Below are 57,671 nucleotides of genomic sequence, written 5' to 3' on the forward strand. Positions count from 1 at the left end.
TGTGACCCAAGGCAAACCGAAACTGGCATCTGCAGAGCATCCATTGCGTATTGCCGTGATCGGCAGTGGGCAAAGTGGCGCTGAGATTTTCTGGGACTTGGTCAACGATCCAGCGCAACCCAATGTGGACCTGATTTTCCGCGGTCAGGCGCTGAAGCCCTCGGATGACAGCCCCTTTGTAAACGAGATTTTTGATTCTGCGTTTACCAGCGACATGTACAACCGCCCCAAGGCGGTGCGCGAGGCCTTTCTGACGGAATACGCCCACACCAATTATGCTGTGGTCGATGGTGATCTGATCGACCAGATCTATGGCGTGTTTTATGAACAGGAGGTCATCGGCACCGAGGCGCATAGACTATTGCGCAATACGCAGGTTCATTCCGCACTGGCGGTGGACGATGGAGTCGAACTCACGCTGAGCCAGCGCGGTGACGTGTCCCGGCAGCGATACGATCTTGTCATTCTGGCCACCGGATATACGCGGCGCCTTGGCGATACGATCTTGTCGGACTTAGCGCCGTGGTTGACCGCAGAGGAGGCCGAGCGCAGCTATCAGGTGCCGACGCGTGATGGCTTCCAACCGCGCATTTTCCTGCAGGGATATTGCGAGGCAACCCATGGGCTGAGCGATACGTTGCTGTCCATTTTGCCCCGACGCGCCGAAGAAATTACGCATCGCCTGATATCTGGCAACGCGCCGATGCAGAAGGCTCTGACAGCGGCGGAGTGATGACAAGACATGGCGATATTTGGCTGACTTCTGTTGATCGCAACAGGAACCATTTGACCGGGAAACCGCGAGCGAGTATCGAACGATACACAACCTAGGGATGATTTCACCTCAGGCAGTTTTCGCCCGTTCTGAAAGCCGGCCGCGTTCTGTTTCGGCCATTTGACCCTAGGATTCGCCATGTCTCTCCCGCACCAAGACCCGGTGTGCGAACTGCTCATTCGTGAGCTGGTTGCGCGTCGAAAACTGCACCTTTGCGAAGCATTGAAGGTCGTCAAACAGAGGGAGGCGGCCGAAGACGTGCTTCAAAATACCGCCCTCAAATGCATGATAAAACCGCCGAGCCAAGCTCCGAGCAATCTGAAATGTTACATCGCAAAAATGGTTCGCAACGCCTCTATCGACTACCTGCGCAAACACAAACGAGAGTTGCCAACGGATTTTGATGATGAGGCAGTGACGGGCTGGGCAGAGATAACGTCAATTTGCGGGCGCGTGCATCTGGAGGATAAGCAAACGCTCTGCGAGGTGATAAAGGCGCTCTGCGCTCAATCAGAGCGAAAGCAGGACATATTCCTGCGTTGTCGTCTAAAGGACGAGCGGCAGAAGGATATTGCCGCCGAGCTGGGTTTATCTCCGGCCAGGATCAACGGTGTGGTGAAGCAGGTTGAGGGGGCTTGTAACGAAGCCATTGCGCGTACCGAGATGTAGGGGAAACAGGTTTCCGATATGCGGCGTGATGATTTGGCGGTGTTGCACAGATTGGCGTCTGTTCAAAATCAATGCTTCCGATGTGATCTGACATCTGGGCGTTTGGCAGGTCACGTTTAGTTCGGGAACTTTCCCCAGATTTCACCTCGATCATGGTCTGGACTGGCGTCTTGCCACAACACATCTTGCCCTGATGATCGGGCATGTGGTGGGGTTGCTACAGCCATTCCTCTAGATCGGCCTGCAGCGTGTTGATGCTGTCATAGAGTTTCTTGCGGAACGCCACCTCATCTCACTCCTGCAGGACGGTTTTGTGGAGGGGGCATTTTCGCTAGTACCTCCTTTGGGCTTGCGGCCGAGGAGCCCGAGGTGAAGACGGGGACAGTCGGCGCGACCTACCGCAGACCCATATCACGGAGATCAGCCTGAGATTGAAGTAAGAAGAGGATGGCGGGCTGGTCGGGCGGAGTTTGAAGGACCAGAATTGGATCCAGTGGGTGCTGTTTCAGAACTTTGACGTCTGAGACTTAACGTCGCGAATTCACGTGGCTACATGGGCCGCACACGCAAACTTTTTCGCACCGGCTATCGCACGACGAACAGGTCCAGCTGCAACGTGTCGGTGCGTAAGCGGGGGGCTTTGCTGAACTGGGTCGACGAGGGCATGATCTGGCGCACGTCGCGTTACGGCTCGGGGCACCCGCCGTTGTTTTCGGCGCTGCTATCCAGTTTTGCTTGTCCATAAATCTGCTGAAAGGGATTCGAAGCGCTTTTGCCGGAAAGGAGATCGACCGAATGGTTTGCAAAGCCGAAGCAGTTGAGTGCCGTTTTCTCGGTGGGGCGCCCATGCAAAAAAATTAGAAGCTGAGGATTTTCGCCTTGTAGTACCTACGTTTTCTTGGCTATACGCGTCAGCGGAGATGTGGCCGAGTGGTCGAAGGCGCTCCCCTGCTAAGGGAGTAGGCCCGGAAGGGTCTCGTGGGTTCGAATCCCATCGTCTCCGCCATAACCCCTTGAAAATGAGTTGCTTTATGGATTTCCGCGAGTTGGCAGGTGCCCATCAGCGGAGTGACAAAGTTGCCGGGCCGTAATTTTGAGTAACGAGACGTCTTTTGGCTATATGCCCGGAAGGTCTCGAGATCGAACCGGATCCGTTTCTTGTGCATGAAAATAGCTGAGGGGCAGGATTAATGGCTGAGCGATTTCACATAGCGGAGTGGTACGGGCACCCATACGTGGACATTGCCCCGGTTGAGCGGGTCCGGCTTACGCAAAACCGCATCGGGGCTCACACCATGAATAAGGCCGACATTAAAAGACTGGAGGCGCTGCAAGAGAAGGTGATCGGGAAGGAGTCGAGGCCTCGCGAACAGGATCGATTGGATGTCCTGACCGCCCGCTTTGACCAGCAGGAGCAGGGCGAGCAGCCGTGCCCGTTCCGGACAGATATACAGCACGCAACTTGAACGAAGCCTGGCGGGGTCTGCTCGCTGCGTCTTTACACTGACGATGGCGGCCCGTTCCGACCCGTGGAAGGCATCCGCGGGATGATCCCGACGCTTTGCCCGTACAGATTTCACCAAGACAACGCCGCATTCCGACATATCGGAAATCGGCTTCTTGATGATCCCACCCCGATGCAGCCCGGAAAGGAGCCTTGTTGCGCAACTCGCGAGAGGGATTCATAGCGCTGTAGCTGGGTGGTATGAGCAGTTGGTCCCCTACGAAGTACAAGACCACGAACTGGTCGTCGTACAATAACAGCCTGAAACAGCGCGGATCGTTGTCGATCAGAGTTGATCCCGACATGGAGTGGATATGCTCCTCCGTGCGGGACGCGCGGTGGCGAACGGAGCTTCAGCGATGCCGCGATCCAAACCTGTCTGACCCTGAAAGTGTTGTTCGGCATGCCGCTGAGGTAGAGTGAGCCGGTGAATGCGCCCCGGGTTCGAGCCCACTGGCGAACGGGGTTCGTGCAGAGCCTCTTGGACCGATTGGACCGATTGGACCGTGCCAGACTTCAGCATTCTGTGTCGCCGCCAAAAGACGCTGAACGTGAGCAGCCCCTATCGCGGCGGCGCGGGGCCGCTGAACCTGTAGATCCCCTCTCATGGCTTGCAAGCAAACCACTGCCGGGCAGCGGATAGCACCGGCATCAAGGCCGAGGGCGAAGGTGAGGGGAACGCTTGTAAGCACGGTGGCCCCAAACGGCGCATTTGGCGCAAGATACACATCGGGATTGACGAGAAGACGCTGGGAGTTCGGGCGGTGGAGGTCGCCGGTAGCAACATCGGAGATGCACCTGTTCTACCGGAGTTGCTCAACCAGATCCCGACAGGCGAAGAGATTGGCTCCGTGACGGCTGGCGACGCCTACGACAGTCGGAAGTGTCACGAAGCAATCGCCGCCCGTGGTGCCGCCGCGCTCATCCCACCACGCAAGAACGCCAAACCCTGGAGCCGACGAGCCCGGGCGCGGTTGCACGAAACGAAGCCCTGCGCGCATCAAAGAATCTGGGCCGAGCAATCTGGAGACGGTGGAGCGGGTATCACCGCCGGAGCCGTGTCGAGGCAAAGATGAACTGCATCAAGTTGCTCGGCCAATCACTCATGGCCTGTGACTTCGACCGCCAGGTCGCGGAGTTGCAGGTTCGTATCGCCGTGCTCAACGGGTACACCGCGCTCGGCATTCCTGCCAAAGTGGCTGTAGGGTAGATCCGTCCGGGGAAAGGGGAACTGTGGTCAGGCCTCGATTTGTGCAACAACGCCACGCGTCGGTCATCGACGTGAGGTTTGCCGTGAGCCTTTGGAGAGAGAGGTTTCAGCCCTGCCATCTGCGCGTCGGTTAGCCAGAAAAGGTTGCTCATGTCGCCGCTCCATTCTTGAAATCGTGACGCACGTTCTGGCGGGAATTAATGCATCCTGAACCTAGGGGACGGAGCGAAGGTGGGAGCAATCAGATGTTTCAAATCTCGCCGCCTTAGGTCAGTGCGGGCGAGGTCTCCGTAACCGCTTCGCACGATATCACGGCCGTGCGCGCCCCGCAGGGTCAGCGCCGCGTGCAGATCCGGAAACAGGTCGAAGACTTCTCGACGATCAGCGCTGCTCAGGCTGCGGAGTGCTTCCGGGCCTGGCCAGAAGGTTTCGGTGGCACAGCCGTCGGCAAAGATCACTTGATGGGCTTCCGTCATCAGGTGAATGTAGCAGGTTGGTGCGTCGTTTTGGTCGGTTATGACGTGTTCTGGATCCAACTCCTGCAGCAGACGTGCGCGCACGAAGGGCATGGGGTCGGGCAGGCTGCCCTCGCGGATGACAAAACGATGCTGTGGTGACACGCGCATCAGACGTTCATTGCCAGCCCGCCCACCAGGACGCAACAGGATGGGTCGCAGGTGAGGATTGCGACGCAGTTCCGCTCGGGTCAATCGGCGCCTGCCGGCCCAGATGACTGGCACCAACCCATTGTCGGCGGTCTGGAGCATATCTCCGGTGCGGATGTGCTCGACTGGAATCTCGCCGTTTGCAGTCAGGATCCGTGCGCCGGGGGTGAAGCAGGGAATCCCAGCGGCAAAAAGCTGATCGTGGGTGGTCATCTGGTTCGGGGCGACGCCCTGCAGCACTAGTTGTTCGCCGTCCGGAAACGTGAGCAGTGCATTGCCGAAGCCGTCGTCGGACGTGCTGACGTCGGACGTCCGGACCATGCCGCCTTGCCCGGAGCCACCGCTTAGCTCGGAGACGTCGAGCTGATCGTTGTAGAACCCATTCGCGTCATCATCGCTGAGATCGAAATCAGTGATGGCGTCGGTGCCGCCCGAAGCGGAGAGAGTGATTTGATCGTCGCCCAGTCCACCAGTAAAGCTGTCATCGCCGCTGCCCCCCTGCAGCGTATCATTTCCGTCACCCGCGTCGATATTGACGCCTACGCTGTCGTTGCGCGCATCCACAACATCGTCTTGATCGGTGAGAACGAGCTCTTCGATCTCGGAAAACTGGATGGTGTCAGTGCCGTCGGTAATGAAGCCTGTCTCGTTGCCCGTATAGGTCACCGTCACAGGGCCAGTCATATAGGATAGGTCGACGATATCCTGATCGTTGCCAGCCTCGCCCCCGACGATCGTGTCGTTGCCGAAGTTGTCCTCGATGCGGAAGGTGTCCGCATCCGCCTCGCCGTACATCTCGTCATCACCGGTGCCGCCGACCAGGAGATCCGCGTCATTGCCACCGTACATGGTGTCATTTCCGCTGCCGCCTTCGAGAGTATCATCACCGTCGGTGGCGATGATACTGTCATGTCCGCTTCCGCCCACAAGGCTGTCGTTGCCGGCGGAGTTGCGCAGCGTATCGTCGCCTTCGCCGCCATAGAGGGTGTCGTTGCCGAGGCCGGTGGTCAGGCTGTCGTTGCCGGCACCGCCATAGATCAGGTCATCGCCGTCACCGCCCGAGATGGTGTCGTCGTTGTCGCCACCATCAATGGTGTCATTGCCGGCGCCGCCTTCCATGTAGTCAAATCCCGCGCCGCCGGACATCGTGTCATGCCCTTCCTCGCCGAACATGCTGTCATCGCCGGTGCCGCCAACCATGCTGTCGTCATCGACGCCAGCATACATTGTGTCATTGCCGTCGTCGCCTTCAAGCGTGTCGTTGCCTTCGGTGGCCACGATGCTGTCATCGCCGACGCCCCCCACGAGACTATCGTCCCCGGCAGAGTTGTGCAGAGTATCGTTGCCCTCGCCGCCCAGAAGCGTGTCGTTGCCGATGCCGGTGGAGAGGCTGTCGTCCCCCTCGCCGCCGTCGATCAAATCGTCACCGTCGCCACCGGACATGGTATCGCCACCGCGTCCCCCGATCAGGGTGTCCGCGCCGATGCCACCGGTGAGAACATCGTCTCCGTCGCCACCGTCGATACTGTCGTCGCCTTCGCCGCCATCCAGCAGGTCATTGCCGCCCTGACCAAAGATCACGTCCGAACCCTGTCCGCCCATCAGCGTGTCGTTGCCCCCATCAACGGGGGTGTAGACGGCGTCTTCGATCAGATCGCCAGAGAGAGTGAAACCCGAAGGCGTGTTGCGCGCTTCAAGGGTGAAGTTGATCGAGGAACGTCCCTCGAACTCGGCTGAGAACCAGGCGTCCTGATCGTCGGGGCTGTTCTGTTCTGTGCCTGCCGCCCGAATTGTGGTGCCGTCGTTGCTGACGTTGAGGCTGCTGTCATCGGAGGTCCCAAAAGCACTGTATTGGTCTGTGTCTAGCGAGACCGCCTCGACGTCGTAGTTGTAATAGTTCTGGTCCAGGTCATTGAAGGTGGCGGTAGAGTTCAGCGCGACCGCCTCACCTGTGGTCGGATCAAAAAACTCCAGCCGGAATTCGGCGGTGTCGCCATATCCGTAGCCGTCAATGAGGATTTCTGCGCCGCGTTCTCCGGAGAGATGAATTTGCATGTTCGGGTCAGACGCGCCGACCAGTACGACACGCCCCCAGACGGATGTTCCATCGTCGAGAAATGCGACATCGCGGTAAACGGCGGAATCGCCGACCCCGGCGCTGTTTGTGGTGTAGGTCTGGCTCACCAGGTTGTTGATGTCGAGGACCAGTGGCGTGGCATCTGCCCCTTCGGAGCCGCTCTCATCGCCCATCAGCGTATCATTGCCGTCGCCACCGGTGACATGGTCGTGGCCGCGCCCCGCAAGGACCGCATCGTCGTCGTTTGTGCCGCTCAGCGTGTCGTCCGAGTCGCCGCCAAAAAGCAGTTTATAGAGACCGTTGCCGTTGCCGTTCCCATTGCCGTTGCCAAGGCCATAGGCGTTACCGTTGCCGTTCCCATTGCCGAGGCCAAGGTTCACAAGGACGTTTTCGATAAGCCCGTTGTCCTCGTCTTCTTCCTCTTCTTCCTCTTCTTCCGGTTCGACCAACTCGTCCCATGGGGCAAACGCATCCACCTCGAAGGTTTCAAGCTCCGTCAGCCAAGCCGGGTCTGCATCCTGCAGGGCGTCGCAGTCTGCTGCCAGGGGCTGAATGGGGTCTTCGGAGGCGGGCTTGGTCATCGGGCGTCTCTTGTATGGCAGAGACCACAGCACCAGGGTGGCGCTCCGGTCAGATTGCGGGCAGCTAGATAGGGAACATATTCAGCTTGCAGAAATTTTCGGTTAATTCCGCTGCTCTGGTGTCAGCCCATAAAAAAAGGCCCCGGAAACCGTCCGGGGCCTTTGTGGTTTAAGTGATGCGGCGCAGTTGTGGCGCGGATCAGGTCTCTTCCAGAAGGCAGGCCACCTTTGCGTTTTCCGGGCCTTTCAGCTCTGGGCGGGTAGTGCGGCAAGCGTCGATTCGCTTCGGGCAGCGGGACTGGAACAGGCAGCCCCGCGGCAGGTTCAGCGGGCTGGGCAGGTCGCCGTTCAGCACCTGTGGCGTGGTTTTTACCCGCGGATCCGGCACCGGCACCGCCGACAACAGCGCCTGGCTGTAGGGGTGGCGGGGGGTGTCCACCACCGCGCCTGCCGGGGCTCTTTCCATCACACCGCCCATATACATCACCAGCACGTCGTCCGAGATATGGCGCACCACGCCAAGGTCATGCGCCACAAACACCAGCGTCAGCCCCATCTCATCCTGCAGCTCTTTCAACAGGTTGATGACCTGCGCCTGGATCGACACATCCAGCGCCGAGACCGGTTCGTCACACAGCAACACCTGCGGCGTCGAGACCAGCGCCCGGGCGATGCCGATACGCTGACACTGGCCGCCGGAAAACTCATGCGGGAACCGGTTGAAGTTGCGCTCCGGGATGCCGACACGATCCAGCATCTCGCGGGTGGCGCGCTTGCGCTCCGCGCCGGACATGTCGGGGCGGAAATAGGTCAGCGGTTCGGCCACGATATCGCGGATGGTCATGCGCGGGTTGAGCGAGGCAATGGGATCCTGAAAGATCATCTGCATCCGGCGACGCAATTCCTGCATGTCGGCGCGGCGGCTGTAGTCCATGGTGCGCCCGTCCAGTTGCACGGTGCCGCCGGAAGGTGTCACCAGCCCGGCGATGGCGCGGATCAGGGTGGATTTGCCGCAGCCGGACTCGCCCACGATGCCCAGCGTCTTGCCCCGGTGCAGGTCAAAGCCGACGCCATTGACGGCATGCAGCGCATTGGCCGGGGACCAGGGCCATTTCTTACCCTGATTGATGGCAAAGGTGACCCTGAGGTCAGAGACGGAAAGGATCGGATCGGTCATGTCAGCTCCTCCACGGGGCGGATGCAGGCGCGTTGTTGGCGGTCTCCGGTCAGCTCCGGCAGGGTCTGGTGGCAGCCGGGGATGGCGTCGACGCAGCGCGGTGCAAAGGGGCAGGCGACAGGGGCGCGGGTCTGGTTCGGCGGGCTGCCGGGGATCGCCGCAAGGCGGGCGCTGGCATCGCTGATATTGGGCACCGCGCGCAGCAGGCCCCGGGTATAGGGATGGCCAGGTGCGTCGAACAGGTCGAGCGTCGGCGCCGCCTCCATCACCCGGCCACCATAGAGCACCAGCGTGTCCTCGCAGAACCCCGCCACCACGCCGAGGTCATGGGTGATCAGCATCACGGCGGTGCCAAGCTCGCGCTGGATCTCATCCAGTAGCGACATGATCTGCGCCTGCACGGTGACGTCGAGCGCGGTTGTCGGCTCATCCGCGAGGATCAGTTTCGGCTTGCAGATCAGTGCCATGGCAATGACGATCCGCTGCCGCATGCCGCCCGAGAACTCGTGCGGATAGGCGGTCAGGCGGTTTCGGGCATCCGGGATCTGCACTGCCTCCATCACCTCCAGCACGCGCTTGCGGGCATCGCTGCGCGACAGCCCCTCGTGCTGTTCCACCACTTCGCCCAGCTGGCGCTCGATCCGCATGTAGGGATTGAGCGAGCTCATCGGGTCCTGGAAGATGATGCCGATATCCTTGGCCCGGATGCGGTTCAGTTTGGCGGAGGGCAGGGTCAGCAGGTTTTGCCCCTCGTAGAGCACTTCGCCCTCGGCCTCGGCGTTGTTGGCCAGAAGCCCCATGATCGACATGGCGATTTGGGACTTGCCGGAGCCGCTCTCACCCACCACGGCCAGTTTCTGGCCCTTGGCGATGTCGAAGCTGACGTCATTGACCGCATGCACGTAGCCATCGCCGGTGCGGAAGCGGATGTTCAGGTTGTTGACGGAAAGAAGGCTCATGTCTCAGCGGTCCTTCGGGTCGAGGGCGTCACGGAGACCGTCGCCGATGTAGTAGAGGGAGACCTGTGCGATCACGAAGAAGGCGGCCGGGAAGGCCAGTTGCCACAGGGTGCCAAAGGTCATGGTGCGGGCCCCTTCGGAGATCAGCGCCCCCCAGGAGGTATTGGGCTCCTGAATGCCGACGCCGAGGAAGGAGACGAGGCTTTCCATCATGATGACCTCGGGAATGACGATCGAGGTGTAGATCACGATCACCCAGAGGATATTGGGCATCAGGTGTTTGAAGATGATGGCAAAATCGCTCATTCCCAGCATCCGGGCGGCATCCACGAATTCGCGGTTCTTCAACATCATCACCTGACCGCGCACGATCAATAGGCCAGCGGTCCAGTTCACCAGGATGATCACCAGGATCATCTGCGTCAGCGAGCGGCCAAAGAAGGCCTGCCAGACCACGAAGAAGATGATGTAGGGGATTGAGAGCCAGATGGTATAGGCGCCCATGATGATCTGATCGGTGCGACCGCCGAAATAGCCCGCCGTGGCACCTAGGACAGAACCGAGGATCACCGAGGCGGTACCGGCGAGGAAGCCCACCAGCAGCGAGGTCTGGCTGCCCTGCACGACGCGGGCATAAAGGTCACGGCCCAGCTCATCGACGCCGAAGTAATGGCCATTGGCCAGCGTAGGGCCGCCCTCGGTCTTGACCTTGCCGAGCACGTTCCAGTCGATTTCCTCGTAGCTCCACTGCGCAAGGCTGTGGCCGAAGATGGCGAACAGCACCAGCAGCACCAGCATCAGCACCGAGACCACGGCCATGCGGTTCTTCAGAAAGCGCTGCCGGGCATCGGCCCAGAACGAGCGGGAGGTGATCATTTCCTCCGCGGCGGCCTCGGCATAGGCGGGGGCGTTCATCTGTTTCTTGGCAGTGGTCACAGCTTGCTCCGCACTTTGGGGTCGATCCAGGCGTAGGCAAGGTCGAGCAACAGGTTCAGGGTGAAGGTCAGCACCGAATAGAGGATCGCAAGCCCCAGCAGCATGGAGTAGTCGCGGCTATAGGCGCCGTCGATGAAGTCCTGCCCGATGCCGCCGGTGGAAAAGAACACGTCGATGAAGACGGAGCCGGTGATCATGTAGACAAAGACCGGTCCCATGTAGGTCAGCGTCGGCAGCAGCGCCGGTTTAAGTGCGTGGCGGATGATGATGGTGCGTTCCGGCAGGCCCTTGGCGCGTGCGGTGCGGATGAAGGGTGAATTCATCACCTCAAGGAAGGAGCCCCGCGTCAGGCGGGCCACCCCCGCCATGTAGGAGGTGCCGAGCGCCACCGCCGGCATGATGATGTATTCCCATTGGCCGCCATTCCAGCCGCCGCCGGGCAGCAGCCCCCAGGACAGGGTGAACAGCAGCACCATGATCGGCGCCAGCACGAAATTCGGGAAGATCTGGCTGAAGATCGCCAGTCCCGTCATCGAGTAGTCCCAGAACGAATTGTGCCGAAGTGCTGCGATGATGCCGAGCGGGATGCCGCAGGCCAGCACGAAGACCGCCGACCAGAACCCGTAGGTGAGCGTCACCGGGAACCCCTGCGCGATCACGTCGTTCACGGTGCGATCCTTTTGGCTGAAGGAGGGGCCGAAATCGAAATGGAAGACGATGTTCTTGATATAGGTCCAGAGCTGCACATGGAGCGGCTCGTCCATGCCGTAGCGTTCCAGCACATTGGCCATGACCGAGGGCGGCAGGGGTTTTTCGGAGGTGAAGGGCCCGCCGGGGGCGAGACGCATCAGGTAGAACGAGAAGACGATCAGAACCAATAGCGTCGGCACCACCGTGAACAGGCGGCGCAGGGTATAGTTCAACATGTAACTGCCTCATGACGCCCCGGTTGCGCGATGGCGACCGGGGCGATGGGTTGTTGATGTTTCAGAAGGGGTTACTCGGCGACCTTGTAGAGGTCCTTGGAGTACCAGTTCTGCTCGACGTTGTGGATCGGCCAGCCTTGGACAGAGCTGTCGAGCATGATGTTGGTCGAGTAGTGATAGACCGGCACAACAGGCATCTCGTCCGCCAGGATCTTCTCGACCTCGGCATAGAGCGGCGTGGTGTCCTGGGAGGATTTCGCCTCGGTCATCAGGGCGTCGACTTTCTCGTTGGAGTATTTGCCGTCATTGTAGCCGGAGGGCGAAGTTAGCAGATCGAGGAAGGTCGAGGCCTCATTGTAGTCACCACACCAGGCGCCGCGTGCCATGTCGAAGTTCTGGTTGCCGCGGGTTTCCAGAAACACCTTCCATTCCTGGTTTTCCAGCGTCACGTCGACGCCGAGCTTCTGCTTCCACATCTGCGAGGCAACGATGGCCACCTGCTGGTGCGATTCAGAGGTGTTGTAGAGGTAGTTGAAGGCAAGCTTCTCTCCATCGGGACCATAGCCCGCCTCGGCCAGCAGTTCCTTGGCCTTCGCGTCGCGCTCGGCTTGGGTCATAGTGGAATACTCGACCTCGGGCACCTCGAAATCGGCGGTGGCGCCGGGGGTGAAGGTGAAGGCCGGGAACTGGCCGCCCTGCAGCACCGCGTCGGTGATCACGCTGCGGTCAACGGCGTAGGAGAGCGCCTGACGCACGCGGGCATCCTTGAACGCCTCGGGGCCGTTCTTGACGTTGAAGGTGAAGTAATAGTTGCACAGGCGGGGCAGGGCATAGGCCTCGTCGGGGAACTCTTCCTTCAGGGTCGGATACTGGCCTGCGGGGATCTCTGTCTTGTCGACCTCACCGGCGCGGTAGCGGGTCAGGCCCTGCGCCTCGTCGCCGATGTTGAGGGTCACGACCTTGTCGATCACGGTCTTGTCGTTGTCCCAGTACATCGGATTGCGCTTGCGCACGGAGCGTTCTTTCAGCACGTGTTCCGTCAGCATATAGGCGCCGTTGGAGACCATGTTTTCCGGCCGGGTCCATTCGGAGCCATGTTCCTCGATCGCCCATTTCGGCGCCGGGAAGGTGGTGGCGTGGCTGACCATCTTGTCGAAATAGGGCAATGGCTGGCTCAGTTGCACCACCAACGTGTGATCGTCAGGGGCGGAGACGCCCAGATCGGTGATCGGCTTCTCGCCCGCAATGATGGCGGAGGCGTTCTCGATCGACATCAGCTCCATGTACCACGCATAGGGGGAGGCCAGCTCGGGCTCTACCGCGCGCTGCCAGGCGTAGACAAAATCCCCCGCAGTCACGGGCTTGCCGTCGGACCATTTGGCGTCGTCGCGCAGCGTGAACGTGTAGGTCATGTTGTCTTCGCTGACCTCATGGCTGAGCGCAACGCCGGGGACGTTGTTGCCGTCCGCATCTTGGTTGTAGAGCCCTTCAAAGAGGTCACGCACCACTTCAGCGCCGACGACACCCTCGACGACCTGCGGGTCGAAGGAGGAGAATTCATCCATGACACGGTAGGTGAAGGTCTGGTCGGCGGCGAGGTTGGCATCTGCAGGCACGTCAGCGGCAAAGGCCGGGCTGAGCATGGTGCCGGACAGCAGGGCGGGTATGAGAAGCGATTTGTAGGACATGGGTCTCCCTCTTTATTGATTGGTTATTGTATCCAATACCCTGCCTGAGGAGCTAGAAACTGAGAAGCGTTAAATTACCGCAATTCTTCGAATGAGGCCGGTAGTGTGCAAGTTATTGCCGAAAAATGCGGTACTTGGGCGCGGAAACGGTTCCGCTACGTCAATTCTACGCACGGCCTTTCCTGTTCCGACAGCGTATTGAACAAGCGCCAGCGGGCCAGATTCCCAGAGGGAATGCAAGCTGACGCGCATATGCGGCAGCGCAAATTACGATAGATTTATGGAGGCGCGCGACGTCGCGCCTCTCACGGCATGATTGCCCAGCGGATCGCCAGGGCCACGACACCAAGCATCGCGACGCTGAGGCACCATAGGCCAAAGAACCAGAGCCAGCGGCGCATCAGTGATATCCTTCGCTTGGGTCCATTTTGCCGCGAAACACCCAATAGGCATAGGCGGTATAGGCGAGGATCACCGGGAGCAGGATTGCGGCGCCAACCAAGGTGAAGGACAGGCTTTTGTCTGGCGCTGCGGCGTCCCAGATGCTCAGCGATGGGGGGACCATCATCGGGTAGAAGCTGACGCCGAGGCCAATAAAACAGGTGGTGAAAATTCCCAGTGCCGCAAAAAAGGGCTGTTGGTCTCTCCCGCTTTTCAGGCCAGAAAACAACAACCAGATCAGAACTGCCATCAGAGCCGGGACGCAGAAGCTCCAAAGACTGCCGGGCAGGTTGAACCAGCGCGCAAAATAAACCGGGTCCAGAAACGGTGTCCACAGACTCACGACGCCGATCAGAGCCAGCGTGCTGATCGCCAAGGGCATCGCCACACGCCGCATGTGGTGATGGATGTTCCCTTCGGTCTTCATGATCAGCCAGCAGGCGCCGAGCAGGGCGTAGCCGACGGCCACGGCCAGACCGGTCGTCAACGAGAAGGGGCTGAGCCAGTCGAACCAACCACCGGCATAGGCGCGGCCTTCAACCTCGATCCCCTGCACCAGTGCCCCGAGGGCGATGCCCTGACAGACAGCCGCCAGAAGCGACCCGCCGGCGAAGGCTGCGTCCCACACCCATTTGTATCTCTGAGCGCGCCAGCGATATTCAAAGGATACGCCGCGAAACACCAGCGCCAGCAGCATCAACATGATCGGCATGTAGAGCGCCGGCATGATAACGGCATAGGCCAATGGGAACATGGCAAACAGTCCACCGCCTCCCATCACCAGCCAGGTTTCGTTGCCGTCCCAGACCGGGGCGACGGAATTCATCATCAGGTCACGTTCCTCGTTCGATTTGGCAAAGGGGAACAGAATTCCAAGGCCAAGGTCGAAGCCATCGAGGATGACGTAGGTCAGAACTGCAAGGGCGATCAGGCCCGCCCAGATGAATGCAAGGTCGAATTCCATGGTGCGGCTCCTCAGTTTTGAGTCTTCGGGGTGAGCGGTTCGATCTCGCGCGGCGCAAGCATACCTGCAGCGCGCACCGGCGCATTGCGCAGGCCGAGGCGCAATGTTGCAGGTCGTTTGTTCATCATGGCGAGGATATATGCAGTGCCCGCGCCAAAGACGAAGAAGTAGACCACGACGAAGGCGATCAACGAGGTGGCAACCGCTGGTGCCTCGACGGGTGCTAGACTGTCCGAGGTGCGCAGCAGCCCATAGACCGTGAAGGGTTGACGTCCAACTTCTGTAGTGATCCAGCCTGCAAGCACCGCCACAAACCCCGACGGCCCCATCACAAGGCAGGCGCGATGCAACCAAGGGCTCTCGTAGAGGCGCCCGCGCAGCCTGGCGGCACCGCTCCAGAGCCCAACGGCCAGCATGGCAAAGCCAAGCCCCACCATCACACGGAAGCTGAAGAATACGATGGTGAGCGGCGGTTCGTCCGCGTCCGGCACGGTATCAAGGCCCTCCATCGGCGCGTTCAGATCATGTTTGAGGATCAGGGAGGACAGCTTTGGCACCTCAAGGGCATAATCAATGCGCTTCTCTTCCGGGTTCGGGATGCCAAAGAGGATCAGAGGTGCGCCGTCGGGGTGGCTGTCATAATGGCCTTCCATCGCCATGACTTTGACCGGCTGATGCTCCAGTGTGTTGAGGCCGTGGGCGTCCCCCATGAAAATCTGGAGCGGTGTCACGATCAGCGCCATCCACATCGCCATTGAGAACATTCGTCTGGCTTCCTTGTCGGCACGATCTCGCAGCAGATGCAGGGCACCCACCGCACCGACAACAAAGGCGGTGGTGAGGAAGGCCGCCAACACCATGTGCACGAGCCGGTAGGGGAAGGAGGGGTTGAACACGATCTGCCACCAGTCTTCGGGCATGAACTGGCCATTCGCGGCGATGGAATAGCCCGCGGGCGTCTGCATCCAACTGTTCGCCGAAAGGATCCAGGTCGCGGATACCAATGTCCCGAAGGCAACCATGGCGGTGGCGAACATGTGCAGCCTGTCGCCGACCCGCTTGCGTCCAAACAGCATGATGCCGAGGAAACCCGCTTCAAGGAAGAAGGCCGAGAGCACTTCATACGCCATCAGAGGTCCAATGATCGGCCCGGCCTTGTCGGAGAACACCGACCAGTTGGTGCCGAACTGATAAGCCATCACGATGCCAGAGACGACGCCCATGCCAAACGCGACGGCGAAGATCTTTTTCCAGTAGTCGAAGAGAGTAAGATAGGTGTCGTTCCGCGTGCGCAGCCATAGCGCATTCAGTACAGCAAGAAAACTTGCCAGCCCGATCGAGAATGCCGGAAAGATGATGTGAAAGGATACGGTGAAAGCGAATTGTATACGCGCCAAAGTTTCGGCTGTGGTGCCGTCCAGCATAGGAATCTCCTGCCGTAGATCTTTGGGCAACTTCTACCCACCCGCCGTTAAAAACAATCTGTCACATGTGCCTTTGCGCGCCCATGTCGCGCGTCAAGCTGTCACTTGCGGCCGAGCGTCACTCGATCAAGATGCGCCTAATGTACGGATTTAAATGAAAAAAACCGCAATTTCAGCCGTGCAATCTGCCGGCGAGCCATGCCCTGAAGAACGCGCCATGTGGTGGCCTCGCGCCGCTAGGGGCGTTTTGGAGCGAAGATGCGGAAAAGTTTGTCAGGAAAGTTGAAAAATGTTAGCGCCCACATCTGCGGGCGGCTAAACTGTGCTTGCAAGTTGGCTCTGCGCGGGCCGGTTTCATCGAAAAGAGGGCAGGACCGAAATAATGATCTTATGTTGTGGCGAAGCGCTGATCGACATGATCCCGACGGGGACGGCATCCGGGCAGGACGCCTTTGTGGCCCATTCCGGTGGCGCAGTTTTCAACACGGCGATTGCGCTGGGTCGTCTGCGGCGCAAGGTTGGGCTGTTGAGCGGCGTGTCGAACGACCTGTTTGGAACGCAGTTGGCGACGGCGCTGGGCGACAGTAATGTTGCGGTGGACTACCTCGTCAGATCTGATAGGCCGACAACGCTGGCTTTTGTCAAACTCGAGAATGGCCACGCAAGCTACGCATTCTACGACGAGAACACGGCTGGCCGGATGATCACGACAGATGTGTTGCCAAAGGTCGCGCCGGACGTGGGCGCGTTGTTCTTTGGCGGTATCAGCCTTGCCTGCGAACCCTGCGCCGATACCTATGCCGCGTTCCTCGACCGAGAAGGGGCGGAGCGCGCGGTTGTGCTGGACCCCAACATTCGACCCGGGTTCGCGCCGGACGAGGGTCGGTATCGGGCGCGGCTGATGGCCATGCTGGCACGGGCGGATATGGTGAAGGTCTCAGATGAGGATCTGGCCTGGATCATGCCGGATCATGCGGGCCTGCAGGCACAGGCCGCGGCGCTGCAGGCCTGCGGTCCGGCGGTGGTTTTGGTCACGCGTGGCGCTGACGGAGCAATCGGCCTGTTGCCAGACGGCGATATGGTTGAGGTCGCGGCCGAGCGTGCGGACGTGATTGATACCGTCGGCGCAGGCGATACCTTCAATGCTGGCGTGATGGCGCGGCTTGATGAGATGGGGCTTATGACAAAGGCAGCCCTGCGCAGGCTGGGGCCAGAGGATCTGAAGCAGGCCTTGTCCTTCGGGGCCAAGGTTGCTGCGATCACGGTGTCGCGGGCGGGGGCAAACCCGCCTTGGCTCGACGAACTCTGACGCAAGCCGTGGACTGGACCCGAGGCGGTGAGATCAGCGTCGGGTCTGCATGTTCTGAACCAGCCCGGCACAGGACTGGGTGATGTGATCTCGGGTCAGCTCCGCTGCGCGGTCCGCGTCACCGTCGGCACAAGCCTGCCAGATCGCCAGATGCTCCGCATTGGATTTTGCCACATTCCCAGACCGGATCAATGCAGCGCGCAAGTAGCGGTCCACACGATCCATCGCTTTGTCGATGGCGTCCTCGTGATAGGGCAGGCGTGCCGCACGGTAGAGGCGTTCATGGAAGCCGCGATTAAGATCCCCCCAGGCGATGGGGTCGCAGGTGGAGCTCAAACCGTGGAAGAAAGACTTGGCCTCTTCTAGCGCCTCACCATCCATGCGGGGAACGGCGCGGCATATGACCTCCGGTTCGATCAGGGCGCGGTACTCAAAGATTTCTCGCAGCTCATCGAGGTCAAGTCCGGCGACGACGGCGCCTTTGAACCGCTGTGAGGCGACCAGTCCCTTTTCTTCCAGTCGAGAGATTGCCTCGCGCACTGGAATGCGGCTGGTATTGAACAATCGGGCGATCTCGTCCTGGCGCAGCGGCGTGCCTTCTTCCAGCTCACCCTCGATAATGGCCTTGCGCAGCGCATCGAACACGATCGACGCGGCAGAGGCTGTTTTCGAAATATCGATGGGCTGCAGTTTCATGACATGTCTCTCCTCGAGCGGTTCATAGCGAGGAAGGCAGGGCAGGGCAAAGCGTTTGGGTCTTGAGCAGGGCGATTTGCCGAGGGCTGTTGCTGTCGACCCGGACTTAATTGGCGGAGGTCGCAAAACCCGCGTTCAGTGCCGTCACCGTGGCCTGCGCGCTGCTGCGGTTGGCCATACGCTCAAGGTTTACGATGGTCGAGAGCATGATGCGATCATGGCTCCAGTCGCCGGGGCGCTGGATCAGGAAAGCCGTGGCCAGAACCGCTCCGGCAATGACAGCGGCGACCGCGCCCCAGACCATCCCCTGGCGTCCTTCGGGACGACGTTCCGTGATCGCGATGATGCGGCGGGCAAGGATCGGTGCCCGAAGGATCTCGCGCCGGTCCAGAAGCGCGACAGAGGGGCTACGGGAGCTGAGGAAGATCGGCGTCCGGCGGGCCCGTTCAGAGGCGCGGATCAGGCATTCGCAATAGCTGCGCAGGTCAAAGTGCGCGCGGGCGCCCAGGGCCTGATCGCAAGCAAACTCCCGCACCGACCGCATGTCCCGGCGCCACAGGTAATAGGCCGGGTTCCAGAATAGCAGCGGACGCAGACATTCCATCAGGAAGGCGGTTTCAACGTCCTTCTGGCGGAAATGCTGCAACTCATGCGCCAGCGTCAGGCGCAGATCCCGCGGATCGTTCAGCAGTGAGGTCGGCAGCACCACGTAAAGACGACGCAGACCCCGGGTGGAATAGGCCACGGCGGTGTGATCGCTGAGCAGCAAATCGATGCGACCAATCCGTTTCCACAGGTAGGCTGAGGCAAGGGCACTCCGCAGCCGCAGGATGGCATGTCCCAGCAGCACGGCAGAAATGGCGGCTCCGCTGATGAGCAGCACAGCAACGCTACGGCTCCAGATCGCCTGGCTGGCGGTGAGATCCCGCACCAGATCCTCGCGCATGCCGATCATCGCTTCGAACTGCGTGGCGGACATGTTCACATTGCCCTGCAGGTATTGCGAGACCAGCATGTCCGACAGCGTCGGCGGATGCCCCAGACCGCTGGCGTTCATGATCAACACCAGCACGGGTGTCAGCGCCAGCAGCACCGTCATGCTGTTCAACAGTCGCAGTTGCGGGCCGTAGACGGTGGCAAGGGAGGTCCGTCGCAACCCTGCGCGGGCGGCGAGCCACAGCAGCGCACCGGCACACACCAGAAGGTTCAGATCTATGTAGGCGTTCAGAAGCGCATCAGATTTCATTGTCCCCCAGCCTTTCATTGAGAAGGGCACGCATTTCTTCGAGCATGGCATCGGTGATGTCCTCATCATCGACCAGCCGGGCCACGAGGGCCGCCGGCGTGCCGTTGAAAAGCTTGCTCGACAGGTTTTTGAGCGACGTCTTTTGATAGTCTGCCTTTGGAATGGCCGGGCGGTAGACGAGGGAACGGTCGACCCGCTCGCTGGTCAGAAACCCTTTCTGTTCCATGATCTTGAGAACAGTGGCCACGGATGTGTAGGCGCGCTCTTGCAGTTTATTCAGCTCGGCAAGGATATCACGCACGGATCCCTGACCCAGATCCCAGACCACGGTCATGAATTCGAGTTCGACCTCGGTCAGAAGGGAATGGTCCTGTTTCTTGCGCATATGTCCAAGCTTTGCTGTTCGGGCCGTGACCGGGGGAGAAGTCACGGTGATCTTCAAGGGATCAGGTGTGATGCTAGGGGAATTTGGCTTCGACGAAAACTATTTTTTTAGAAGATGCGTGGGGGACCTGCGCCGGGTTGTAAAATTGTGCGCTTCCGCGCGCCGATTCTACGTCTCAGGAGAGGCGATGGCCCGACAGCCGGCGGCGCGTGTGAGGCGGCGCGGTGACGGTTTGCCGAGATGGTCCTGAGGTGCAGATGAGCCCTCAGGACCGTTCTTGAGTGTGTCTGGAATGGCGCGTTACACCTTCCAGAAGCTGAAGATCCCCCAGGCGATTGCCAGCCCCAATGGGATCCAGAGCGGCATTCCCACCAGCCCCAGCCAGGCCAGGAAGATGTAGGAAGTGCCCAGAAGCGTGATGAACAACCGGTCCCCTCGGGTGGTGGTCAGGCCGAGGATACCTTTGCGGGCATCGCCGCCGGGGCTGCGGATTTCCAACAGGATCAGCACGCCGATGGCAGAGAAGATCCCGATGAACACAAGGGCGGTGGGCCAGGTCCAGGCCATCCAGCTCAGCATATCAAACTCTCCCCATCGCGAAGCCCTTCGCGATGTAGTTGCGGACGAAATAGATCACGATGGCGCCCGGAATGATGGTCAGTGTACCCGCCGCCGCAAGCAGGCCCAACTCGTAGCCAGCGGAGGATGCGGTCTTGGTCATGGTGGCGGCGATGGGTTTTGCCGCAACTGCCGTCAGGGTCTTGGCCAGCAGTAGCTCGACCCATGAGAACATGAAGCAGAAGAAGGCCGCCACGCCGACGCCGGCCTTGATGGCAGGCAGAAAGATCGACACGAAGAAGCGCGGGAAGGAATAGCCGTCCACATAGGCCGTCTCATCCAACTCTTTTGGCACACCGCCCATGAAGCCTTCGAGGATCCAGACCGCCAGCGGAATGTTGAACAAGCAATGCGCCAGCGCCACCGCGAGATGGGTGTCAAAGAGACCGACAGCGGAATAGAGTTGGAAGAAGGGCAGGGCAAAGACCGCCGCCGGGGCCATCCGGTTGGTGAGCAGCCAGAAGAACAGCTGCTTGTCGCCCAGAAAGCGGTAGCGCGAGAAGGCATAGGCCGCAGGCAGCGCCACGCAAACCGAGATCACCGTGTTGATCGACACGTAGAGGATCGAGTTGATGTACCCCCAGTACCAGGTCGGATCGGTGAAGATCACCTTGTAGTTTTCCAGCGTGAAGGTCTGCGGAAACAGCGAAAAGCCGGAGAGGATTTCATTGGTCGTCTTGAAGCTCATCGCCACCAGCCAGTAGATCGGCAGCATGAGGAATAGGATATAGACGATGGGGACGATGGAACGTTTCTGCATAACTGGTCCCTCCCTTAGTTCTGATCGTCTTTGGTCATCAGCGTGTAGAACAGCCAGCTGACCAGAAGCGTGATTGCAAAGTAGATGAGCGACATTGCCGCGGCGGGACCGAGGTCGAACTGACCAAGGGCGATTTTCACCAGGTCGATCGACAGGAGCGTGGTGGAGTTGCCGGGGCCACCGCCGGTGAGCACAAACGGCTCGGTGTAGATGTTGAAACTGTCCATGAACCGCAACAGGATCGCGATGGTCAGGACGGTCTTCATCTTCGGCAGCTGGATGTAGCGGAACACAGACCAGTTGGACGCGCCGTCGATCTTGGCCGCCTGGTAATAGGCGTCGGGGATCGAGACGAGACCAGCATAGGACAGCAGCACCACGAGTGAGGTCCAGTGCCAGACGTCCATGGTGACGATGGTCACCCAGGCGGCGATCGGGTCTTGGGTCATGTCGTAGTTGATGCCCAAGGTATGGTTCAGGAAGTACCCCAGAAGGCCGATGTCGGGCAGGGTGAAGATGTTCCACATCGCGCCAACCACGTTCCACGGGATCAGCATCGGCAGCGCCATCAGGACGAGGCAAACCGGCACCCAGAAGCCCTGGCGCGGCATCGACAGCGCGATGGCGATGCCCAGCGGCACCTCGATGATCAGGATCAGGAAGGTGAACAGGAACTGCCGACCGAGGGCGGCGTGGAACCGGTCCGAGCGCAGGATCTGTTCGAACCAGTCCAGGCCCTGCCAGAAAAAGACGTTGTCGCCAAAGGTCTCCTGCACGGAGTAGTTGACGACGGTCATCATCGGGATCAGGGCGTTGAAGGCTACCAGCAGCAGGACCGGCAGCACAAAGAACCATGCTTTTTGGTTTTCGGTTTTCATTTGCTGTTACTCCGGGTCAGTGGCGAGCCAGCCGTCGACATAAAGCCGGGTCTGGTCTTGGCGGAAGGCGAGGTGGGTGCTGTCGCCCTTTTGCGGCGCGGCGCCTTCCTCGATCACGGCGTTCACCTTGTGGCCGAGGCAGTCGCATTCGACGACCGTGTGGCGGCCCACATCGGAAACCTTGGTGACCGTGGCGGGCAAGCCGGTATCGGACAGCGAGACAAACTCCGGGCGGATGCCGATTTCGGTCTGGCCGGTGGGGGTGCCGCGCACGGGACCTTCCAAGGTGACGGGCTGGCCCTCGATCTTGGCGCTGCCATCGTAAGAGCAGGGGATGATGTTCATGCCCGGCGAGCCGATGAAGTGGCCGACGAAAGTATGCGCCGGGCGTTCGAACAGCTCCACCGGGGTGCCGATTTGAACCACTTCGCCCAGCTGCATCACCACCACCTGATCAGCAAAGGTCAGCGCCTCGGTCTGGTCGTGGGTGACGTAGATCATCGTCGCCTTGACGCGCTGGTGCAGCTCCTTGAGCTTGGAGCGCAGTTTCCATTTCAGATGCGGGTCGATCACGGTGAGCGGTTCGTCGAACATCACCACGTTGACGTCCTCGCGCACCAGACCACGCCCCATGGAGATCTTCTGCTTGTTGTCTGGCGACAGGCCGGCGGCTTTCTGTTCGAGCATCTCAGTGACCTCCAGCATCTCGGCGATCGCCATGACGCGGGTCTTGACCATGGCCTCGTCGCGGCCGCGATTGCGCAGCGGGAAGGCGAGGTTGTCGTAGACGGTCATGGTGTCGTAGATCACCGGGAACTGGAACACCTGCGCGATGTTGCGCTGGTCGGGGGGCAGTTTGGTGACGTCCTTGCCGTCAAACAGGATTTGCCCCTCGGAGGGCACCAGCAGCCCGGAGATGATGTTCAGCAGGGTGGATTTGCCGCAACCGGAGGGGCCGAGCAGGGCATAGGCGCCGCCGTCGTTCCAGTCGAGGTCGATCTCCTTCAGCGCGTAGTCGCTGTCGGATTTCGGGGTGGACATGTAGCTGTGCCGCAGTTTGGACAGGGTAATCTTGGCCATTTTATCGCCTCATGCCACGCGGGAGCCGTCGGGGGCAAAGACATAGGCCGCCCGGGGATCCATATAGAAATCATGCAGTTCGCCCACCTCGTAAGGGTGCACGCCATGGCTGAGCGAGACCCAGTAGGTCTCCTGGCCGGAGGCGGCGAGGTCGAAATGCGCGGAGCTTTCGGAGCCGGAGAGCTCCGTCACTTGCACCCGGCCGTTGAGCTTGACCAGACCGGCCGCCTCGGCCACCGGCACCACGTGATGCGGGCGGATGGCGATGGTATAGGTGCCGTCCTGCAGGCCAGCCGCTGCACCTTCGAGCGTCCAGCGGACATCCGCGCCCAGACGGGCCTCAGATCCCTGCTTGGTGATGGTGGCGGTGTTGATCGGCGGATCGGAGAACACCCGCGCCGCCTCGACGTTTTCCGGGTTGCGGTAGATATCGGCGGTGGGGCCGAACTGGGTGACGCGACCATCACGCATCAACGCGGTCTTGCCGCCCAGCAGCAAGGCCTCTTCGGGTTCCGAGGTCGCGTAGACCACCACGGCGCCACGACCGGCAAAGAGCTCGGGCAGCTGGTCGCGCAGCTCCTCGCGCAGTTTGTAGTCGAGGTTGGCCAGTGGTTCATCGAGGAACACGGCCCGGCTTTCCTTGGCGATGGCGCGCGCCAGCGCGGTGCGCTGCTGCTGACCACCAGACAGTTCATGCGGGCGACGATGCAGCATTGGGGTCAGCTGCAGGATCTGTGCCGCTTCCTGCACCCGGTCGTCCAGTTCCGACTTGGCCATGCCCGCGACCTTCAGCGGCGAGGCGATGTTGTCGTAGACTGTCATATGCGGGTAGTTGATGAAGAATTGATGCACGAGGCTGATGTTGCGCTTCTGCGTGCTGAGGCGGGTGACATCCTCGCCGTCCATCAGGACCGCGCCGGAGGCCATCGGGTCAAGCCCGGCCATCATCTTGATAAGAGAGGTCTTTCCCGAGCCGGTTGCGCCCAGCAGGACGTTGAATTGACCGGGTTCGAGCGTCAGGGAGGTCTCCTTGATGTGGAGAACGCCACCCACGCGTTTTGTCACGGATCTGAGTTCGAGTGCCATGGTGGTTGGAACTTTCCGGCCCTGCGTTCACAGGGTTTCCCCCATGCGCGTCGGGCTATCGTGGTGTCGAAGGAAAAGCCCCGGCCGGCGGGCCCGCAATCGCAGGGCACATCAGCCGGGGCAGGTGGAGCCGGGCCCGTTGGTCAGGCCCGGCACGAACGGGGGGTAGACCCCAGGGAGATCAGTTCTCGGCCCAGCGGGCGACCAGCTCGTCGTAGTTCACGGTCTGGCCTTGGGGCTTTTCGTTCTCCAGTTTCGGCTTGGCGCCGCCATTGGCGTACCACCACTCCGCGTCTTTCTCTTCGTTCAGACGCGGGCCGCAGCCACCGTAGATTTCGGCCTGTTCGTCTGCACGCTGCATCCGACCCATGGTGATGTCCATCTCTTCGGCGAGACGGTCCATGGCTTCTTGCGGAGTGAAGGCGCCAGAGTTGACGTCGCCGATTTGCTGCCACCAGATCTGGGCCAGCTTCGGATAGTCAGGCACGTTCACGCCGGTCGGGGACCATGCGGTGCGGTCAGGCGAACGGTAGAATTCCACCAGGCCACCCAGTTTCGGCGCGCGCTCGGTGAAGCTTTCGTGCCGGACAGAGCTGTCGCGGATGAAGGTCAGCCCAACGTGGGATTTCTTTACGTCCACGGTCTTGGAGACGACAAACTGTGCATAGAGCCATGCGGCCTGTGCGCGGTCGATCGGGGTGGAGTTGAGGAAGGTCCAGGAACCCACGTCCTGATAACCGACCTTCTGGCCTTCTTCCCAGTAGGGGCCGTGCGGCGACGGCGCCATGCGCCAGAGCGGCGTGCCGTTGTCGTCGACGGTGTTGTTGCCTTCGGACTTCGGCTTCACCATGTCGGCGGTAAAGGCGCTGTACCAGAAGATCTGCTGGGCAACATTGCCTTGCGCCAATGCGGGCAGAGACTGGTAGAAGTCATATGACGCCGCACCTGGAGGGGCGTATTTACGCAGCCATTCGTCCCATTTGCGGATCGCGTAGACCGCAGCCGGACCGTTTGCGGCACCACCGCGGGTGACGCTTGCGCCCACCGGGTTACAGGTGCCTTCTTCCATCCGGATGCCCCATTCGTCGATCGGAACGCCGTTTGGTTTGCCCTTGGAGCCCGCGCCGGCCATCGAGAGCCACGCATCGGTCATCCGCCAGCCCAGATCCGGCGCACGTTTGCCGTAATCCATGTGGCCGTAGATGGCTGTCCCGTCGATTTCCTTCACGTCTTTGGAAAAGAACTCGGCGATGTCTTCATAGGCGGACCAGTTGACTGGAACACCCAGCTCGTAGCCGTATTTTTCCTTGAAGGCGGCCTGAAGGTCTTCGCGGTCAAACCAGTCCTTGCGGAACCAGTAGAGGTTCACAAACTGCTGGCTCGGCAACTGATAGAGATCGCCATCCGGGCCAGTGGTGAACTGGGTGCCCATGAAGTCGTCAAGGTCGAGATCGGGATTGGTGATATCCTTGAACTCGCCTTCCATCATGTCGCTGAGGTTGTAGGCGAGCTGCAGGCGCGAGTGCGTGCCGATCAGGTCGGAATCGTTGACGTAGGCGTCATAGAGATTCCGCTTGGTCTGCATCTGGGTTTGCACGGCCTGTACGACCTCGCCTTCGCCCAGAATCTGGTGGTTCACCTTGATGCCCGTGATTTCCTCAAATGCCTTGGTCAGCACTTCGGATTCATACGCATGGGTCGGAATGCCTTCGGAGAGCACATTGATCTCCATGCCCGAATAGGGCTCGGCTGCCTTGATGAACCATTGCATCTCGGCCAGCTGTTCGTCCTTGTTCAGAACCGAGGGCTGGAACTCCTCGTCAATCCATTTCTGGGCCGCTGCCTCGTCGGCATACGAACCCGTTGCCGCAATAACAGCCCCGGCTGCAACTGCGGACAAAAGATACTTGCGCATCTTTCTCCTCCCTAAAGTCTGTAAGGTCGGATGATTATCGCTCATCCGACTGGTCCTGAGACTTCACTGCGGTCGGAGTTTTGTCAAACTAATTTTTTAGTAATGATGTAATTTGTTGATAAGGAAAGATTTTAATTCACGTGCCTGGCGCTGCATGTGACGCAAGGTGAGGCGTGTTTCGTGCTGCAGCGCGTCAAATATGTCTGCTATTCTGACCTTTGTTCTGGAACGTTTTGGGATATCGGCAGCGGATGATTCCGGATATGAGAGCGCTCATGAACGCAGATCACACCTTTGAAATTTTTCTCATCGCCCCACCGGGTTTGGAACACATCCTTCGTAAAGAGGCCCAGGATTTGGGGTTTGCCGCCGCGCGGCAAGTTCCGGGCGGGGTCAGCTTTGAGGGCAACTGGGGGGATGTCCGGCGCGCGAACCTCTATCTGCGCGGTGCCACGCGCGTGCTGGCCAGGATCGGGTCGTTCCGTGCCTTCCACCTTGCGCAGTTGGACAAGCGGGCACGCAAATTCCCATGGGGGGATGTGTTGCGTCCAGATGTGCCGGTGAAGGTTGAGGTGGTCACCAACAAGAAGTCCAAGATTTACCACGCCGGTGCGGCGACACAGCGTATCGAAACAGCGATCAGCGAGGAACTTGGGGCGCCGATCTCAAAATCCGACGACGAGGCGGACCCGGTGACCGTCAAGGTGCGCATTGACGACAATACCTGCATTTTCAGCGTCGATACCTCTGGCGAGGGACTGCACAAACGGGGGCACAAAGTCGCGGTCGGCAAAGCTCCGATGCGCGAAACGCTTGCGTCGCTGTTTCTACAGGCCTGTGAGTTTGATGGGCAGGAGCCTGTCGTGGATCCCATGTGTGGCTCTGGTACCTTCGTGATCGAGGCTGCAGAAATCGCGCGGGGGCTGGCCGCAGGGCGCAGCCGGAGTTTTGCGTTCGAGCGACTGTCCAATTTCGACGAGGCGGGCTGGCGCAAACTCCGCTCGGAGATAGCCGAACCGCGTGACGTTGACCTGACGTTTCATGGGTCTGACCGAAACGCCGGTGCGGTGGAGATGGGGACGCAGAACGCTGAGCGCGCTGGTGTTGCAGATCTCTGCCGGTTCAGCCATGCGGCGGTGAGTGATTTGCAACGACCCGATGGCCCGCCGGGCCTCGTGATGGTCAACCCGCCCTATGGTGCGCGGATTGGCAACAAAAAGCAGCTCTTCGCGGTATACGGCTCGCTTGGCGAGGTGCTGAAGTCGCGTTTTTCGGGGTGGCGCGTGGGCATCATCACAAGCGACACGCAGCTGGCGCGTGCCACTGGGCTGCCATTTCTGCCGTTGGGGGCGCCGATCGCCCATGGCGGTTTGAAGGTGCGCCTATTCCGGACTGACGCCCTTAAATAACGGCTGCGTCTGTGGAGCGGCGAGGGCACATGATCGTGCCCTCGCCCTTTGTGAACTTACTCAGAACAGTGCAAGTTGATGTCAGGCGACGTCCATCAATGCGTCTTCTTCAGCGTCATCCAAGGTCTCCTCATCTTCCGGGATTTCCTGGTTCATGAGGCTTAGAACGTCGTCCAATGTTGTTGTAACCGTATCGGTCACATCACCTGCGAGGCCGCCCACGATGACCTGAGGGTCGTCGTTGTCGAGGCCGGTGACCAGAGCGATATTGTTCAGGTCCACATCCTCGAGCGAGAGCGGGCCGTTGTCGGACCAGAGGGTGAAGGACAGGTTGTCAACGAACCCGTCGGTGCTGTTTGGCTCTTGTCCGAATTGCAGGCCGATGTCGAAGTTTTCCGACAAGGTTGTGCCATCCTCCAGAGAGTTCACGCCATTGGGCGCAATTTCCTGATTGGTCAGCGGGATGGCGTTTTCATCCGGGTGGATGTTCAGCCCGTTTGCCGTCGCATCGTCGGTCAGGTTCATAAAAATGCCGTCGATGTCGGTTTCTTCGCTGTCCCAGGAGGTTGGAACGACCTTGAAGAACAACGTGCCTTGTTCGGTCTGGCTCACTTCAAAGGTCAATTGCTGGCTGTTGCCCAAGGTGAAATCGATGGTGGTCTTGCCATCTGTTCCGCCATCGTCGCCACCTGTGTCGCCGTCGCCGTCGCCGTCGCCGTCGCCGTCGCCGTCGCCGTCGCCGTCGCCGTTGTCATCGTCGTCGTCACCGCCGTCCGTCGGGGGGAGGGGGGTATCGTCTTCGTCGTCCTCATCCTCGTCGTCTTCGTCCTCGTCGCGCCCGCAGCGATCATCATCGTCGCGATCCCACCACCGGTGGCCCCGTCCGCCGCGGTCATCGTCATCGCGGTCTCGGCCCCAACGCCCCCAGCGACCGCCACGCCCGCCGTCATCATCGCAGTCATCGTCGCGGTCGTCCTGATCGTCATCCCGGTCCTCATCCCGGTCACGCCCGCGACCGTGACCCCAGCCGAAGTCCCACCCGCTGCGGCCATCATCCTGATCATCGTCGTCATCACGCCAGGATTTTGACTTTCCACCGCAGCCCGACCAAGCATCGTAGGTCCAGCCGTGATTGCTCCAACTGCTGTAGCCTCCGCCGAAAAGTGATTTTCCGCCAAAGCTGTACGATCCCCCCCACGAGAAACCGCCCCACCCAAAAGAACCCCAAGACATGGTTACTATCCTTCTTACTCTTGTCCCAAACTCCAAAATGCGGCCCGCAGGCATGCTTCCGCGAGAAAACTCGAAGAAGAACACATGCTGGCCGCAAGGATGCAGCTTATGAAGGCCGGCGCCCGCGCCTTAGTTTTTTCTTAAATTCTATTAAAATTAGCCTTTTTTCGGCAGTCCATCTCGAACAGTGAGGCGCTCGTGACTGCATTGTTTCCGCAGCGTCACAACTGGACATTCACGGTTGCCAAGATTCGGTTGGCTGGCACAGTTTTGACGCATTCATGAGCGTCAGTGATGAGGGGTAAGCGATGCAGCAGGCTGAAGATTTCCGCGAAGAGAGTAGCGTGCTGTTCGCCCTGCTCTCAGAGGCCCCGGAAGACGTGTTCGACTCCGTCACACAGTTCAAGGACTGGACGGTGAATGACGTCTTGGGGCATTTGCATTTCTTTAACGCCGCGGCAGAAGCCGCACTGAAAGGACCGGAGGCCTTCGAGGCCATGATGGCCTTTGCGATGGCCGAGCTTGCGGGTGGTGCCAGCATATTGGAGCTGCAGTATCCTTGGCTTAACGGGCTGCGTGGCCCAGATTTGTTTCGTGCATGGCGGGCCGGCGTCGACAGGCTGGCCGGGGCGTATCTAAAGGCGGACCCCAAGGCGCGCGTGCCTTGGGTGGGGCCGGATATGAGCGCGCTCAGCGCGATCACTGCCCGACAGATGGAAACCTGGGCGCATGGGCAGGAGGTTTTCGACCTACTGGGACAGGCGCGGCCAGAAACCAACCGGATCCGCAATATCGCCCATCTGGGCGTCGCGACATTCGGCTGGAGCTTTCGGGTCCACGGGCATTCGGTTCCAGAGCCTGCGCCGCATGTGGTGCTTACGGCGCCTTCGGGTGAGGTCTGGACCTGGAACACGCCACAGGAGGGCAATCGGGTCGAGGGATCTGCCGTTGAGTTTGCGCAGATCGTCACGCAGGTGCGCCATTGGTCGGATACTCAAGTCAAGGCGACCAATGGCACGGCGCGACAATGGATGATGCAGGCGCAGTGTTTTGCCGGCCCACCAACAGCCCCGCCAGCACCGGGTACGCGATTTCGTCTTCTGCAGGAGGGCTAACGGTGTGGCGCAAGGCGACCGTTATGCATCCGGTGCTGCGCGCAGGCGTTGGTATGCGCTGATGTACCCTGCAAGCGTCATGCGGGCCTCGTCTGTTTCAGTGACGGGCACAAACTGTCCCTCGAGCGCCTTCTTGTAGGGGGCCGCCAGCGGGGCCGGGGCAATCAGCGCCAAGTTCTGCCCAAGCCAATAGGCCCTGGAGGCCGCCAGTTCAGCCCCGAGCGCAGCGCCCCAGATCTGTCCCAGCGCGGCCCCGTCGCTCAGCGTATCTGTTGCCCAGAGTAGCCGGGTTTCGGCGGTGCGCAGGGCAAGGTTCTCTGGCTTCGATGTGACGTCCTGCAAGTGATCCGAAAGCGTGTTTGCATCGGGCATCGTCTGGTGAATGTCTACCGGGCTCAGGGCCTCGACCAATGGTACGGTTGCAAAGGCCAGAACGCTTACCACTTCGTCTGCACTGATCAGCGCCCAGACCGTTGTGTCAAAGCCAGGAAGGCAAATCACGCCATCCCAGTCCTTGTTCAGGCTGAGGAAGCCGGCGATCCGGTTGGCCGCGCCGGCCAGTCGCGCATGGGGGCGCGCCTGAGAGAGGGCTGCGACGGTGTGTACCCTGCCAGACTGAATTATCTTCAGCGTTGAAGGGCTGGCAGGAAGTGCGGTCGCGTCTGTCTTCGCGTCCGCGGCCGTCAGGACAGGGCACTCCGGTGCCAGCGCACAGGCTTGCTCCAACCCATCAACCGCCACGGGGCTGCCGGAGGGGGAGGCCCCTGCCATTTTCCAAGCCCTCGATGGTCGATGTTCCTCGTCGAAGGCGATCCAGATGTCTGTGGGGTCGGTCATGGGGGCCTCGGGGCTGAGTTCCTGTTGCTCCCCGTGATGCCTCGAAAATAAGCAGAACACAATCGCTCCACCCTGCGCCCCTCCGGTTAGCGCCACTATACTTTTGGTTTGGCGAATTAAACCGAAGCAACGCAGAGGTTTTTAGACAACTAGAATATAAAGAAGAGACATCGAGGGAACGGACACGACGGCCCCTGAGGCCAACTGCAATGCAATTTCCGTCTGGGATAGCTTTGCCTTATGCGCAACAGTCCGGAAATTTTCCGAGCCTTTCGACGTACGGACTATGTTACTTTTTGAAATCTGTTAGCGCGTATTCACCTTTGAAGTATGCGTATCTGTGAGGTCCAGTAAATGTATAGGCTTGGCGATATAGCAACGACCCGTAGCGTGTGTCTCAAACGGCCAGTTGGCCGCTTCTCCGACCTGCCAGCTCGGCATGCGGAGGGTCAGTTGTGAAAGATGTTTTCGCTCCGAATGGCGGAGCGTTTCTCGTTCGGCTTGCGGAATACGTATCAGGGAAAGGGCACGACTATTCCAATCTGGTCGCACAGCAGCTCTCGCTTCCCGAGGCGTTTGATGATCCTTCTCAGTCTTTGCCGGTTCATGAACATTCGCTTGCGTTTGAGGTTGCTGAACGCACCTGCGCGGATCCTCTTATCGGCTATTCGCTTGCGAGACACTGCACCCTCAGAGATGCGGGCCTGGTCGGCTATGCTGTCAGTGCCTCTGCAACGCTGGGCGAGGCCTTGCGGACGCTGACCGAACTCAGTGCGGTCTTTCAGGTTGCCAATGTCGACCCAACGCAAGGGGCGGGAACAGGTCTTGTGGAGCTGCGATGGGACTACGGTTCGCAGGGTAAACTCGACCTGCGTCATTGGAGTGAGTTCACGGCCGCCTTGTTGGTGCGCAGCCTGCACAAGCTGACGCGGGAGGCCGTTGCACCTGTTGCTGTTGAGTTCATGCATACCCCACCGGCACAACCAGCCGACGCGATGGCCGTCTTTGGGCTGGCGCCCGGATACCGGGCACGCTGCAACCGTTTGGCCTTTCGCAGACAGGATCTGCAGCAACGGTTGGTAGCCGCAGATGCTGGGTTGCTCAGTCTATTGATGGAGCACGCCGCGCTTCTGAATTTGGGGGGCGCGCATGGTCGAAACGATCTTTCCATCATGGTCGAGCGTCTGATTATGGATGGCATGTCCGATGGAGATGCCAGTCTCGCCAAGGTGGCCAAGTCGCTGGAGATGAGCCAGCGGACCCTGTCCCGTAAGCTGGCCGGAGAAGGCACAAGTTTCTTTGCGATCCTGGAAGGGGTGCGGAAATCCCTTGCGCTGCGCTATTTGCGCCAGAACGAAAAATCCCTGTCGGAAATCTCCTTCCTTCTCGGGTATTCCAGCCTGAGCAGTTTTAACGACGCGTTTCGCCGCTGGAACGATCAAAGCCCCGGTAGCTATCGAACCCAGGCGCTGAAATCATCTTGAAATCTCTTGCGACGCCCCTCGCAGGTGATTCTCATGGTGATGGTGTGAGGTCACAGCGCACCATTTTGTAAACAAACCCTATCTCAGGCGTGGACTGTTTCGCCTTTTGCTCTCAGAAAGCGCTTGTAGATAGGCATGATAACCATTTGGTCAGATTTACATCGATTTTTCTGCAAATAAGATATTTTTAGGGACGAAGTTAGGGCGCACCTGGTGCACCCGGCACATTGACATTGATCGTTAAGGCCATCGCCTGGGGGTTGGGCCTTAACGATAGCACTTGGTTTCAGGGGATTGGAACCTGAGTGTCGCCTCCTTCTAGAGGCCTGTGATGTGTGCGTTTTTTGGGGGTTACAAAATGAAGACATTGGATCAAGGGGCAATCGCAGTTGCTGGGTTGCAGGACTTCCCAGAGCTGGCCTTGGCATCTTCTTTCCGAGAGGCCAACACCGATTACGGGCACAGAGGCTATGCCATTTATGGTAAGCGGCTTCTGGATGTTGCATTGGTCCTTCTTGCGTTGCCAATTGTCATCCCGCTCATCGCGTTCTGCGCGATCGCATTGTGGATCGAAAGCGGCGTGCCGATTTATCGTCAGAAACGCTTGGGACAGGACGGTCGCGTTTTCAACATGTTGAAACTCCGCACCATGGTGCTGAATGCAGATGCTTTGCTGGAAGCGCATCTGCAGAAAAATCCGGCGCTGCGTCGGGAATGGGATCAATCCCAGAAGATCAAGAAAGACCCGCGGATCACTCGGTTCGGGCGTTTTTTGCGTGCCACGTCGCTCGATGAGCTGCCGCAGCTGTTTAACGTGCTTGTCGGAGACATGAGCTTGGTGGGCGCGCGCCCGATGCTCGTCAATCAGTTGTCGATCTACGGCAAGGCCGATGCCTATTTTGCCTTGCGACCTGGGATCACTGGCCCATGGCAGGTAGGGGAACGAAATGAAACCAGCTTTTGCCAACGGGCAGAGATCGACGAACTCTATTGCCTGGATGTGTCTTTGCGGACGGATCTGCGCATTCTGTTCAAGACCGTTTCCGTGATGTTGCGGCGCACGGGCTACTGAGAAGAACGAGAGCGGCGCCTTTGCCAGATGGCACGCCGGACATATAAGCGTAGATTTCTTACAGGTGCGGCGTGAAAGATTATGTTGACCACAATGGCGTAAACATAGCGTCAGTATTATACTTGGATGAGGGCGGTGACGCACCAATGACGGACCAGGGGTTCAGGAAATTCCGGCGGCGACGGAGCAAGCGCGAAGAGACGCCTGCTCAGGACACCGCGCGGCCTGTTCCACAGAAGGCCCCCGCGCCACAGGACAAAGCCGACGATGTTGCGCCTGTGAAACCGGTGCGTCCGGTCCGCCCTGTGCGCCCTGAGACGTCTGCTGTGCAGTCGAGAGCGCGTCCTGCCATGCAAGCCACTGTCCGCCCTTCCAAAAATAAACCAAAAGCGGGCGAGCCTGCCCAGCCTGCGACCGCCGCGCCGCGGCACGCTGAGGCCGGTGCCAGGCGGGACGCCGATACTCTGGACGCACTGCAGGACCGCTCGCGCGGGTTTGCAGAGGCCCGTCCTGATCCGCTGGAATGGACCGTGAAACAGACATCGGAGCCGCAGGACATCGTTCAATCATCAGAACCGGAGCAGAAGCTACCGGCGCATCTGCCCGACCCTTGGCATGTCATGCGGCGCGTCGAGGTCACAGGCCTGAGTGAGCACCGCAGTCGCCTGCCGCTGGTCGATTTCTTTCGACAGTCCCCGACGGCGCGCGCCTTTGACCTGCTCCGCACGCGACTGCTGCATACATTGCGGGCGCAAGGCTGGACACGGGTCGCGATCTGCGGGCCGACGCCTGGATGTGGCGCCAGCTTTACCGCGGCGAACCTCGCTCTCAGCCTGGCGCGTGTGCCGGAGAGCCGCACGGTGCTGATGGATCTCAATATGCGCACCCCCGGAGTTGCCGCTGCTTTGGGACTGGAGCGGGCTGCGCTCTATAACGGCGATATGCTCGGGTTCCTGCGCGGAGAGCTGCGGTTGGACGAGCATTTTGTCGCCGCGTCGAACCGGCTGGCGCTTGGTTTGAGTACGTCGGTCTTTCACAACTCGGCAGAGGTGCTTCATGATTCCCGCTGTGCCGCCACCATAGATGAGGTGATCCGGCGCACGCGCGCGAACGTGGCTTTGTTCGATCTGCCGTCGGTGCTTCACAGTGATGACGTGGCAGCGTTCCTGCCACAAGTCGACGGTGTCCTGTTGGTGTCAGACGGCAGCGAGACGACCGCGCGCCACCTGAAGGCCTGCGAAAAGATGTTGGCCGGCCATACGCAGCTTCTGGGAGTGGTGCTGAACCGCGCCCGGAATGATGAAGAGTTCACCAGCGCCTCCTGATTGGGGGCAGCGGAACAAGGAACGGGAACGGCATGGCTTCGATCTACTCAGTTGCAGATTTTCTGGACCTGCTGCGCCGTCGGCTGCGTCTCATTCTCGCGGTGGCCTTTCTGGGTACCGTTGCCTCTGTTTGGTTCGCGTTGCAGCAACAACCGGTTTATTCCAGTACCGCCGTCATCCAGATTACGCGTCCAACGATTGCAGGGGAATTGGCCCCGTCCACGGTCGAAGGATCTTCGGCGCGGCGCATCCAGCTGATTGAACAGCGTCTGATGGCGCGGGGGACCATCCTGGAGATCGTCGACCAACTGGACCTATTCGCCGATCAACCGGGTCTGCTGGCGTCAGAAATCGTACCGATGATGCGCAGATCCGTCTCCTTGACCGGCACCGCTGCGGCGCGCGAGGGGGCCTCGGACGATGGGGCGATTTCCGTCCTGTCCATCACGGCGAATATGCCCACCCGCGCGCAAGCTCAGGCGGTGGCAGAGGAATTTTCGCAGCGCACCATCGCATTGAGCCGGTCAACGCGCCTGGACCAAGCGCGGGAAACGCTTTCTTTCTTCAACGAAAAGGAAACTGCGCTGATCCGGGATATCTCAGCGCTGGAGGAAGAGCTTGCCAATTTTCGCTATGAGAACGAGGTGACGTTGCCCGGGATCATCGAGATGCGCGGCACTGAAATCGCGTCCATCAACGAGAGCCTGCTGGAATTGGCCCGTCAGGAGATCGAGATCCGCAAAGTCGCGGAAGAAGCCGCCGCAACGCAGCGCACCGCCTATGCGGAGCGGATTCGCAAGGACTATGAAACACAGGTCGAAACTCTGAACGCGCAGCGACAGTTGTTGCTGGACCGTCGCGCAGAGATGGAAGCGTCTCTGGAACTGACGCCGGAAGTGGATCGTCAACTGGCGAGCTATGAGCGTCGGCACCAGCAGATGCAGTCGGAGCTTGAAGTGATCACTGCGCGCCGCGCGGAAGCGGAGGTTGGCTTCCGCCTCGAAACGGCCAGCCAGGGGGAGCGCCTGACCGTGCTCGAACCTGCGCCTTTGCCGGATTATGCCGTCGGCGGGGGAAGGAAATCTCTGGCGCTCAAAGGCGGGCTGGTCAGTCTGGTGCTGGGGGTTATTGCGGCCTTCGCGATGGATCTACGACATCCCGTTTTGCGAACCAGTGCGCAGATGAAACGCGAAACGGGCCTGTCGCCCGTGGTTACAATCCCGGTCCTGAAGACCCAGCCCAAAGGGCTGGCGCATCGGCTGCGGGGCATTTGGACTCGCCGCTCCGCCCGTGGTTGACGCGCTCACACCCGTCAGAGCAACCCCAAAGTCGAGCCGATCCCGTCCCAATGATAGGCCAGAGCGCCGCCGCAGATCACGCTGCTGATACTCAGGAAAACCAGATCGTGAACCGGGTCTTGTGCGCGGTAGGGGCGCGTCTGGCGCATCAGCATCGGATAGGAGACCACCACCGCGAGCCCCATGGCCGCGATCCCGCCGGCCAGGCCGAATGATGTGACACCTGCCAGAAACAAGGCAGTCTGAACAAAGGCACGGGTGGCGGTGTAGAAAAAGAACCTCTTGGTGTCTCCAGCCGCCAGAGAGGCTCGATCATACGTCAAAACGATGATCGAGGGGGCGAGGCTTGTGGTCAGCATAACGATAACAGGCCCGGCCATTGCATATCGGTCGTCATAGAGCAGATCGACCAGCCAGGGCCCGATCCAGGCCATCGTCCACAACATGCACAGGATCCCCCCGGTCAGGGCATAGCGCAGCTGTCGTTGCTTCTTGCGGTTCTGATCGCTGTGAAGGGCAGGCTTGTCCCGATAGACCGGGATCATCAAGCGTTGGTTGACCTCCTGTCCCATCTGCATTGGGAAACTCGCCAGGAAAAACGCGATGTTATAGATGCCCATCGCCTCAAGCGTCAGGTGTTTGCCAAGGATCGCCCGGTCGCCTTGTGTGGTGAGGAAGAAACAGGCGGTGGAGAGAAAGATCCATTTTCCCATGCCGATCAGCTCATGAGTTGCCGCAGGCTCCCAGCGGGGGCGATTGCGCCGGCCGGGAAGCGCGAGATGCGTCAGGGCCAGTTTTGCAGCTTCTTGCAGGACGCTGCCGATCGCCAGTGCCACCACGGATTGCATCCAGATCGCCAGCGTCACCATGCTGAGGATGCCGCAGATCTGCGCGGCCAGATTGATCGCGGTGACGCGGCCGACAAGGAGGTGACGATAGGCTGTTTCCACCCGCGTGGGCGTGAACCCCTGCAAAGCGAGGCTGAAGCCTGCGATGGGCAGGCAGTAGGCGAGTTCTGGTGCGTTGTAGAACGCGGCCACAGGCACTGCGAGAAGGCCGGTCAGCAACCAGAGAAGGCCGCCTCGGCAGATTTGTACGGTCCAGGCGGAATCCAGAAAATCCGGATCGTCCCCGCGCGGGTTTTGGGCAATCGCGTTGGAGATCCCCATGTCGGAGAACAGCGACAGGCCGATAATGATGACCGTGACCAATGCCATCAGGCCGAAGGCTTCGGGAAAGAGGAGGCGTGTCAGCAGCAGGTTGGATGCCAGGCGCAAAACCTGCCCCACGCCAAAGCCTAGGAGTATCCAGGATGTGGATCTTACGACGCGTGCCATCAGGCTCTGGCCGTTCAGGGCAAGTTTCATCATAGTCCACAGCGCGATTGCAAGTTGGCTGCACGCTATGGCCGCGCTGCGGCAAGGTCAATTGCAGGACGGTGTCAACAGGCAGACAATATGGCTGTTGGGCCCGATTGTGGCGGAGGCGTTGAAAGTCTGTGCTGTTGATGCTGGGCAAAACCATGCGCGGTGGCTAGGGTGCGAACCGGACGCCCGACAGGAAGGGAAACGCGTGAAAATCGCATATGTGCTGAATACGTATCCGCAACCCTCACAGAGCTTTATCCGACGTGAAATCCAAGCACTGGAGCGGCGTGGCGTTGAAGTGCTGCGCCTGCCGATGCGTCCGTCTGACCAGGGGCTGGTCGATCCGGGCGATCAGGAGGAGAGGATGCGCTGTCAGTATGTTCTGGCGTCGGGGGCGGCGCGTCTGCTGTTGGCCCTTTTGGCATGTGTCGCATGCGCGCCGCGCCGCAGCGGACGCGCTTTGCGGTTGGCGTTGCGAATGGGTGCTGCAAATGGCGCGCGCTTGCGTCATCTGATCTATCTGGTCGAAGCCGCATATGTCGCGCGCCTGACACGGCGGACGCATTGCGATCACCTGCATGCGCATTTCGGCACCAACGCCACCACCGTTGCGCTGCTGGCGGCGCAGCTGGGCGGGATGGGCTATAGTTTCACCACACATGGGCCAGAAGAGTTTGATGCTCCGCATAGTTTGTCTCTGGGTGAAAAAGTGGACCGCGCGCGCTTTGCCGTGGCGATTTCCAGCTTTGGTCGCAGTCAGCTCAGCCGCTGGGCCTCGTTCGGGGCATGGGACCGGATCAAGGTTGTGCACTGCGGTATTGAGCCGGAACGGTTTCCGGAACCCAAGCCGATGCCCAAGGGCCACCTGCGCCTCGTCTCGATCGGTCGGTTCGTGGAGCAGAAGGGGCAGATGGTTTTGATCCGTGCCTTGGCGGATGCCGTGCGGGACGTTCCGGGCATCCACCTAACGCTTGTTGGGGATGGGGAGATGCGCGCTGATTTGGAGGCAGCCATAGCGGATCTTGGGCTCGCGCAGCATGTGACGCTTACCGGCTGGTTGTCCGAGGCCGGCGTGCGTGATGAACTGGCAGGCGCGCATGCGCTGGTCATGCCATCCTTCGCCGAAGGACTGCCGATGGTGGTCATGGAAGCAATGGCCGCCGGGCGTCCGGTTCTCGCCACCTATGTCGCAGGCACGCCCGAGCTGGTTCTGCAGGGAGAGACCGGCTGGATGGTGCCAGCCGGTGACAGCCATGCCTTGGCAGATGCGATGGTGCGGTTGGCATCCGTGCCACATGACAAACTGACGGACATGGGAAAGATCGCGCGCGAGCGGGTCTTTGATCGACATGATATCGATTGCGAGGCCGAGAAGCTGGCAGAACACTTCGACCAGGCCATAAAGGATCAGGCGACCTGACCCGAGCGGTGTCAGCGTCCCCGTGCCCAAGCGTCCTTGGTTGCAAACAGGCGGGTTCTGACGGCGAGAGATACCGCGGCATAGACGATGAAACCGATTGGGTGGTGTAAGATGAGCCCAAGGAGCTGTGCCTTGGACAGCGGACGCGGGTCATCGTTTGCCAACAGCTCGGGGAAGCGCTGCGCGATTTCCGCAACCCCGTGATCCTGTCGGCGGCGCACGCGGACAAGGTTGCGAAAGCCCTCGACCATGGGCCAATGATATCGTCCGGGCAGCCGAATGCGTTCGTTCGGGGTGAAATTCAGCCGGGCAAAGGTATCGTCGGAGATAATGTCAGGCCAGCTTTCCCAGCGTGCCCGCCCCGACGATGTCATCGCAAAGAGACCGAAGCCGGGCGCGCCGGTCGTTACAAATGGCAATTGCGTCCAGACGGCTGCATAGGCGCGGGTTATCGGACTTTTGGCACGTTTCACACAGGGGCTGCCACTGGCATAGCGGGGGGCATCGCTGGCAAGTGCCGTCGCGATCTGCGCCAGCATTCCCGTCTCAACCTGCACGTCCGCGTCGAGATATACGCGCACCTGGCCACGCGCTTTCGCATCCCCTTCGGTCAGCGCGGCGAGCTTGCCGCCTTCGGCGCGTTCCAGCACCGACAGGCTCCACCCCCGAGGAGGCACCATGCTGCGGGCGATTTCAGCAGTCTGGTCCGTGCAGCCATTGGCCAGAACTAGAACCTCGACCTGATGGTCTGGCGGCATGGCGGAAGATGCATAGAGCGCGGCGAGACAATCGGCAATATAGGCCGCCTCGTTATGGGCAGGAATCAGCACCGAAACGATGCGGTTCTGCGGGGATGTCACCGGGCGGCCTCCAGCATGTCCCAACGCGGATTGTTGTCCGAAAGCGTGCGCAAGGCACCCCAGCTGCCCCACCGACCAGCCACCGAAACATCCGAATAGGCGCCAAACAACTGGCCGCCTAGGTCTGGCCAGGCATTCAGCAGCTGCCGGTAGAGTTCCGCCATTTCAGCCGTATAGTTCAAATGGGTGAAAAAGCCGGTCAAAGCGTCGTCATCGACCAATGGGCCGTGGCCGACGACATGGCTGCCGCCCTCGTACATGATCAGATCAAGACTGTGCTTTTGAGCAACCTCCGCATGATAAGGCAGAACGCGGGTCAGAAGATCGTTCAGTGTCCCTTCGGGATCGCCTGCATTCAGCCCGTCTTGCAGCTCCACCGCAGCTTGCGCGACCGCGACGTCATAGCGGTGCTCCGCCACATAAGCCTCTGCTGCGGCACCGCGCAGACCTTTCTCGGCGGCTGCGGTGCGGGCGCGCTCCAGACTATCGGCAATCCAAGCACGGACCATGGGCGCGCGCTCCTGCGTGCCGAGGGACGCCCCGAAGTAGCCGGTGATCGCATAGGCATCAAAACTGCGATAGGGCGGTTGTCGCGTGCCATCCGCTGCCGTCCAGAGAGGCGCGGTCAGGACTTGCTCCTCAAGTCCGAGCCAGCCTGTCTGAGATGAAATGACCCGAACCAGCCGGTTGGACAGATCCGCCTGTTCCTGCCCTTCGGAGAAGACGTCAGTCCAGATCCCGGCAACCTCTGCCGCGCGGCCCCCGTAGTATTGCAACCAAAGCCCATCGCTTCCCCAGGTCGCGCGCGCTTGTTTGTCGGCCCAATGCGCCTGTTGGAACTGCCAGTTCCAGACCTCGTTCGAGTACTCGACATAGGCTTTCAGATCCTCGTCGAGCCCGTCGCGAACCAGCGTCGCGAAATTGCGCACATAGGTGTCGTCTGCCATGTGAGGCAGGGTGAACCACGGGTCGGCACCGATCCGGTTTGCCAATGTCACCAGCACTTCGGCAGGCACACCGTTTGGTGTCCAGGTGTAGTCGGCAAAGCGCGGGCGATCCTCCCAGCCGACCTGTTTCGAGTTGTTGGTCTCCATCCAATCCATGAAGCGCAGGGAGGCAAAGCCTTCTATCCTGTCCAGCCAATCCGGATTGAACAGTGCCCCGCGTTCGAATGCCTGCAGGTCGGATTCACGCACCACCGTGATATTTCGCACATAATCGCCGGTTTCTTCGCGATCACTGCGTTGGATACGGATATCGACCGCGCCCTGGCCAGGGGTGAAATCAAAGGAAACCTCGTTCTTGCCATAACGCACGTTGGTGGCCCGGCCTCCGGCCTCAACGATACCCTGTCCGTCAAACTGCAGGACGTAGCGTCCCGCAAGGCTGGTTGCGGTCTCCGGCAGGTCGTTCAATAGCACGGTTCCGATTGAGCCCAGTTCCGGTGGAATGGCCAGCGGCCAGCCGTCCGGGTCCAGATATCCGGCAGCTCTCAACTCTTCCTCGGTAACGCCCCCCCAGCGGCCCGGTAGATGTCCGATCCAGGCGCGGGCGGTTTTGAAGTGATCGATAAACGGTGCCTGAGGGCTCCAGTCCCGCACGGCGGCGAGGTTCATCGCGACAGGTTGCCGACGCACCTCAGGTTGCAGATCCGGTTTCGGTGCAAAGGATACATCGGCATTGAGGGCCGCAATGGGCGGGTCTGCGGGTAAATCGACGGGATCTGGCGGCAGGCTTGTACGCTCCGAGGAGCCAGTGGCGGCACGGGCCGCAATTTCCTGCAGGCGCTGGGCAAGCTCGGGCGAGGGCGTGGAGTAGGGGGTGCCCCATTCGGTTTTCAACACGCGCGGCAATCCTTCGGGGGAGCTGCCCGTCAGAACGGCGTATTGCACAAGCGCGAGATAGTAGAACCCGATGTCATCCGGATGGATGTCGTCCGAAAAGATATCGCGGATGTTGCGCAGACCGGGAACGGTTCCGGCCTTGATCGCATCATCCAGGCGCCCCAGCGCCTGTCCGGTCGGCAGCAGGCGGATATCACCACCGGTCGCTGCCGTCACCTTGTCAACGATTGACTGCCAGTGCTGCAGGTCGTTGTCGAGCCGGTCACGCCACGCAACCTCGCCGCCATCGTCGAAGGGGACGTCTTCGCCGGTGCCGCTCAGCAGGCTATGCCAGCCCTCTTGAACATATAGAGTGACGTTTGGGTTGGTGGACGCGGCAAGCGTGTAGAAATTTTCCACCGCGCCCTTGGGGTCGCTCCAGCGCAGATGGTTTGCCAGTGGGACAGCTTCTGTGACGATGACAACATCAGCTGGGCGCTCGGCCAGACGGGTGCGGGCGTTGATGCCTTGCGCCTTGTCTGCGTGTTCCCAGTTGTAGCGCAGCGGCGCACCATTGATGACCTGATATTCGACAACGGGCTGGTTGTTCTGACCAGTCGCCAGAAGCTGTTGCACCATGCGAGGGTTTTCCGGACCGATCAGGGAGTGTCCGATCATGACGACAGCGCTGATAAGGTCCGCAGTGCTCATTGTGTCTCCGATATGGCGAAAGAGGATGCGGCCTGAACCCCGGTCCGGGGCAGGCGGGTGACCACGCCCCAGACAATGGCTTGCAGCTGTCGTGCGCCCTCCGCGTCCAGCGCGGTGAAGGAGCTGCCGTCTGCCAGTGTGACCTCGTGCGGCACCCCTTCGGGTGACTGGTGGTAGAGCACCGCATAATGTGTAAGCGCCACGACGTATGCGCCAAGCGGGCTGAGGTGGATCTGGTCCAGGGCGCCGTCCGGCAACCGGTCAAACAGATCGTCGCGGCTGTCTAGACCGGGGATCTCTCCCGCCTCGGCCGCGCGTGTGACGGCAGCGAGCGCCTGCCCGCCAGGGATCAGGTACAAGGGGCGCGGGGGCGCGGATTTGCGATCCTTGGCCAACAGACGACCCAGCCAGAGGTCTTGCAGGTCGTTGTCGATCCGCGTCAGCCACCCGTCCGGGTCGTCCAACCGATGCCAGGTTTCGTAGATATAAAGCCGTGTGTCCGGATTGCCGCGCCGCGCAAGCTGGGCCCAGCGGTGCAGGTATTCGGCAGCATCAAAATACTTGAGTGCGTCGCGCAGTTCGACCATCTCAGTGAAGATGACCGCATCATAATCACCCGCTTGCAACGCGTCTTTTGGGGCGCGCCAAACCGGCGGGGCATTGACCATGTCAAAGTCGAGAATTGGTTCGCTGTCTTCCCAATGCGCCCTGAGGGACGTGCCGGAGCCGCGTTGGACGTTAAAGCGATGATCAACGCCGGAGAGCTGTGCCAGCATGACAGGCATATCCGCACCCACCAGCGAGTGCCCCAGATGGTAGACCCGCATGGCCCCATCGGGCGGAGCAAGCGCGGGCACGTCGTTCAGGGGGCTCTGGCCTGGCCCCAATAACCAGACGCCAACAGCGCCAATCGGTACCAACGCGCCGAGCGCGATAAGGCCACGTCGGGGCAAGTTCAGCAGGCGACGGATCATGTGCAGGGCTCGTTGTTCAGGATCTCGACCGCAGTGATGATTACCCCGCTCCCGATGGCAAATCGACCCTGAAGATGGTCTCCGACACGAAAAGGTGGTTGTGGGGCGGTAAATCTTGCGGTGAAAGACTGTTCTGCCAGGTTGAAGTGCAGCTCCAACCCATCAAAGCCGAAGTAACACGTCGAGAGTGCGTATTGCGCCTTGTATGCGGCTTCCTTGGCGGAGAACAAAAGCTTGCCAGCTTGTCCCGGGTCGGCTTGCGCGGTTATCCAATCGCGTTCTGCGCGGCTGGCAATGCTTGGCCACAGATCCCGCGATAGCGGTGTGTCCTCTTCCACATCTATGCCGATGCCGGGGTGCGTGGCGCGTCGGGCCACTGCCGCCAGAGCGCAGCTGCGACAATGGGTAATGGTGCCGCTGAGGTCGTCGGGCCAAATGGGCGCGCGTTTCGGGCCGATGCGGATGGGCACCGGTGTTCGGTTCAACGCGCGCATCGCCTGATGTGCGGCGGCGCGACCGGCAGCAAACTCGCGGCGGCGCTTGTCCACTGCGTTCTGCGACAGGCCAGCAGTCTCTTCTGGAAACGGCTCAGGAGGTGTGCCGAGCGGATCTTGTGCGGCAATGGCGACCTGATCGGACAGCAGCGGACGCAGCAGCTGCAACCGGACATCTGTCAGGTCAGGGAGGGCGGATGCCTCAGGGGTCATCCGGTCCGCCCCCTGCGATTGGCCCGCATGGCGCGTCGTTTGGACATTGTCTCTGCCCGCTCGGCGGGAGGCGTTGACGGCTCTGCCCGTTCAGCCTGCGAGGAAGTGCCACCGTTTGCAAGCTGCTCGATATGGCCAGCCAACCCGTCCAGTGTCGGGAAGCGGAAGATATCGGTGATCGACAGGCGGTCGACCTTGAGTGCGCTGCGGATGTCACGATGGGCCTGCACTGCCAGCAGAGAATGTCCGCCAAGGGCAAAGAAGTTGTCGCCCTGCTGCACGCCCGGCACCCCGAGGAGCAGTTGCCAGATCTCGGCGATCTGCATTTCGGTGGTGGATCGGGGCATTGTGGTAGCTGCCGCGGTGGGCGAGACGCCCCGCGCAGGCTTCGGGTCGGGCAGCGCCTTGCGGTCGATCTTCTTGTTCGGGGTCAGCGGGAAGGTATCCAGCGTCACGATATGCGCGGGCACCATGACCTCGGAGAGCTGTCGGGACAGCTGCGCCTTGGCGGTTTGTTCCGACACGGGCGTCGACACGGTGACATAGCCCACGAGCCGCTCGTCCGCGCCAATCCTGCGCGGGATCACCACGGCGGCAGTGACGCCTTCGAGTGCGGCCAGAGCAGCCTCGATCTCGCCCAGTTCGATGCGCTGGCCGCGGATCTTGACCTGATGGTCGGTGCGTCCCAGGAACTCCAGCTTGCCGGCGGCGTTCCACCGCACCAGATCGCCGGTGCGATACATCTGCGCGCCCGGGCGGAAGGGATCAGCCGGGAACCGCTCCGCCGTGAGATCAGCGCGTTGCCAATAGCCGGCGGTGACGCCTGCGCCGCCGATGCACAGCTCGCCCGCGGCACCGACGGGGACGGGCTGATCGGCGGCATCCAACACATAGACGGAGGTATTGGCGACCGGGGTGCCGATGGAGGCCACACCCGCTGGCGTGGCTTCCAGGGTTTCTACGGTGGACCAGATCGTGGTCTCGGTCGGGCCATACATGTTGTGCAGCGTGGCGCGGGTCTGGCTGCGCAGCGCGGCGACCAGATCACCGGGTAGGGCCTCGCCACCGACCAGCATATGTTGCAGGCGGCCAAGCACCGGGGCGGCATCCGGGTCGCTGGCGATCATGCGGGCCATTGAAGGCGTGCACTGCATATGTGTGACCCCGTGGCGCAGGATTTGCGCGGCCAATGATATGTCATCCGTCGCCAAGGCCTGTACGCGGTTGGCGCGGCGCAGGACCTCAGCCAGCGGTTTCAGCCCCTCCAGCACCACATTGGGCGCGATGCCGTAATCGATCAGGCAGGCGACCTCACTCACGCCGATGCGCTTGAGATCCTCCACCCGCCCCACCGCGTCCTCGACCGTGCCAAACAGGCCGGAGTCCTCAAAGTAGCGGTCAAAGGCAAAGTCGAGGATCGCCTCCAGCTCTTCGGGGCTGAGACTGCCCAGATCCATCTCAAAGGGATTGTCGACACCTTTGGGTTTCTTGAACGCTGGAAAAGCCCAGGCGTATTGCTTGATCAGCCCGGCAGCCGAGCGCAGGTAGTCCTTCATCGGCTCGCGCGCCACCTCGCGGGCGGCCTCGCGCGTCTCGGCGAGATAGGTGTGCAGCATCAGCGTGACGGTGAAATCCGCCGGGTCATGACCGGCCTCGCGCAGCGCTTGATGATAGAGCGCGATCTTGTCGCCGACCTCGTCGATGCTCTGGCCCAGCAGGTGGGTCAGCACATTGGCACCGACGCGGCCCGCCTCGCGCCAGGTCTCCGGGTTGCCAGCCGTCGTGACCCAGACGGCCAGGTCATCGGAAACGGGGCGCGGCTGGGTGATCACGCTGTGGGTGCCACCGTCCTGCCGCGGAAAGGCGACCTCCTCGCCGCGCCACAGCTTGCGGACGGTTTCCAGCGCCTCGAACAGGGCGGGCTTGTTGGCGGGTGGCGTGTTCTCGGGCCGCAGGATGAAATCATCCGGTTGCCAGCCGGAGGCAAAGCCGATGCCTGCGCGGCCACCAGTGAGGTTGTCGATCACCGCCCATTCCTCGGCAATGCGGGCGGGGTGATGCAGGGGGGCCACGCAGGACCCGGCGCGCACCCCGATGTTGCGGGTGACCGCCGCCACGGCAGCGCCGGTTACCGACGGGTTTGGATAGGGGCCGCCGAAGGCATGGAAATGCCGCTCCGGTGTCCAGACCGCGTTGAACCCATGCGCATCGGCGAATTTTGCCCCCTCAAGCAGGAGTTCGTATTTTTTCTCGCCCGCGCCGTCGTCATTGCCCCAGTAGTAGAGGTTGAAGTCCATCTTGCGGTCGCTGAGCGTGATGGGGCCGTTCGAAAGCTGCAGGCGGCTTTCGTCGCTCGACAGTACCAGTTTGAAGCCGCGTGCCAGGGTCCAGAAAAGCTCCAGCACCGAGATGTCGAAGGACAGGCTGGTGACGGCGAGCCAGGCGTCGCCTGCCTTGTGAGGAATGCGCGCATCCATCGCGGTGAAGAAGTTCGCAACGTTGCGATGACGCACCATCACGCCCTTGGGCAGGCCGGTGGAGCCGGAGGTGTAGATCAGATAGGCCAAATCCTCTGCCGTGGCGCTGTTCGTGATATCGCTCGTTCCGCCCGAGAGGTCGAGCGTGTCCAGACGCAGGGGCAGGGCGGCGCTGTCGGGCAGATCCGGCGCAAGGTCCGACAGGGTGACAACCACCGAAGCCTGACTGTCGGTGATGTAATGCGCGATGCGATCCGCCGGGTAGGCCGGGTCCAACGGCACATATGCACCGCCTGCCTTCAGAATGCCGAGGGTAGCAATCACCAGGTCCATCGAGCGGCGCAGATAGACACCGACATGACTGCCGGGGGCGACGCCCTGTGCCTGCAGATGCCGGGCCAAGGCGGTGGCGCGCTGGTTCAGCTCTGCGTAGGTCAACTGCTGGCCCTCAAAGACCAGGGCAATTGCATCCGGTGTGCGGGCGACTTGCGCCTCGAAGGCGGCGTGAATTGTCTGCTCGCCTGGAAGCGCGGCCTCCGTGGCGTTCCACTCCTCCAGCATTTGTTTGCGTTCGGCGTCGGGCAGCAGAGGCAGTGCGGACAGTGGCGCATCTGACCGGTTTTCGAGGTTGTTGAGCAGGCATTCAAGACGGGCCGCAAGCCGCGAGATCGCCTGCTGTGACAGGTTTTGGGACTGCAGGCGCAGGCTGTCACCGGACTGGATCAGTGCCAGTTTTGCCTGTGCGGGCGGCGTCTGCGTGCCCAGACAAAGCGCCACGGTGGGCGGCGCCTGCACTGCGATTTCCGGCGCGCGGGCCATGATATCCTCGGCAAAACCGCCCTGACGTTCGGCGCGGTCGATCACCGTCGCCATGCGCGATTGAACCGCGGCGAAACCCTCGTCCAGATGCGCCGTCATCGGTACCCAATCGGCAATCAGCCCCGGACGCGCGGCAGACTCCAGGTTGGGCAGGCTCAGCGCGATGGAGCCAGACGCCTCGCCGGTGCTGCGCAGGAGCCATGCAAGGGTTGAAGCCGCCAGCGCCTCCGGAGTGCAGCTTGCGGGCAATTCGACCTCTGCCAAGACCTCTTCGGCGGCGTCGGCCGCGCCAAGGGGCAGGGGAAGCGTCTGCATGTCGGCCAAGGCACGACGCCAGAAGGCTTCCGGTTTCTGGGTAGCAAGAAGATCCTGTTCGAGCGTTTCGATCTCTGCCGGAGAAAGCAGCGGCAGCCTGTCACCCTGTTGCACCAGAGCGGTGGCACGCAGAGGCGCGCCTGCCGGTGATGTCAGCTGCGACAGACTGATGGCACCATCCGCACAGGCCAGGGTGATGTCAGTGTCCGATATCGCCAGAACCTGACCGGGCGTGCCTTCGCCTGCAGCTGCCTGAGCCTGCCCGACCAGCACGACGCGATCCCCGCATCGGATCTTGGCCGAGGTTAGCGGGTTCCAGTAGCCGCCCATGTCCAGCCCGCGCACCACGCGCAGCAATTCTGCCACAGGGCGGTCGCATTGCAGGACACCGGCGGCCTTGGGGCGATCCGCACGGGCATGATACCGTCGTTGGCTCAGATCCTGTGGCTGGCGGCGCAGATCGCCGCTCTCCAGCTGTTCCAGCACTTCGGCAAAACTGTCGAGTGCGGCGCCATAGCATTTGGAATTCAGGCTGAAGGCAGTCTCGTCCTCTGCCACCGCAAACCGGCGCTGGGCAAGGATGTCCCCTTCGTCGACACCGCCCTCGATCAGATGCCAGGTGATGCCATGTTCGGTCGCGCCGTCGAGGATAGCCCAGTTTGGGGTATTGAGGCCGGCCCGTTCCGGCAGTGGGCCATCGTGGAAATTGACCGCGCCTTTCGTGGCCTTGGCGATCACCGCATCTGACAATAGCCGCAGGTTGGCGATCGACAGGAGCCAGTCGAAGGGGCCCTCGATATCCGTGGTGGCATCATAGCAGTTGAGACCGTGCGAGGACGCCCAATCCCGGATGTCAGTGTTATCACTCAGGACGCCACGGATGTCGTGCCCGCGCGCCAGAAGGGCCTCGCAGCAGCCGATCAAAAGGGATTCATTGCCAATGACGACGGTGGAAAATGGCTTCACTTGTGATCCTCCAGCAACGGGGCGTGAACGGGGTCGGTATCAAAGGGTTTGGCCGGGCGTGGGCCTGGCAGGGGCCGCAGCATCCGCGTCAGATGATGACGCAAAAGGTCGCCGTAGAAATGCGGCGCATCGGCGCGCGGCTTGCCAGAGGTCAGGCGGCGCAGCCCATAGACGCTGCCCCCGAGAAGGCGGGCCAGCGTTGCCCCCATCGCATAGACGGCGCCACGGGTCTGGGTGAAATAATGCAGGCGCGAGTCGAGCCAAAATCCGGGTGTACGGGGCCAGGTCTTCATGCCGGTGGAGGCAGATCCCACATGCGCCACGGTGCTTTGCGGCACGTAGTGGGTGCGCCATCCCGCGCGGGCGGCGCGATGGCACAGCTCTGTCTCTTCGAAATAGAGAAAGAACGTCTCGTCAAAGCCACCGACAGCCTCAATCACCTCGCGGCGGATCATCAGGCTTGCGCCGGCGGTCCAATCCACCTGACGCGGCTGGTCCGGGATCTCCAGCGGCACGATAGCATGCTGCAACAGGCGCGAGATCACGCCGGTGCGGGCCGCGCCCTCGAATTCGCTGGCGATGGTGGGAAAGCGGAACAGGGTGCAATGGGGCGTGTCGTCTTCGCCATGCACATAGGATCCGGCCAGTCCGGCACCGGGGTGATCCTGCAAGAAGTCCCGCAGGGTGCGAATGCAATCGGTTTCGGGAAAGGCGTCGGAGTTCAGAAGGTAGTAGAAATCCGGCACGGACCCATCCGACAGCCGTGCCTGAAATCCGATGTTCATGCCGGCGCCAAAGCCGCCATTGACCGACGAGGCCTCGATCCGCAACCGGCCGCTGTCCAGCCAGCCTCGGGTTTCCGCCCCGGCCTGCAACGCCTCGAAAGATCCGTCACCGGAACCATTGTCGATGATCAGCACCTCGCCCGGCAAATCTTCCATCTCCGCCAGCGCGGCAGCGGCGGAGCGCAGGGTCATCGCCGGGGTGCGGAAATTCAGGATGATGGTCAGGACGGTCTGTGTGCGCATCTCTATTCTGCCGCCTTTGCTGTGTCTGGCTGGCGGGCCGTCTTTGCAAGCTGATCGCGGATTGCCTTGCCCAGCACGCTGACATTGGGCGCCAGCACCATGCCGTCGTGATCGCCGGGCACCTCATGGACCTCAAGTGCCGGGGCGTGGCGGGTCCAGTCATTGTCGGGGTAGACATATTCGCGCTCGCGGCTGACCCATTGGCGCCCCGAGACCTGCCAATGACGGTCGAGCACCGGACGATAAAGCGTCACCGGCCCGGTCCAGGGCTGCACCTCATAAGCGGCAACAGCGCGAAGGAAAGCCAGCTCGATCTTGCGATTGTTGAAGCCCGCCGCCGCGCCGGTCTCCGCCGGGCGGTCCTGACGTTTGCGGATCTCCCAGGCGATGCGGTTGCGCAGCCATTCGCCCATGAAGCCGGGTCCTTTTGCGCGGAGTTCGGCAAGCTTGATCAGCGCCTTGTCCAGTGGCTTGAGAGCAGGGCGCACGGGCAACGGCGTATCCAGCAGCACCAGCGCGTCCACCGCTTCACCTGCGGCCTTGAGCTGTTGCGCGATCTCATAGGCGGTGATGCCGCCACCGGAGAAGCCGCCGACCAGATAAGGGCCTTCGGATTGTACCTCTCGCATCTCCGCGATGTAGGCACGAGCGGCGTCTTCAATGCGCTCATGCGGCTCGTCACTGCCGATCAGACCACGCGCCTGCAGGCCGTAGACGGGGCGGTCCTCGCCGAGGATCTGCGCCAGATGCCGCAGGTTCAGCACGTTGCCGAACATGCCTGCAACAATGAACATCGGCGCGGCCTGTGGATCCTTGCCCGGTGCGAGACGTACAAGATGCGTGAAGCTCTGCGGAGAGTCCGTCTCTGCCGCGCTGGAGGGCTGTTCCGCAGCAGGGCCGGTTTCCGCCTCGATCCGGACCGCAAGTGCGGCCACGGTGGGGGCATCGAACAGCACCGACATCGGGAATTCGACGCCAAAGCTGCGCTTGATTTGGGCAAACAACCGCACTGCGATCAGGGAATGGCCGCCGAGGTCGAAGAAACTGTCCTCGACCCCCACTTGCGCCAGTCCCAGCAGGTTGGCGAACTGTGCGGCAAGCGCCTCTTCGGTGGGGGTGCGCGGCGCGATATAGTCTGTGTCGAGGTCGGGACGGTCAAAACTCTGCCCGTCTGCGTCGGGCGCGGTCAGGCCGCTTGCCGCTGCCTGCTGACGCAAAGCCACGAGATCGAGCGAGGAGATCACCACCTGCGACAGGCCGCTGGCGAGCGCGCGCTCCAAGGCGGGGCCACCTTCTTCGGCACGGATGCCGTTGTCGAGATTGGCCAGCAGGCGGCGCTCGTCCGGCGACAGGGGCTGCGTCTGCGGCTCCGCAGTCAGGCCGAGTGCGGTGGCTGTGGTGTCGGTGCGGACGGGCAAAAGGTTGAAGCCGCCGCTGAGCTGCTGCATACGGAAATGTGTGATCTCCACGAGCACTTTGCCGTCTGTGTCGCACAGGGTGATGTCGAACAGGACAGAACTGCGATCCCCCTTGCCATCTGCCAGACGCACATGGCTGAAGATCTCTTGCGTCAGCGGGGCCAGCACCCGGATGGCGCCATAGGACACCGGCACCCAGAGTGTGCTTTGCTCATAGCCCGGCGCCAGCTCGATGGCCCAGCCAGTGGCCAGATCCAGCAGCCCGGGATGCAACAGCGTGCCATCCCCGGTGGCGATTTCGGGCAGCTTCAGCCGCGCCAGCCCCTCGTTCCGGCCCAGGGCCATCGACTGCAAGACATGCCAGCGCGGACCAAAGCGCAGGTTGGCCTCCTGCGGAGAGCGCAGCCGGGTGCCATCTCGGGGCGCCTCCTGTGACGTGCAGCGCGCAGAGATCGCGTCGAGGGGCACCAGCCCGCTGACATGCGACGGCTCCAGCTTCACCACCTGCGCCTGGGCGGTGCGGGCAAAGCCATCGTCTGTGGCGCCGTGGATCTGAACCTCATAGCCGTCGGTGCTGGGCGTCAAATGCATCACCGCCTCGCGCGGGCTGTCATTGTCCACCACGAAGGGCTGCAGGAAATAGAGGTCGCGGATCTCGAACGGGGCGGTGGCGCCAAGCTGGTCCAGCCCCTCGGCGATCAGTTCGATATTGCCGGTGCCAGGGATCAGCGCGGTGCCATCATGGGTGCGGTGGTCATCCAGCAGCCAGTCGCTGCGCGCGTCAAAGCGGCTGCGGAACACCGGCGCGCCGCTGCGATCAAACCCCTGCGTTTGCCAGAGCGCGGCGGCGCAGAGCAGCGGTTCTGACGGGGCAGCGCTGTCGCGCCGGGCGGCCATCGCCTCTGCCGCCATGCCGGTATCGGCCCAGATGCCCCAGTCGATGGCGACCACGCGGGTCTGCCCGCCTCGGCGCGACTTGGCCCAGGCATTGAGGTATTCATTGGCGGCGATGTAGTCCACCTGGCCCGCAGGACGCGTCACGGTGGAGGAGGAGGAGAATAGCGCCATCACCTCCAGCGTGCCATCGGGGAACACCTGATCCAGCACCCGCAGGCCACTTACCTTGGGGGCCAGCACGTCGGCGATCTGGCTGTCGGTCTTGGCGAGCAGGGGCGCATCGGCGATGCGGCCGGCGCCGTGGAACAGGCCAGTGACGGGACCAAAGGCGGCGCGGGCGGCCTCGGCAGCCGCGCGCATGTCCTGCAGGTTGCAGACATCACCGGCCAGGACTAGAACCTCGCCGCGTCCCGTCGCCTCAAGGTCCTGCACCGCGCGGATGCGGCTGGCGATCCGCTCGGTGGGGCTGTGACGGCGCAGGTAGCTGTCCCATTCGGCGCGGGGTGGCAGGGCCTCGCGCGACAGCAGCGTGATGCGGGCGTCGTAATTGTGCATGAGATGTTTGGCGACGGTCAGCCCGATGCCACCGTAGCCGCCGGTGATTAGGTAGTGGCCGCCCTTGCGCAGCGGCACATCCTCGGCCTGCGGCGTGGCGAGCGGCGCCGGGCGGTAGTCCAGTTCCATGCGTTTTGCACCACGCCATGCGGCGGAGTGGTTGCTTGGCTCTGCCAGCAGTTCTTCGAGCAGGCGCAGGGTGAGCACCTCGGGCTTGGCTCCGGACAAGAGCGCGGCAATCCCTTTCGGGGCTTCTGGCAGTTCGATGTCACAGGTGGCGACGGTCACGCCCGGCACCTCGCGCGGGATCACCCCGGCGGGACCGGAAATCATCGCCTTCTCCGGATGGGGCAGGGCCTCGTCGCGCAGCTGCACAGCGCCGGTGGTCAACACGCTGAGATGCACGGAATGCGGAAATTCCGCCTGCGCCAGGGCCTGACCCAGGGCGGTCAGCGACATCAGCCCCATCTCGATATTACGATCAAAGAAGGAGGAACCGGGACGGAAATCCTCGGCATCGGTCACCAACCAGAAATGCGCAATTCTCTGTGGCAACAGATCGGCCTCCGCCAGATCCGCCAGCAGGGCTTCTGTGCCAAAACGGCCCTCTTCGGGTGCCAGTTGATAGAGGTCGGGCGCCAATTGCGCGTAGGTGTCACCAGCACGCACGCGCGCCACTCGGTGACCGGCGGCACTGAGCGCCTCGGCGCAGGCCGTGGCCTGTCCGGTGGCGTCTTCGAAAATCAGCCAAGTCTGTGGCGCAAGGCCCAGCTCGCTTGTCACATCCAGCGCGCAATCGGCCAAGCGCGGCCGCCAGACCGGGCGATATCCCCAGTCGCGCAGGTCGTCATGGCGTGCAGGCAGGGCGATCTCGGGCACCTGCACCGATTTGCCCGGTTCGATGAAATAGCGGCTGCGCTGGAACGCATAGGTGGGCAGGCTCAGGCGGTTGCGGCGGGCATCGCCCCAGACCTGCGGCCAGTCGGCCTCCACTCCACAGGCCCAGAGCCGACCGATCACACCAAAGAAATATGCGTCATCCGCTACATCTTGATCCGGGTGGCGTAGCGAGCTGAGCACCTGACCGGCGGCAATCTGCGGCGCCATCTGTGCCAATGCGCTTAGGGCCTTGCCCGGACCGACCTCCAGATAGACGCGGCCCTTGGTGGCGGCGAGCGTGTCGATGCAATCGGCAAAGCGCACGGTGTTGCGTAGCTGTTCTACCCAATAGTCAGCGCTGGTCGCCTGCTCTGCGGTCAGCGGCAGGCCGGTGCGGTTGGACATCACCGGGAGGTTTGGCGCCTGTAGGTCCAGACGGCGCAGGAAGTCGCCATAGGCCGCGAGGATCGGCTCCAGCATGCGGCTGTGGGCGGCGATGTCGATGGGGATGCGCTGGAATTCCACATCGCGGGCGCGCAGGGTTTCGGCCAGCGCGTCGAGGCGGTCATTGGGGCCGGATACCGCTGTCAGCTCTGGCGCATTGACGCTGGCGATGTCCAGATCCATGCCCACCAGCGCCTCGACCTCGGCCAGCGGCAGCGAGATCGACAGCATGCCGCCGGGTTGCACCGTGTCGAACAGCCGTCCACGCAGCTGAACCAGATCTATGCACTCCTCAAAGCGCATCACACCGGCAAGGCAGGCGGCGGTGTTTTCGCCCATGGAATGGCCGACCATGGCCGCAGGCTTGACGCCCCAGCTCATCCAGAGCTGCGCCAGCGCGTATTCCACGATCATGATCAGCGGCAGTTGCACCGAAGGCTTCAGCAGTGCGGCATCGGCGGCGGCCTCTTCGCCCGCCTCCGGCAGCCATAGCGCGCGCAGATTGAAATCGAGGCTCTTTTCCAGATGGTCCAGCCCCTGATCCATCCAGTCGGCAAAGACCGGCTCGGTTTCATAAAGATCGCGCGCCATGCCGGCATATTGCGCGCCGCCACCGGGGAACATGAAGACAACCTCTGGGTTCGGCCCAAGGTGGTCGTGGGTGAAGACCTGACGCGGGTTTGCGGCCTCTAGCAGGTCGGCGGCCTCGGTCGCGGTCTCGGCCACTACCACGCGCCGCTTGGCAAAACCGCGGCGGCCTTCCTTCAGCGTATAGGCCACATCGGCCAGCTCCACCTCCGGGTTGGCGCGTAGATACCCGGCGAGATTCTGCGTGTTCGCCTCCAGCGCCGATTTGGACTGACCGGACAGGCAGAGAATCTGGAACGGGAAGTCGCTCTCCTCGGAGGCGGTGCGCAGGGGGGCCTCTTCCAGGATGACATGGGCGTTGGTGCCACCGACCCCAAGCGCGTTGATCGCGGCCCGGCGCGGTCCCTTGTGCGAGACCCAAGGGGACAGTCGGTCGTTCACCCTGAAGGGCGAAGTCGCGAAATCTATGGTCGGGTTCGGCTTCTCATACCCCAGCGACGGCGGCAGGGATTTGCTGTCCAGCGACAGGGCGGTTTTGACAAAACCTGCCACCCCGGCCGCGGTGTCGAGATGGCCGATGTTGGTCTTGACCGAGCCGATGCGGCAATAACCGGTGGCGTCGGTGCCATCGCGGTAGGCCTCGGTCAGCGCGGCAACCTCGATCGGATCACCGATATAGGTGCCGGTGCCGTGGCATTCCACATAATCGATGGTCTCCGGGTCGATCCGTGCCGCGGTCAGCGCCTTGCGCACCGCCGCCGATTGCCCATCCACCGAAGGCGCCAGATAACCGGCCTTGGCGGCGCCATCGTTGTTGATCGCAGAGCCCTTGAGCACCGCCCAGATGTGATCGCCGTCTGCCAGCGCATCGCCAAGGCGGCGCAGCGCCACGGCCCCGGCGCCGGAGCCGAACACGGTGCCCTGCGCACGATGGTCGAAGGCGTGGCAATGGCCGTCGGGCGACAGGATCTCGTTCTCCTTGTAGAGATAGCCGCGCCCCTGCGGCAGCTCGATGGTCACGCCACCGGCCAGCGCCATGTCGCATTCGCCCTTGCGCAGCGCCTCGGCGGCATAGTGGATCGCCACCAGAGAGGTGGAGCAGGCGGTCTGCACGTTCACCGATGGTCCCTTGAGGTCGAACACATGGCTGACGCGGGTGGTCAGGAAATCCTTGTCGTTGCCGGTGTGACGCAGCAGGAACATGCCGACGTCATCCACCAGATCCGGGTTGGAGCAGATGTTGAAATAGAAGTAGCTGCCCATGCCGCAGCCCGCATAGACACCGACCTGGCCCTTCAGACTTTCGGGTGTGTGGCCCGCATCCTCCATCGCACCCCAGGCAACCTCAAGGAACTTGCGGTGTTGGGGATCGAGAATGGAGGCTTCCTTGGGGGAGAAGCCGAAGAACTCCGCGTCGAAGGTGTCAAACCCCTGTAGCGGAGCCGCAGAGGGCACGTAGTTTGGATCGCGCAGCACCTCGGCCCGTTCGCCCGCGGCCAACAGGCTGTCCTCATCCTGGATCTCGATGGATTCGATGCCGTCTCGTAGATTGGTCCAGAATGCACGGATGCTGTCGGCACCGGGTAGGGTGACGGACATGCCGACCACGGCGATATCATCGGCGCTGTAACGGTCCCGCTGTTCCGGATCAAACTTCGTCATATTGTCCATCGTTCCCCAAGTTCGGCCTTATGCCCAACCCATTCTTTCGTACCAGCCGGACGCACGCTCCCCACGTCCTGACGGTGTATCCCATGTGGATCGTATTATACACGTCGCACCCCGTGGCGAGTATTGCGCAACATCTTTGGCAGCGTCGGGGTTTGAATATGGCCAAATTGAGATCCTTCGTTGCTCGCTTTCGACGCCCCTAGTCCATAACCGGCCTCAGTCGTTTCCGCCGCGGCGGTGTGTCTATCTCTTGGCGGCCGTCAAAGAGCGCCTTTCTGGGGGCAAAGAGACCGGGGTAAAGCTGGCGCTCCGCATAGCCCAAGAGGGCGCCAGCGCACATCCAGGTCACCGGCACCAACGTATCATTCAGCAACATGTCCATCAGGGTCGCGCCCAGAATGAGCGCGATGCAGGACACGGTTGGCGAAATTTCCCGCTCTGGCATCTTGCGCAGCGCTAGGTAGAGCAACGCGAGCGCACCGGTCAGCAGGCCCATTTCGGCGAGATAGCCGACCCAACCGAAGCTGCCAAAGGCAATGATCCAGTGACCATCGGGGATCGACAGGATACGACCGGTTTCGCCATCTCGGATCAGGTTTCTGCCCCATCCGCCCCAACCGAACATGGGCTTTTCGGCTGCGCGTTCTAGTAGAATTTCTTCATTGTCGAACCTGTACCCCAAAGATTGCGCCCGTTCGGGGCTGATCGCTTCTACCTGTGCCAGGATTGTATCGAGCGGGATCACATGAGCGTTTCGCAACATCGGGTAAATGCAGCCGATCAAGGCGATGATCAGCGCCAGCCGGACCTGGAACCGATGAGACGCCAGTGCGATAACGGGGGTAAAGGCCAGACCATAAGCAAGCGACGCCATGCTCTTGCATAGGACCAACATGCCGAACAGGTAGACCGCTGCGAAAGTAAACCGCACTTTGTTGGGGTTGGTGGCCGTGCGGGCCAGCGCTACTGCCGCCACCATTGCGCTGAACATGAACAACGCAAGCCAAAGCGCATGGGGCAGGAAGACGATGGGGCGATACCCGCCCTGACGCACCATCTGAGCAAAGTCATGCTGGAAAAAGCCGTAGATCCAGACGTTCATCTGCGGGCTGAACCTGATTTCGATCAGCGACGGAACGGTGTAAATGAGGCCGGCAATGACGAATGCCAACAAAATTTCGCGATGCGCCTCAGGGGTGGAAAGATATCGACGCGCGATGAAGAACGGGATCAGCACGATGATCTGGCTACTGATGACAGATGCGAGATCCCGCAGGCGAAGACCTGGCAGCTCTGAATGAAAGAACACGATCGGAGCAGAGTGCGGCACCGCCTCAAACACGATCCGGTCAGAGTTGGTCAGCACCGTCGGAACGGCAGAGAGGACAAAGACCGCGGTTAAGACACGAAGTACCCAGGATCGCGGCATCATTGGTACTGGCTGCTTTGCGACAAACACACAGCCCGCCAGCGCCATGAGCGAGCTGATCGAGAATTTGTCCAGGTCGGGAACAAGAGGCAGGTCGAAGGCTGCAACCGGCGGCAGCAGAAGGTATCCGCCGATCAGGCATAGCAGGATGGCACGGTGCAGGGGTAGGCGCTGAAAGAACACCAACGCCGCGACTGGCCACACCAGCAACATCATCGTCGCAATCGCGTTAGGCACCTAATCTCGCCTCACTTAGACCTAAATCCGTGGGTAGCAGTATACGACAGCTCTGCCATATGTACCCTGCAAGAAACAATATTTACTAACCAGCCGATGAAAAATGATCTGATGCGCCATGCACTTTCTGTTTAACAATCAGCGTATTGTGGTCAATGTCCCAGATGCGCGCAAGTTCTCCGTTGAAATAACGAATAGATTTCAGTGCGCTGAAGGGTTTGCGCTGGCGACCGTCAACCTCGATCACCTGGTCAAGCTGTCACGCGATGAGGTGTTTCTGCGCGCCTATCAGGCGCAGGATTTCATCGTCGCGGATGGTCGCCCGATTGTCTGGCTTTCGCGGA

The 57,671-nt window shown here is 61.3% G+C and carries 41 protein-coding genes, 1 tRNA gene and 4 pseudogenes (2 of these 46 cut by a window edge); 16 read left to right on the forward strand and 30 right to left on the reverse strand.

Annotated features, from left to right (window positions below; all coding sequences use genetic code 11):
- The 7 genes and pseudogenes from R0J92_RS00240 to R0J92_RS00270 form a co-directional block, all read left to right on the forward strand.
- Window positions 1-733: the 3' portion of a lysine N(6)-hydroxylase/L-ornithine N(5)-oxygenase family protein gene (locus R0J92_RS00240; protein ID WP_411050323.1), read on the forward strand. 563 nt of this gene lie to the left of the window's left edge; only the last 733 of its 1,296 coding nucleotides appear in the window; the start codon falls outside the window, past its left edge; its stop codon occupies window positions 731-733.
- Window positions 734-913: 180 nt separating this feature from the next.
- Window positions 914-1,444, forward strand: a complete 531-nt coding sequence (locus tag R0J92_RS00245) for an RNA polymerase sigma factor (RefSeq protein ID WP_411050324.1) — start codon at window positions 914-916, stop codon at window positions 1,442-1,444.
- Between the two features lie 553 nt (window positions 1,445-1,997).
- Window positions 1,998-2,197, forward strand: a pseudogene (locus tag R0J92_RS00250) (hypothetical protein); the annotation flags it as partial.
- Between the two features lie 163 nt (window positions 2,198-2,360).
- Window positions 2,361-2,450, forward strand: a tRNA-Ser gene (locus R0J92_RS00255).
- 289 nt (window positions 2,451-2,739) lie between these two features.
- The gene (locus R0J92_RS00260) at window positions 2,740-2,910 is read left to right on the forward strand and encodes a hypothetical protein (RefSeq protein ID WP_411050325.1); all 171 of its coding nucleotides are present in this window, start codon (window positions 2,740-2,742) and stop codon (window positions 2,908-2,910) included.
- A gap of 12 nt (window positions 2,911-2,922) precedes the next feature.
- A pseudogene (locus tag R0J92_RS00265) lies at window positions 2,923-3,132 on the forward strand (NotI family restriction endonuclease); the annotation flags it as partial.
- Window positions 3,133-3,149: 17 nt separating this feature from the next.
- A pseudogene (locus R0J92_RS00270) lies at window positions 3,150-4,158 on the forward strand (IS5 family transposase).
- Window positions 4,159-4,211: 53 nt separating this feature from the next.
- Here the strand turns inward: R0J92_RS00270 and R0J92_RS00275 are convergent.
- The 10 genes and pseudogenes from R0J92_RS00275 to R0J92_RS00320 form a co-directional block, all read right to left on the reverse strand.
- Window positions 4,212-4,310 (reverse strand): annotated as a pseudogene (locus R0J92_RS00275) (IS5/IS1182 family transposase); the annotation flags it as partial.
- A 45-nt stretch (window positions 4,311-4,355) separates the two neighbouring features.
- Window positions 4,356-7,481, reverse strand: coding sequence for a Hint domain-containing protein (locus R0J92_RS00280; protein ID WP_411050326.1), 3,126 nt, complete (start codon window positions 7,479-7,481; stop codon window positions 4,356-4,358).
- Window positions 7,482-7,680: 199 nt separating this feature from the next.
- Entirely contained in the window at window positions 7,681-8,658 is a 978-nt protein-coding gene (locus R0J92_RS00285; RefSeq protein WP_317384214.1) for an oligopeptide/dipeptide ABC transporter ATP-binding protein, read from the reverse strand.
- The gene (locus R0J92_RS00290; RefSeq protein ID WP_411050327.1) at window positions 8,655-9,617 is read right to left on the reverse strand and encodes an ABC transporter ATP-binding protein; all 963 of its coding nucleotides are present in this window, start codon (window positions 9,615-9,617) and stop codon (window positions 8,655-8,657) included. Before R0J92_RS00290 ends, R0J92_RS00285 begins: the two co-directional genes overlap by 4 nt.
- Window positions 9,618-9,620: 3 nt before the next feature.
- Entirely contained in the window at window positions 9,621-10,553 is a 933-nt protein-coding gene (locus R0J92_RS00295) for an ABC transporter permease (protein ID WP_411050328.1), read from the reverse strand.
- Window positions 10,550-11,479 carry an ABC transporter permease subunit gene (locus R0J92_RS00300; RefSeq protein ID WP_106161992.1) on the reverse strand — a complete coding sequence of 310 codons (930 nt, stop codon included), beginning with the start codon at window positions 11,477-11,479 and terminating at the stop codon, window positions 10,550-10,552. Before R0J92_RS00300 ends, R0J92_RS00295 begins: the two co-directional genes overlap by 4 nt.
- Window positions 11,480-11,550: 71 nt before the next feature.
- Window positions 11,551-13,167, reverse strand: coding sequence for a peptide ABC transporter substrate-binding protein (locus R0J92_RS00305; RefSeq protein WP_411050329.1), 1,617 nt, complete (start codon window positions 13,165-13,167; stop codon window positions 11,551-11,553).
- A 305-nt stretch (window positions 13,168-13,472) separates the two neighbouring features.
- Window positions 13,473-13,568 carry a DUF2474 domain-containing protein gene (locus tag R0J92_RS00310; protein WP_411050330.1) on the reverse strand — a complete coding sequence of 32 codons (96 nt, stop codon included), beginning with the start codon at window positions 13,566-13,568 and terminating at the stop codon, window positions 13,473-13,475.
- Complete coding sequence (cydB, locus tag R0J92_RS00315) at window positions 13,568-14,572, reverse strand: cytochrome d ubiquinol oxidase subunit II (protein ID WP_411050331.1); 1,005 nt, start codon at window positions 14,570-14,572, stop codon at window positions 13,568-13,570. Before cydB ends, R0J92_RS00310 begins: the two co-directional genes overlap by 1 nt.
- Before the next feature lie 11 nt (window positions 14,573-14,583).
- Window positions 14,584-15,996 (reverse strand): cytochrome ubiquinol oxidase subunit I, encoded by a 1,413-nt coding sequence (locus tag R0J92_RS00320; protein WP_411050332.1) that lies wholly within the window; start codon window positions 15,994-15,996, stop codon window positions 14,584-14,586.
- A 382-nt stretch (window positions 15,997-16,378) separates the two neighbouring features.
- On the opposite strand from R0J92_RS00320, the gene R0J92_RS00325 reads away from it, so the two are divergent.
- A complete protein-coding gene (locus R0J92_RS00325) occupies window positions 16,379-17,305 on the forward strand; it encodes a carbohydrate kinase family protein (protein WP_411050333.1) in 927 nt (308 codons plus the stop codon).
- 33 nt (window positions 17,306-17,338) lie between these two features.
- On the opposite strand, the gene R0J92_RS00330 is transcribed toward R0J92_RS00325, so the two are convergent.
- The 9 genes from R0J92_RS00330 to R0J92_RS00370 all read right to left on the reverse strand — a co-directional run bounded on the left by R0J92_RS00330 (window position 17,339) and on the right by R0J92_RS00370 (window position 25,969).
- On the reverse strand, window positions 17,339-18,001 hold the full coding sequence (locus tag R0J92_RS00330) for a GntR family transcriptional regulator (RefSeq protein ID WP_411050334.1): 663 nt from the start codon (window positions 17,999-18,001) through the stop codon (window positions 17,339-17,341).
- Between the two features lie 106 nt (window positions 18,002-18,107).
- Window positions 18,108-19,247, reverse strand: coding sequence for a M56 family metallopeptidase (locus R0J92_RS00335; protein WP_411050335.1), 1,140 nt, complete (start codon window positions 19,245-19,247; stop codon window positions 18,108-18,110).
- On the reverse strand, window positions 19,237-19,632 hold the full coding sequence (locus R0J92_RS00340) for a BlaI/MecI/CopY family transcriptional regulator (protein ID WP_411050336.1): 396 nt from the start codon (window positions 19,630-19,632) through the stop codon (window positions 19,237-19,239). Before R0J92_RS00340 ends, R0J92_RS00335 begins: the two co-directional genes overlap by 11 nt.
- A gap of 300 nt (window positions 19,633-19,932) precedes the next feature.
- Complete coding sequence (locus R0J92_RS00345; protein WP_411050337.1) at window positions 19,933-20,211, reverse strand: DUF2160 domain-containing protein; 279 nt, start codon at window positions 20,209-20,211, stop codon at window positions 19,933-19,935.
- A gap of 1 nt (window position 20,212) precedes the next feature.
- Window positions 20,213-21,010 (reverse strand): carbohydrate ABC transporter permease, encoded by a 798-nt coding sequence (locus tag R0J92_RS00350; RefSeq protein WP_106162002.1) that lies wholly within the window; start codon window positions 21,008-21,010, stop codon window positions 20,213-20,215.
- 14 nt (window positions 21,011-21,024) lie between these two features.
- Entirely contained in the window at window positions 21,025-21,888 is an 864-nt protein-coding gene (locus R0J92_RS00355; RefSeq protein WP_106162003.1) for a carbohydrate ABC transporter permease, read from the reverse strand.
- 6 nt (window positions 21,889-21,894) lie between these two features.
- Window positions 21,895-22,968: an ABC transporter ATP-binding protein gene (locus R0J92_RS00360; protein WP_411050338.1), complete on the reverse strand. Its 1,074-nt coding sequence runs from the start codon at window positions 22,966-22,968 to the stop codon at window positions 21,895-21,897.
- A gap of 9 nt (window positions 22,969-22,977) precedes the next feature.
- The gene (locus R0J92_RS00365; protein WP_106162005.1) at window positions 22,978-24,054 is read right to left on the reverse strand and encodes an ABC transporter ATP-binding protein; all 1,077 of its coding nucleotides are present in this window, start codon (window positions 24,052-24,054) and stop codon (window positions 22,978-22,980) included.
- 181 nt (window positions 24,055-24,235) lie between these two features.
- Window positions 24,236-25,969 (reverse strand): ABC transporter substrate-binding protein, encoded by a 1,734-nt coding sequence (locus tag R0J92_RS00370; RefSeq protein WP_106162006.1) that lies wholly within the window; start codon window positions 25,967-25,969, stop codon window positions 24,236-24,238.
- Window positions 25,970-26,244: 275 nt separating this feature from the next.
- On the opposite strand from R0J92_RS00370, the gene R0J92_RS00375 reads away from it, so the two are divergent.
- The gene (locus R0J92_RS00375; RefSeq protein ID WP_411050339.1) at window positions 26,245-27,378 is read left to right on the forward strand and encodes a class I SAM-dependent RNA methyltransferase; all 1,134 of its coding nucleotides are present in this window, start codon (window positions 26,245-26,247) and stop codon (window positions 27,376-27,378) included.
- 81 nt (window positions 27,379-27,459) lie between these two features.
- Here R0J92_RS00375 and R0J92_RS00380 read toward each other — a convergent pair whose 3' ends face one another.
- Window positions 27,460-28,611, reverse strand: a complete 1,152-nt coding sequence (locus R0J92_RS00380; protein ID WP_411050340.1) for a hypothetical protein — start codon at window positions 28,609-28,611, stop codon at window positions 27,460-27,462.
- Between the two features lie 308 nt (window positions 28,612-28,919).
- Between R0J92_RS00380 and R0J92_RS00385 the strand changes: the two genes are divergently transcribed.
- Complete coding sequence (locus tag R0J92_RS00385) at window positions 28,920-29,726, forward strand: TIGR03084 family metal-binding protein (RefSeq protein WP_411050341.1); 807 nt, start codon at window positions 28,920-28,922, stop codon at window positions 29,724-29,726.
- A 21-nt stretch (window positions 29,727-29,747) separates the two neighbouring features.
- Here the strand turns inward: R0J92_RS00385 and R0J92_RS00390 are convergent, their stop codons facing one another.
- A complete protein-coding gene (locus R0J92_RS00390; RefSeq protein WP_411050342.1) occupies window positions 29,748-30,563 on the reverse strand; it encodes a 2-dehydro-3-deoxygalactonokinase in 816 nt (271 codons plus the stop codon).
- 455 nt (window positions 30,564-31,018) lie between these two features.
- On the opposite strand from R0J92_RS00390, the gene R0J92_RS00395 reads away from it, so the two are divergent.
- The 4 genes from R0J92_RS00395 to R0J92_RS00410 all read left to right on the forward strand — a co-directional run bounded on the left by R0J92_RS00395 (window position 31,019) and on the right by R0J92_RS00410 (window position 35,742).
- Complete coding sequence (locus R0J92_RS00395; protein WP_411050343.1) at window positions 31,019-32,047, forward strand: AraC family transcriptional regulator; 1,029 nt, start codon at window positions 31,019-31,021, stop codon at window positions 32,045-32,047.
- A gap of 358 nt (window positions 32,048-32,405) precedes the next feature.
- Window positions 32,406-33,119 (forward strand): sugar transferase, encoded by a 714-nt coding sequence (locus R0J92_RS00400; protein ID WP_411050344.1) that lies wholly within the window; start codon window positions 32,406-32,408, stop codon window positions 33,117-33,119.
- 350 nt (window positions 33,120-33,469) lie between these two features.
- A complete protein-coding gene (locus tag R0J92_RS00405; RefSeq protein WP_411050345.1) occupies window positions 33,470-34,444 on the forward strand; it encodes a CpsD/CapB family tyrosine-protein kinase in 975 nt (324 codons plus the stop codon).
- Between the two features lie 32 nt (window positions 34,445-34,476).
- On the forward strand, window positions 34,477-35,742 hold the full coding sequence (locus R0J92_RS00410) for a Wzz/FepE/Etk N-terminal domain-containing protein (RefSeq protein WP_106162012.1): 1,266 nt from the start codon (window positions 34,477-34,479) through the stop codon (window positions 35,740-35,742).
- A 14-nt stretch (window positions 35,743-35,756) separates the two neighbouring features.
- Here the strand turns inward: R0J92_RS00410 and R0J92_RS00415 are convergent, their stop codons facing one another.
- The gene (locus R0J92_RS00415; protein WP_411050780.1) at window positions 35,757-37,109 is read right to left on the reverse strand and encodes an oligosaccharide flippase family protein; all 1,353 of its coding nucleotides are present in this window, start codon (window positions 37,107-37,109) and stop codon (window positions 35,757-35,759) included.
- A gap of 205 nt (window positions 37,110-37,314) precedes the next feature.
- Between R0J92_RS00415 and R0J92_RS00420 the strand changes: the two genes are divergently transcribed.
- Entirely contained in the window at window positions 37,315-38,529 is a 1,215-nt protein-coding gene (locus tag R0J92_RS00420; RefSeq protein ID WP_411050346.1) for a glycosyltransferase family 4 protein, read from the forward strand.
- An 11-nt stretch (window positions 38,530-38,540) separates the two neighbouring features.
- On the opposite strand, the gene R0J92_RS00425 is transcribed toward R0J92_RS00420, so the two are convergent.
- The 8 genes from R0J92_RS00425 to R0J92_RS00460 form a co-directional block, all read right to left on the reverse strand.
- A complete protein-coding gene (locus tag R0J92_RS00425; RefSeq protein WP_411050347.1) occupies window positions 38,541-39,389 on the reverse strand; it encodes a glycosyltransferase in 849 nt (282 codons plus the stop codon).
- Window positions 39,386-41,923, reverse strand: a complete 2,538-nt coding sequence (locus R0J92_RS00430; protein WP_411050348.1) for a hypothetical protein — start codon at window positions 41,921-41,923, stop codon at window positions 39,386-39,388. Before R0J92_RS00430 ends, R0J92_RS00425 begins: the two co-directional genes overlap by 4 nt.
- Window positions 41,920-42,897, reverse strand: coding sequence for a hypothetical protein (locus tag R0J92_RS00435; RefSeq protein WP_411050349.1), 978 nt, complete (start codon window positions 42,895-42,897; stop codon window positions 41,920-41,922). The genes R0J92_RS00430 and R0J92_RS00435 overlap by 4 nt, the downstream gene beginning before the upstream one ends.
- Window positions 42,894-43,604, reverse strand: coding sequence for a 4'-phosphopantetheinyl transferase family protein (locus tag R0J92_RS00440; protein ID WP_411050350.1), 711 nt, complete (start codon window positions 43,602-43,604; stop codon window positions 42,894-42,896). The genes R0J92_RS00435 and R0J92_RS00440 overlap by 4 nt, the downstream gene beginning before the upstream one ends.
- Window positions 43,601-48,181, reverse strand: coding sequence for a MupA/Atu3671 family FMN-dependent luciferase-like monooxygenase (locus R0J92_RS00445; RefSeq protein ID WP_411050351.1), 4,581 nt, complete (start codon window positions 48,179-48,181; stop codon window positions 43,601-43,603). Before R0J92_RS00445 ends, R0J92_RS00440 begins: the two co-directional genes overlap by 4 nt.
- Window positions 48,178-49,209, reverse strand: a complete 1,032-nt coding sequence (locus tag R0J92_RS00450; protein ID WP_411050352.1) for a glycosyltransferase family 2 protein — start codon at window positions 49,207-49,209, stop codon at window positions 48,178-48,180. The genes R0J92_RS00445 and R0J92_RS00450 overlap by 4 nt, the downstream gene beginning before the upstream one ends.
- 2 nt (window positions 49,210-49,211) lie before the next feature.
- Complete coding sequence (locus R0J92_RS00455; RefSeq protein WP_411050353.1) at window positions 49,212-55,661, reverse strand: type I polyketide synthase; 6,450 nt, start codon at window positions 55,659-55,661, stop codon at window positions 49,212-49,214.
- A 199-nt stretch (window positions 55,662-55,860) separates the two neighbouring features.
- Entirely contained in the window at window positions 55,861-57,327 is a 1,467-nt protein-coding gene (locus R0J92_RS00460) for a hypothetical protein (RefSeq protein ID WP_411050354.1), read from the reverse strand.
- Window positions 57,328-57,445: 118 nt separating this feature from the next.
- Here R0J92_RS00460 and R0J92_RS00465 point away from each other — a divergent pair, with 118 nt between their 5' ends.
- Window positions 57,446-57,671, forward strand: the 5' portion of a protein-coding gene (locus tag R0J92_RS00465) for a WecB/TagA/CpsF family glycosyltransferase (protein WP_411050355.1). The gene runs 551 nt beyond the window's last position; only the first 226 of its 777 coding nucleotides appear in the window; it begins with the start codon at window positions 57,446-57,448; its stop codon lies off the right edge, out of view.

Source organism: Tritonibacter sp. SIMBA_163, assembly GCF_046535935.1.
GTDB classification, from domain to species: Bacteria; Pseudomonadota; Alphaproteobacteria; order Rhodobacterales; family Rhodobacteraceae; genus Epibacterium; species Epibacterium scottomollicae.

Bases quoted from the DNA above. Each gene is read 5' to 3' on its own strand.
- R0J92_RS00320 (WP_411050332.1), bottom strand. From the start codon at position 15,996: ATGCTGGACGGCACCACAGCCGAAACTTTGGCGCGTATACAATTCGCT.
- R0J92_RS00285 (WP_317384214.1), bottom strand. From the start codon at position 8,658: ATGACCGATCCGATCCTTTCCGTCTCTGACCTCAGGGTCACCTTTGCC.
- R0J92_RS00310 (WP_411050330.1), bottom strand. From the start codon at position 13,568: ATGCGCCGCTGGCTCTGGTTCTTTGGCCTATGGTGCCTCAGCGTCGCG.
- R0J92_RS00325 (WP_411050333.1), top strand. From the start codon at position 16,379: ATGATCTTATGTTGTGGCGAAGCGCTGATCGACATGATCCCGACGGGG.
- R0J92_RS00405 (WP_411050345.1), top strand. From the start codon at position 33,470: ATGCAAGCCACTGTCCGCCCTTCCAAAAATAAACCAAAAGCGGGCGAG.
- R0J92_RS00435 (WP_411050349.1), bottom strand. From the start codon at position 42,897: ATGATCCGTCGCCTGCTGAACTTGCCCCGACGTGGCCTTATCGCGCTC.
- R0J92_RS00385 (WP_411050341.1), top strand. From the start codon at position 28,920: ATGCAGCAGGCTGAAGATTTCCGCGAAGAGAGTAGCGTGCTGTTCGCC.
- R0J92_RS00350 (WP_106162002.1), bottom strand. From the start codon at position 21,010: ATGCAGAAACGTTCCATCGTCCCCATCGTCTATATCCTATTCCTCATG.
- R0J92_RS00440 (WP_411050350.1), bottom strand. From the start codon at position 43,604: ATGACCCCTGAGGCATCCGCCCTCCCTGACCTGACAGATGTCCGGTTG.
- R0J92_RS00370 (WP_106162006.1), bottom strand. From the start codon at position 25,969: ATGCGCAAGTATCTTTTGTCCGCAGTTGCAGCCGGGGCTGTTATTGCG.
- R0J92_RS00345 (WP_411050337.1), bottom strand. From the start codon at position 20,211: ATGCTGAGCTGGATGGCCTGGACCTGGCCCACCGCCCTTGTGTTCATC.
- R0J92_RS00260 (WP_411050325.1), top strand. From the start codon at position 2,740: ATGAATAAGGCCGACATTAAAAGACTGGAGGCGCTGCAAGAGAAGGTG.
- R0J92_RS00400 (WP_411050344.1), top strand. From the start codon at position 32,406: ATGAAGACATTGGATCAAGGGGCAATCGCAGTTGCTGGGTTGCAGGAC.
- R0J92_RS00375 (WP_411050339.1), top strand. From the start codon at position 26,245: ATGAACGCAGATCACACCTTTGAAATTTTTCTCATCGCCCCACCGGGT.
- R0J92_RS00455 (WP_411050353.1), bottom strand. From the start codon at position 55,661: ATGGACAATATGACGAAGTTTGATCCGGAACAGCGGGACCGTTACAGC.
- R0J92_RS00415 (WP_411050780.1), bottom strand. From the start codon at position 37,109: ATGAAACTTGCCCTGAACGGCCAGAGCCTGATGGCACGCGTCGTAAGA.
- R0J92_RS00365 (WP_106162005.1), bottom strand. From the start codon at position 24,054: ATGGCACTCGAACTCAGATCCGTGACAAAACGCGTGGGTGGCGTTCTC.
- R0J92_RS00430 (WP_411050348.1), bottom strand. From the start codon at position 41,923: ATGAGCACTGCGGACCTTATCAGCGCTGTCGTCATGATCGGACACTCC.
- R0J92_RS00300 (WP_106161992.1), bottom strand. From the start codon at position 11,479: ATGTTGAACTATACCCTGCGCCGCCTGTTCACGGTGGTGCCGACGCTA.
- R0J92_RS00380 (WP_411050340.1), bottom strand. From the start codon at position 28,611: ATGTCTTGGGGTTCTTTTGGGTGGGGCGGTTTCTCGTGGGGGGGATCG.
- R0J92_RS00335 (WP_411050335.1), bottom strand. From the start codon at position 19,247: ATGAAATCTGATGCGCTTCTGAACGCCTACATAGATCTGAACCTTCTG.
- R0J92_RS00280 (WP_411050326.1), bottom strand. From the start codon at position 7,481: ATGACCAAGCCCGCCTCCGAAGACCCCATTCAGCCCCTGGCAGCAGAC.
- R0J92_RS00290 (WP_411050327.1), bottom strand. From the start codon at position 9,617: ATGAGCCTTCTTTCCGTCAACAACCTGAACATCCGCTTCCGCACCGGC.
- R0J92_RS00390 (WP_411050342.1), bottom strand. From the start codon at position 30,563: ATGACCGACCCCACAGACATCTGGATCGCCTTCGACGAGGAACATCGA.
- R0J92_RS00245 (WP_411050324.1), top strand. From the start codon at position 914: ATGTCTCTCCCGCACCAAGACCCGGTGTGCGAACTGCTCATTCGTGAG.
- R0J92_RS00355 (WP_106162003.1), bottom strand. From the start codon at position 21,888: ATGAAAACCGAAAACCAAAAAGCATGGTTCTTTGTGCTGCCGGTCCTG.
- cydB (WP_411050331.1), bottom strand. From the start codon at position 14,572: ATGGAATTCGACCTTGCATTCATCTGGGCGGGCCTGATCGCCCTTGCA.
- R0J92_RS00450 (WP_411050352.1), bottom strand. From the start codon at position 49,209: ATGCGCACACAGACCGTCCTGACCATCATCCTGAATTTCCGCACCCCG.
- R0J92_RS00360 (WP_411050338.1), bottom strand. From the start codon at position 22,968: ATGGCCAAGATTACCCTGTCCAAACTGCGGCACAGCTACATGTCCACC.
- R0J92_RS00330 (WP_411050334.1), bottom strand. From the start codon at position 18,001: ATGAAACTGCAGCCCATCGATATTTCGAAAACAGCCTCTGCCGCGTCG.
- R0J92_RS00340 (WP_411050336.1), bottom strand. From the start codon at position 19,632: ATGCGCAAGAAACAGGACCATTCCCTTCTGACCGAGGTCGAACTCGAA.
- R0J92_RS00305 (WP_411050329.1), bottom strand. From the start codon at position 13,167: ATGTCCTACAAATCGCTTCTCATACCCGCCCTGCTGTCCGGCACCATG.
- R0J92_RS00410 (WP_106162012.1), top strand. From the start codon at position 34,477: ATGGCTTCGATCTACTCAGTTGCAGATTTTCTGGACCTGCTGCGCCGT.